Origin of the sequence: Plantactinospora alkalitolerans (assembly GCF_015690345.1) — a bacterium.
GTDB lineage: Bacteria > Actinomycetota > Actinomycetes > Mycobacteriales > Micromonosporaceae > Plantactinospora > Plantactinospora alkalitolerans.
Window position 1 is genome coordinate 1 of record NZ_JADPUN010000045.1, and the last position, 56,472, is coordinate 56,472.

At 71.0% G+C, this 56,472-nt stretch carries 52 protein-coding genes and 1 pseudogene; 36 read left to right on the plus strand and 17 right to left on the minus strand.

Going from position 1 to position 56,472, the window contains the following annotated elements:
• Positions 1-96 precede the first annotated feature (96 nt).
• Positions 97-408, plus strand: a complete 312-nt coding sequence (locus tag I0C86_RS02335) for a hypothetical protein (RefSeq protein ID WP_196199512.1) — start codon at positions 97-99, stop codon at positions 406-408.
• 25 nt (positions 409-433) lie between these two features.
• Here I0C86_RS02335 and I0C86_RS02340 read toward each other — a convergent pair whose 3' ends face one another.
• Positions 434-1,282, minus strand: coding sequence for an aldo/keto reductase (locus tag I0C86_RS02340; RefSeq protein WP_196199513.1), 849 nt, complete (start codon positions 1,280-1,282; stop codon positions 434-436).
• Positions 1,283-1,437: 155 nt separating this feature from the next.
• Between I0C86_RS02340 and I0C86_RS02345 the strand changes: the two genes are divergently transcribed.
• From I0C86_RS02345 to I0C86_RS02355, 3 genes are all read left to right on the plus strand, one after another.
• Complete coding sequence (locus I0C86_RS02345) at positions 1,438-1,788, plus strand: STAS domain-containing protein (RefSeq protein ID WP_196199514.1); 351 nt, start codon at positions 1,438-1,440, stop codon at positions 1,786-1,788.
• Positions 1,789-1,903: 115 nt separating this feature from the next.
• Complete coding sequence (locus I0C86_RS02350; protein ID WP_196199515.1) at positions 1,904-2,350, plus strand: response regulator; 447 nt, start codon at positions 1,904-1,906, stop codon at positions 2,348-2,350.
• A 129-nt stretch (positions 2,351-2,479) separates the two neighbouring features.
• The gene (locus I0C86_RS02355; RefSeq protein WP_196199516.1) at positions 2,480-2,980 is read left to right on the plus strand and encodes an ATPase; all 501 of its coding nucleotides are present in this window, start codon (positions 2,480-2,482) and stop codon (positions 2,978-2,980) included.
• A 145-nt stretch (positions 2,981-3,125) separates the two neighbouring features.
• On the opposite strand, the gene I0C86_RS02360 is transcribed toward I0C86_RS02355, so the two are convergent.
• A complete protein-coding gene (locus tag I0C86_RS02360) occupies positions 3,126-4,001 on the minus strand; it encodes a hypothetical protein (RefSeq protein ID WP_196199517.1) in 876 nt (291 codons plus the stop codon).
• A gap of 436 nt (positions 4,002-4,437) precedes the next feature.
• Between I0C86_RS02360 and I0C86_RS02365 the strand changes: the two genes are divergently transcribed.
• Positions 4,438-5,388, plus strand: a complete 951-nt coding sequence (locus tag I0C86_RS02365; protein WP_323373429.1) for an endonuclease/exonuclease/phosphatase family protein — start codon at positions 4,438-4,440, stop codon at positions 5,386-5,388.
• A gap of 70 nt (positions 5,389-5,458) precedes the next feature.
• On the opposite strand, the gene I0C86_RS02370 is transcribed toward I0C86_RS02365, so the two are convergent.
• The gene (locus I0C86_RS02370; protein ID WP_196199519.1) at positions 5,459-5,881 is read right to left on the minus strand and encodes an OsmC family protein; all 423 of its coding nucleotides are present in this window, start codon (positions 5,879-5,881) and stop codon (positions 5,459-5,461) included.
• 107 nt (positions 5,882-5,988) lie between these two features.
• Between I0C86_RS02370 and I0C86_RS02375 the strand changes: the two genes are divergently transcribed.
• From I0C86_RS02375 to I0C86_RS02415, 9 genes are all read left to right on the plus strand, one after another.
• Entirely contained in the window at positions 5,989-6,297 is a 309-nt protein-coding gene (locus I0C86_RS02375; RefSeq protein ID WP_196199520.1) for a hypothetical protein, read from the plus strand.
• Positions 6,294-6,383, plus strand: coding sequence for a K(+)-transporting ATPase subunit F (gene kdpF / locus I0C86_RS42805; protein WP_192769532.1), 90 nt, complete (start codon positions 6,294-6,296; stop codon positions 6,381-6,383). The genes I0C86_RS02375 and kdpF overlap by 4 nt, the downstream gene beginning before the upstream one ends.
• Positions 6,384-8,039: a potassium-transporting ATPase subunit KdpA gene (gene kdpA / locus I0C86_RS02385; protein WP_196199521.1), complete on the plus strand. Its 1,656-nt coding sequence runs from the start codon at positions 6,384-6,386 to the stop codon at positions 8,037-8,039.
• Positions 8,040-8,080: 41 nt separating this feature from the next.
• Positions 8,081-10,285 (plus strand): potassium-transporting ATPase subunit KdpB, encoded by a 2,205-nt coding sequence (kdpB, locus tag I0C86_RS02390; protein ID WP_196199522.1) that lies wholly within the window; start codon positions 8,081-8,083, stop codon positions 10,283-10,285.
• Complete coding sequence (locus I0C86_RS02395; RefSeq protein ID WP_196199523.1) at positions 10,285-11,190, plus strand: potassium-transporting ATPase subunit C; 906 nt, start codon at positions 10,285-10,287, stop codon at positions 11,188-11,190. Before kdpB ends, I0C86_RS02395 begins: the two co-directional genes overlap by 1 nt.
• A gap of 42 nt (positions 11,191-11,232) precedes the next feature.
• On the plus strand, positions 11,233-13,776 hold the full coding sequence (locus I0C86_RS02400; protein ID WP_196199524.1) for a DUF4118 domain-containing protein: 2,544 nt from the start codon (positions 11,233-11,235) through the stop codon (positions 13,774-13,776).
• On the plus strand, positions 13,773-14,453 hold the full coding sequence (locus I0C86_RS02405; RefSeq protein WP_192769537.1) for a response regulator: 681 nt from the start codon (positions 13,773-13,775) through the stop codon (positions 14,451-14,453). Before I0C86_RS02400 ends, I0C86_RS02405 begins: the two co-directional genes overlap by 4 nt.
• Positions 14,454-14,700: 247 nt before the next feature.
• Entirely contained in the window at positions 14,701-15,450 is a 750-nt protein-coding gene (locus I0C86_RS02410; protein WP_323373430.1) for an ATP-grasp domain-containing protein, read from the plus strand.
• Between the two features lie 154 nt (positions 15,451-15,604).
• Positions 15,605-16,204 carry a YdeI/OmpD-associated family protein gene (locus tag I0C86_RS02415; RefSeq protein WP_196199525.1) on the plus strand — a complete coding sequence of 200 codons (600 nt, stop codon included), beginning with the start codon at positions 15,605-15,607 and terminating at the stop codon, positions 16,202-16,204.
• Positions 16,205-16,332: 128 nt separating this feature from the next.
• Here the strand turns inward: I0C86_RS02415 and I0C86_RS02420 are convergent, their stop codons facing one another.
• From I0C86_RS02420 to I0C86_RS02430, 3 genes are all read right to left on the minus strand, one after another.
• Positions 16,333-16,575, minus strand: a complete 243-nt coding sequence (locus I0C86_RS02420; RefSeq protein ID WP_230393417.1) for a hypothetical protein — start codon at positions 16,573-16,575, stop codon at positions 16,333-16,335.
• A gap of 260 nt (positions 16,576-16,835) precedes the next feature.
• The gene (locus I0C86_RS02425; protein WP_196199527.1) at positions 16,836-17,186 is read right to left on the minus strand and encodes a DoxX family protein; all 351 of its coding nucleotides are present in this window, start codon (positions 17,184-17,186) and stop codon (positions 16,836-16,838) included.
• 180 nt (positions 17,187-17,366) lie between these two features.
• Positions 17,367-18,227 (minus strand): SDR family oxidoreductase, encoded by an 861-nt coding sequence (locus I0C86_RS02430; protein ID WP_196199528.1) that lies wholly within the window; start codon positions 18,225-18,227, stop codon positions 17,367-17,369.
• A gap of 124 nt (positions 18,228-18,351) precedes the next feature.
• Here I0C86_RS02430 and I0C86_RS02435 point away from each other — a divergent pair, with 124 nt between their 5' ends.
• The 3 genes from I0C86_RS02435 to I0C86_RS02445 all read left to right on the plus strand — a co-directional run bounded on the left by I0C86_RS02435 (position 18,352) and on the right by I0C86_RS02445 (position 21,859).
• Positions 18,352-18,963 carry a TetR/AcrR family transcriptional regulator gene (locus tag I0C86_RS02435; protein ID WP_196199529.1) on the plus strand — a complete coding sequence of 204 codons (612 nt, stop codon included), beginning with the start codon at positions 18,352-18,354 and terminating at the stop codon, positions 18,961-18,963.
• Between the two features lie 130 nt (positions 18,964-19,093).
• Positions 19,094-19,528: a hypothetical protein gene (locus I0C86_RS02440; protein ID WP_230393418.1), complete on the plus strand. Its 435-nt coding sequence runs from the start codon at positions 19,094-19,096 to the stop codon at positions 19,526-19,528.
• A 9-nt stretch (positions 19,529-19,537) separates the two neighbouring features.
• The gene (locus I0C86_RS02445; RefSeq protein ID WP_196199530.1) at positions 19,538-21,859 is read left to right on the plus strand and encodes an NB-ARC domain-containing protein; all 2,322 of its coding nucleotides are present in this window, start codon (positions 19,538-19,540) and stop codon (positions 21,857-21,859) included.
• A 75-nt stretch (positions 21,860-21,934) separates the two neighbouring features.
• Here the strand turns inward: I0C86_RS02445 and I0C86_RS02450 are convergent, their stop codons facing one another.
• Positions 21,935-22,336 carry a nuclear transport factor 2 family protein gene (locus tag I0C86_RS02450; RefSeq protein WP_196199531.1) on the minus strand — a complete coding sequence of 134 codons (402 nt, stop codon included), beginning with the start codon at positions 22,334-22,336 and terminating at the stop codon, positions 21,935-21,937.
• 62 nt (positions 22,337-22,398) lie between these two features.
• On the opposite strand from I0C86_RS02450, the gene I0C86_RS02455 reads away from it, so the two are divergent.
• Positions 22,399-22,992 (plus strand): TetR/AcrR family transcriptional regulator, encoded by a 594-nt coding sequence (locus I0C86_RS02455; protein WP_196199532.1) that lies wholly within the window; start codon positions 22,399-22,401, stop codon positions 22,990-22,992.
• Here the strand turns inward: I0C86_RS02455 and I0C86_RS02460 are convergent.
• The gene (locus I0C86_RS02460) at positions 22,987-23,925 is read right to left on the minus strand and encodes an EamA family transporter (protein ID WP_196199533.1); all 939 of its coding nucleotides are present in this window, start codon (positions 23,923-23,925) and stop codon (positions 22,987-22,989) included. The genes I0C86_RS02455 and I0C86_RS02460 overlap by 6 nt on opposite strands.
• Before the next feature lie 71 nt (positions 23,926-23,996).
• On the opposite strand from I0C86_RS02460, the gene I0C86_RS02465 reads away from it, so the two are divergent.
• Positions 23,997-24,947 carry a LysR family transcriptional regulator gene (locus I0C86_RS02465; RefSeq protein WP_196199534.1) on the plus strand — a complete coding sequence of 317 codons (951 nt, stop codon included), beginning with the start codon at positions 23,997-23,999 and terminating at the stop codon, positions 24,945-24,947.
• On the opposite strand, the gene I0C86_RS02470 is transcribed toward I0C86_RS02465, so the two are convergent.
• On the minus strand, positions 24,931-26,085 hold the full coding sequence (locus tag I0C86_RS02470) for a phospholipase D-like domain-containing protein (RefSeq protein ID WP_196199535.1): 1,155 nt from the start codon (positions 26,083-26,085) through the stop codon (positions 24,931-24,933). The genes I0C86_RS02465 and I0C86_RS02470 overlap by 17 nt on opposite strands.
• Before the next feature lie 102 nt (positions 26,086-26,187).
• Between I0C86_RS02470 and I0C86_RS02475 the strand changes: the two genes are divergently transcribed.
• Positions 26,188-26,886, plus strand: a complete 699-nt coding sequence (locus I0C86_RS02475; RefSeq protein WP_196199536.1) for a helix-turn-helix domain-containing protein — start codon at positions 26,188-26,190, stop codon at positions 26,884-26,886.
• 27 nt (positions 26,887-26,913) lie between these two features.
• Here the strand turns inward: I0C86_RS02475 and I0C86_RS02480 are convergent, their stop codons facing one another.
• The gene (locus tag I0C86_RS02480) at positions 26,914-27,345 is read right to left on the minus strand and encodes a VOC family protein (protein ID WP_196199537.1); all 432 of its coding nucleotides are present in this window, start codon (positions 27,343-27,345) and stop codon (positions 26,914-26,916) included.
• 259 nt (positions 27,346-27,604) lie between these two features.
• Between I0C86_RS02480 and I0C86_RS02485 the strand changes: the two genes are divergently transcribed.
• The 8 genes from I0C86_RS02485 (at position 27,605) to I0C86_RS42810 (ending at position 37,583) form a co-directional block, all read left to right on the plus strand.
• Complete coding sequence (locus I0C86_RS02485) at positions 27,605-27,757, plus strand: hypothetical protein (RefSeq protein ID WP_196199565.1); 153 nt, start codon at positions 27,605-27,607, stop codon at positions 27,755-27,757.
• 16 nt (positions 27,758-27,773) lie between these two features.
• Positions 27,774-29,249 (plus strand): SAM-dependent methyltransferase, encoded by a 1,476-nt coding sequence (locus I0C86_RS02490; protein ID WP_196199538.1) that lies wholly within the window; start codon positions 27,774-27,776, stop codon positions 29,247-29,249.
• A 13-nt stretch (positions 29,250-29,262) separates the two neighbouring features.
• The gene (locus tag I0C86_RS44840; protein WP_407676258.1) at positions 29,263-31,527 is read left to right on the plus strand and encodes a sulfatase-like hydrolase/transferase; all 2,265 of its coding nucleotides are present in this window, start codon (positions 29,263-29,265) and stop codon (positions 31,525-31,527) included.
• A gap of 265 nt (positions 31,528-31,792) precedes the next feature.
• On the plus strand, positions 31,793-33,076 hold the full coding sequence (locus tag I0C86_RS02500) for a citrate synthase (RefSeq protein WP_196199539.1): 1,284 nt from the start codon (positions 31,793-31,795) through the stop codon (positions 33,074-33,076).
• 235 nt (positions 33,077-33,311) lie between these two features.
• Positions 33,312-34,040: an acetate uptake transporter family protein gene (locus tag I0C86_RS02505; protein ID WP_196199540.1), complete on the plus strand. Its 729-nt coding sequence runs from the start codon at positions 33,312-33,314 to the stop codon at positions 34,038-34,040.
• A gap of 289 nt (positions 34,041-34,329) precedes the next feature.
• A complete protein-coding gene (locus I0C86_RS02510) occupies positions 34,330-35,277 on the plus strand; it encodes an SRPBCC family protein (RefSeq protein ID WP_230393419.1) in 948 nt (315 codons plus the stop codon).
• 28 nt (positions 35,278-35,305) lie between these two features.
• The gene (locus I0C86_RS02515; protein WP_196199541.1) at positions 35,306-36,478 is read left to right on the plus strand and encodes a zinc-dependent alcohol dehydrogenase; all 1,173 of its coding nucleotides are present in this window, start codon (positions 35,306-35,308) and stop codon (positions 36,476-36,478) included.
• 139 nt (positions 36,479-36,617) lie between these two features.
• A complete protein-coding gene (locus tag I0C86_RS42810) occupies positions 36,618-37,583 on the plus strand; it encodes a PrsW family intramembrane metalloprotease (RefSeq protein ID WP_230393420.1) in 966 nt (321 codons plus the stop codon).
• An 85-nt stretch (positions 37,584-37,668) separates the two neighbouring features.
• On the opposite strand, the pseudogene I0C86_RS02520 reads toward I0C86_RS42810, so the two are convergent.
• A pseudogene (locus I0C86_RS02520) lies at positions 37,669-38,490 on the minus strand (DMT family transporter); the annotation flags it as partial.
• A gap of 283 nt (positions 38,491-38,773) precedes the next feature.
• Between I0C86_RS02520 and I0C86_RS02525 the strand changes: the two are divergent.
• The gene (locus tag I0C86_RS02525) at positions 38,774-39,160 is read left to right on the plus strand and encodes a DUF3817 domain-containing protein (protein ID WP_196199543.1); all 387 of its coding nucleotides are present in this window, start codon (positions 38,774-38,776) and stop codon (positions 39,158-39,160) included.
• A gap of 47 nt (positions 39,161-39,207) precedes the next feature.
• On the opposite strand, the gene I0C86_RS02530 is transcribed toward I0C86_RS02525, so the two are convergent.
• On the minus strand, positions 39,208-39,753 hold the full coding sequence (locus I0C86_RS02530) for a hypothetical protein (RefSeq protein WP_196199544.1): 546 nt from the start codon (positions 39,751-39,753) through the stop codon (positions 39,208-39,210).
• Positions 39,754-39,927: 174 nt separating this feature from the next.
• Here I0C86_RS02530 and I0C86_RS02535 point away from each other — a divergent pair, with 174 nt between their 5' ends.
• The 4 genes from I0C86_RS02535 to I0C86_RS02550 all read left to right on the plus strand — a co-directional run bounded on the left by I0C86_RS02535 (position 39,928) and on the right by I0C86_RS02550 (position 46,175).
• Positions 39,928-41,052: a baeRF2 domain-containing protein gene (locus I0C86_RS02535; protein WP_196199545.1), complete on the plus strand. Its 1,125-nt coding sequence runs from the start codon at positions 39,928-39,930 to the stop codon at positions 41,050-41,052.
• 31 nt (positions 41,053-41,083) lie between these two features.
• A complete protein-coding gene (locus tag I0C86_RS02540) occupies positions 41,084-42,946 on the plus strand; it encodes a thiamine pyrophosphate-binding protein (RefSeq protein ID WP_196199546.1) in 1,863 nt (620 codons plus the stop codon).
• Between the two features lie 367 nt (positions 42,947-43,313).
• Positions 43,314-44,726 carry a hypothetical protein gene (locus I0C86_RS02545; protein ID WP_407676257.1) on the plus strand — a complete coding sequence of 471 codons (1,413 nt, stop codon included), beginning with the start codon at positions 43,314-43,316 and terminating at the stop codon, positions 44,724-44,726.
• A gap of 312 nt (positions 44,727-45,038) precedes the next feature.
• Positions 45,039-46,175, plus strand: coding sequence for a SigB/SigF/SigG family RNA polymerase sigma factor (locus tag I0C86_RS02550; RefSeq protein WP_196199547.1), 1,137 nt, complete (start codon positions 45,039-45,041; stop codon positions 46,173-46,175).
• 96 nt (positions 46,176-46,271) lie between these two features.
• Here I0C86_RS02550 and ctaD read toward each other — a convergent pair whose 3' ends face one another.
• From ctaD to I0C86_RS02570, 4 genes are all read right to left on the minus strand, one after another.
• Entirely contained in the window at positions 46,272-48,287 is a 2,016-nt protein-coding gene (ctaD, locus tag I0C86_RS02555) for an aa3-type cytochrome oxidase subunit I (RefSeq protein WP_196199548.1), read from the minus strand.
• 143 nt (positions 48,288-48,430) lie between these two features.
• Entirely contained in the window at positions 48,431-48,826 is a 396-nt protein-coding gene (locus I0C86_RS02560; protein WP_323373432.1) for a DUF4383 domain-containing protein, read from the minus strand.
• Positions 48,827-48,989: 163 nt separating this feature from the next.
• On the minus strand, positions 48,990-50,138 hold the full coding sequence (locus I0C86_RS02565; RefSeq protein ID WP_196199550.1) for a glycosyltransferase: 1,149 nt from the start codon (positions 50,136-50,138) through the stop codon (positions 48,990-48,992).
• A 52-nt stretch (positions 50,139-50,190) separates the two neighbouring features.
• Complete coding sequence (locus tag I0C86_RS02570) at positions 50,191-51,198, minus strand: glucosyl-3-phosphoglycerate synthase (protein ID WP_196199551.1); 1,008 nt, start codon at positions 51,196-51,198, stop codon at positions 50,191-50,193.
• A gap of 218 nt (positions 51,199-51,416) precedes the next feature.
• Between I0C86_RS02570 and secA2 the strand changes: the two genes are divergently transcribed.
• The 3 genes from secA2 to I0C86_RS02585 all read left to right on the plus strand — a co-directional run bounded on the left by secA2 (position 51,417) and on the right by I0C86_RS02585 (position 55,306).
• Positions 51,417-53,711 (plus strand): accessory Sec system translocase SecA2, encoded by a 2,295-nt coding sequence (secA2, locus tag I0C86_RS02575; protein WP_196199552.1) that lies wholly within the window; start codon positions 51,417-51,419, stop codon positions 53,709-53,711.
• Between the two features lie 237 nt (positions 53,712-53,948).
• Positions 53,949-54,686: a GAF and ANTAR domain-containing protein gene (locus tag I0C86_RS02580; protein ID WP_196199563.1), complete on the plus strand. Its 738-nt coding sequence runs from the start codon at positions 53,949-53,951 to the stop codon at positions 54,684-54,686.
• 110 nt (positions 54,687-54,796) lie between these two features.
• Complete coding sequence (locus tag I0C86_RS02585; RefSeq protein ID WP_196199553.1) at positions 54,797-55,306, plus strand: DUF2231 domain-containing protein; 510 nt, start codon at positions 54,797-54,799, stop codon at positions 55,304-55,306.
• Between the two features lie 58 nt (positions 55,307-55,364).
• On the opposite strand, the gene I0C86_RS02590 is transcribed toward I0C86_RS02585, so the two are convergent.
• Positions 55,365-56,318: a DUF3500 domain-containing protein gene (locus tag I0C86_RS02590; RefSeq protein WP_196199554.1), complete on the minus strand. Its 954-nt coding sequence runs from the start codon at positions 56,316-56,318 to the stop codon at positions 55,365-55,367.
• Positions 56,319-56,472: the final 154 nt, after the last annotated feature.

A 56,472-nucleotide genomic window follows, 5' to 3' on the forward strand; every position in this document is an offset into this window, starting at 1 on the left:
ATCCTGGACGCCCGTGGGGTGAGGGGCGCTCACCCCACGGGCGTCCAGGATCAGGTCGACCGGTGAGACTTCCGTGCTACCGGAAGGAACGTCGCCATGAAGAGGATTGTCGAGATCGTCCCCGCCCGACCCGGCTGGTACGCCCGCTGGCGTCTCGACCCGGACACCACCCGCTCGTACCCGGTTTCGGTGTGGGCGCTGCTGGAGGAGACGGACGAAGGCGGCCGAGAGGTCATCGGGGTCGATTCCGTCGGGCAGTGGCCCGGGTCGGAGGAGAACGAGGCGGGCGGGGACTTCGTCCGGTATCTCTTCCAGCCGCCGGAGAACGGGGCTCCGGAGGACGCGGCCCGGCCGGAGGAACTGGGTGCCGAGCCCACGAAACGACCGGCCCGACTCGAACCGGCCTGACCCGGCGCCGCCGGGGCGCGACGGATCAGAGCAGTTCCAGCGGTCGGGGACCGCTCGGCGGCGGGAACGCCCGGTCGAGTTCGGCGAGGTCGTCGTCGGTCAGGGTCAGTTCGACCGCGGCCCGGTTCTCCAGCACCCGCGACGGGGAACTTGCCTTGGTCACCGTGCAGACCCCCGGCTGAGCCAGCAGCCAGGCGAGCCCCACCTGTCCGGGTGTGCCGCCGTGCCGTTCTGCCACGGCGGCCAGGGCCGGGTGGTCGAGCATCCGGCCGCGTTCGAGCGGCGAGTACGCCATCACGGGCAGGCCCGCCGCGCGGCACCGGGGGAGCAGGTCCCACTCGATCCCCCGCCGGGTCAGGTTGTACGGGATCTGGTCGGTCTCGAATGACGTACCGCCGGGGATACCGGTCAGCTCGACCACCTCGGGGACGTCGAAGTTGCTCACCCCCCAGTGCCGGATCAGCCCCTGGGTCATCAGGTTGGTGAACGCCTCCACCGTCTCGGGCAGGGGTGCGGAACCCCGCTGGTGTAGGAGGTACAGGTCGATCCGGTCGGTACCCAGCCGCTCCAGGCTCCGCTCGCAGGCGACGCCGGTGCCGTTCCCGGTCGCGTGCTCCGACGAAATCTTGCTGATCAGGAAGATCTCCTCGCGTCGGTCGCCGAGCGCCTCGCGGACCAGTTCCTCGGCTCCGCCGTCGGCGTACACCTCGGCGGTGTCGATGACGGTCAGGCCGGCGTCCACTCCGGCTTGGAGCGCCGCGATCTCGTCGTTCCGCCGCCGAGGATCCTCCGCCATTCCCCAGGTGCCCTGGCCGAGTGCCGGGATCGCCTCACCGGACGGAAGTGTGACCATCGGGACCTGCTGCTTTGCCATGGTTAACCTCTTCCTGAGCGGTCCGTGCTGGGCACCTTCCCCCGCCCCCGGCCGACAAACCGCACCCCGGGTACGGGCCTCTCGATGTCGATCTAGAGGTTGCGTATACTTGCCTGACTGCAAGTATCGGCCGGTCAGGGGTGTGGAGGGGCGGCGTGGCGTTCTCCGTCAGTTGCACGCAGCATGCTGACTTCCTACGGGTGCATCTGGATGGCGAGTTGGACATCGTCACGGTGCCCGAACTTCACGCAGCCCTCGACCGGTTGCTTGACGAGGGGCAGCGGCGTTTTCTGATAGACCTGACAGAGCTGAGTTTCTGCGATTCCAGTGGTCTGGCGGCGTTCGTCCGGGGGGACGACCAGGCCGCCTCGCGGGGCGGCTGGCTGCGGCTGACCGGAGCCACGGGTCGGGTCGACCGGGTGCTGCGGATCAGCGGACTGGCCGAGTTGTTGCGGTACGACCAGGAGCATGACCATCACGCCCCGGCATCCCTACCTGACCGCTGATCGGCTACAGTTCCCTCGCCCATCGAGTGGTGGACCGAGTCCGGACAAGAGCTTGTCCCGCCTGCTGAGGCCGGTGGCGCCCATCCCATCCCAACCGAGCCGAGGCAGGTCTCCGATGGACGCAGCCGAGTCGAAGCCCGTGCGGATCCTCGTCGTGGACGACGATCCGGGCGACGTGCTGATGATCGAGGAAGCGTTGGCCCATTCCGGTGTGCCAAAGGAAATCGACGTGGTCGGCGACGGCCAGGAGGCGATGGAGTTCCTCTACCAGGAGGGGCGGCACGAAACCGCGCCCCGGCCGGACATGATCCTGCTGGACCTCAACATGCCCCGGATGGACGGTCGGCAGGTGTTGACCAAGGTCAAGAGTGACGACAACCTGCGCACGATCCCGATCGTCGTGCTGACCACGTCGAACGCGGACACCGACATCATCGGCAGCTACAACCTGCGCGCCAACGCGTACGTCACCAAGCCGATCGGCCTCGACGACTTCAACGACGTCATCCGGCGGATCGACGAGTTCTTCGGTCAGATCGTCGTGCTGCCCCGGCAGACCTGAGCGGCCCTGGTCGCTCGACCGGGCAAGGCGCCCGCATGCTGAACAATTTTCCCGATTCGCCCCTTGGTACGTCTGTCGACTGACGAGGATTTCAGGTGGCAAGAGACAACGGCTGCCTGGGGGCGAAGCATGGAATTCTCCGTCGTGGAAAACGGCTATGACCAGACCGAGGTCGACCGCTGCCTGGAGGAGTTGGGCGAGCGACTTGGTCGGTTGGCGGCGCGGACGGACGCCGTCGCGAAGAACAATCCCGAACTGGTCCAGCTCCGGGCGGAGATCGACCGACTGAGCGGACTGCTGGTCGTGCCGCCACCGCCCGGTGACGCGTCGGACCGGGCCCGGCGGTTGCTGCTGACCGCCGAGCGTGAGGCGGCCGAGATACTGGCCAGGGCCCGAGCCGACCTGGCGGCGGCGCGGGAGGAGGCCCGACAGGTACGCGATCAGGTCTACGCCGAGGCGGTACAGGCCCGCCGGGAATTCGAGGCGGTGCTGCAGGCACGCCGGATCCGGGCCGAACGGGTCGACGAGATCCTCCGAGACGCGGTGATCAGCCGGGTGCCGCGCCCGGACACGCACCGGCAGGACCAAGCCGACCCGGTGGACGAGGTCGTTCCGGCCGCAGCCTCCTGAGGGTACCCACGGGGATTGGTCATCCAGCGTCACCGGATGACCAACCGGCGCAGGGTGGAACTGCTGTCGTCCACCCTGCGCCATTCCCGGGTGCTGGAGTGCGCCCGCGCGCGGTGGTGCCGGTGTCGGGCCCGGGGGCGGAGGCTCAGACGAGTGCGCCGACGACGGTGGTCGCCCGTCCCTCGTGCTGGGCGTACGCGTCCGGGAAGGCGGAGATCTGTACCGCCTGTGCCGCGCCGGTCACGCTCATGTCCTGCCAGCCGGGAATGGCCAGCAGCGCCTCGTAGAAGCGTTCGGCCGCGTACGCCGGTCGCATCAGGTCGGCGACGGTGCCCCAGCCGGAGCTGGGTCGCTGCTGGAACAGCCCGACCGAGTCGTGGTCGTACCCGACGCCCTGGTTCGGCAGGTCGAGCGATTCTGGCAGGACACCGCTGGCCAGGTTGTAGAGGTTGCTCTCCTGCATGGAGGTGGCGATCGCGACCACCAGTCCCCGGCGTGGGACGGCCATCTTCAGGCCGACCTGGACGATCGTGTGCGCGTTGTCCATCTGGGCCTGGGTGAGGCCGGCGACCGGGCTCGGCCGGACCGACCGCTTGGCCCGGGTCATCTGGGTGCGGGCGACGGTGGGACGGGCGGTCGGCTGGCCGGGGGTCGGGGTGGCGGTGGCCGACGGCGCCTGCGCGGGCGCCCGTTCGGTCGCCCGGGACGCCGGGTCGCGTTCGATATCGGCGGCGCGCTCGGCCAGCAGGCTCGCCGAAGGTGCGGGCTGGGCCGGTGTCGTGGCCGCCCGCGTCTCGACGAGTACCGCGGCGCCGAGGCAGCAGGCGAGCACGGCGACCGACCCGAACCGGACCGGACCGGAGGCGAGCGCCGACCGGAGGCCGGATCGGACCCGTCCCGATTCGGGTACGGCCCGAGCCCGGTGACGGCCGATTGGCTGGTTGACCGATCCGGGATCCTCCGAACGGTCAGCCTGCGTTGCGGTGTCCAGTTCGCGATCCGCTTGTTCCTTGTGAGGCACCCGCCGAGGTTAGGTAAAACCGAGTCGAATGGGGCGGGTCGAACGGGTGGCCTGTACCACAGTTTTGCCTGGTCAACCGGGCACTCGTCGACACTCGCGGTCGGCCTTGGCGGGACCCGGCAATACCGGCATGTCCGTCCTGCCCGGCGGTCGGTGCCGATCGGTGACGCCGCCCCCGGGTCGTCCGGATCCGAGCTGGAGATCATCCGGGTGGGTCGTTCGGCTCAGCCCGACTGGCCCGGACGGCCGTCCCCGAACCTGGCCCGAATGGTCCGTCAGCCGATCCGGCCCGGCTCCGAATGGTCCGCCACCCGATCCGGCCCGGCTCCGAATGGTCCGTCGGCCGGCCCGGCCCGCCTCCGACAATCGGACACCGCGCCCGTGGGCTCGCCGGTCCGGGGATCCGCGCGCCATCTGCTTCGATACGATGCCCTCGGTGGCCGAAAGCAAGATCGAGCCGGCGGGCGGCGGGTCGGCGGGTCGGCGGCGGCGTCGCCGCGACACGCTGATCGTGGTCGCGGCTGCCCTGTTGACCGCGCTGATGGCCGGCCACCGGCTGATTCCCAACATCAGAGGTCTGGGTAGCCTGCTGGACAGCGGGGTCCCGTTCCTCGGCCTCGGCGTGCCGCTGCTCGCGGCGGTCGCCCTGCTGGCCCGGTCCCGGATCGCGCTTGCCGCCGTGCTGGTGCCGGCACTCGTCTGGGCGGTGCTGTTCGGCGCGGCGTGGATTCCGGGCGGGGACGGTGGCCCGGTGCAGTTGCGGGTGGCCAGCCAGAACCTGCGGGAGGGCAATCCCGACCCGACCGCCACGGTCGGCACCCTGGCCGGTACCGGGGCCGACCTGATCGCCCTGCAGGAGTTGTCCGAGGACGCGGACGAGTCGGTGACCGGGAGGTTGCGGGAGCGGTATCCGCATCGGGCCGCCGTCACCACGGTCGGGCTCTGGAGCAGGTTTCCGATCCGGGACTTCGTCGGCGTCGACACCGGGCTCGCCTGGACCCGGGCCCTGCGGGCCGTGGTGGCCGCGCCCGGCGGCGACGTCGTCGTCTACGTCGTGCACCTCGGCTCGGTCAGGGCCGGCGACACCGGTACCCGGGACCGGACGGTGACCGCCCTCGCCGACCGGATCCGTCAGGACCGGGCCGAGCGCCTGATCGTGCTCGGCGATCTCAACACCGCGACCACCGACCGGAAGATCGAACCGTTGACCGCGCTGCTCAACGACGCCCAGGCCGACGCGGGCCGGGGACCGGGCTTCACCTGGCCGGCCGCGTTGCCGCTGACCCGCCCCGACCACGTGCTGTACCGGGGGCTGACGGCGGCGTACGCCAAGGTCGTCCGGACGCCGGCCAGCGACCACCGTGCGGTGACCGCCGGCTTCCGGTAGGTGGCTGTGACCGTCCGCTTCCGGCGGGAGACTGTGCCGACGGCAGCCCGGGACGGCGGCCGGCGCCGGGTCAGCGTCGGCGCGGTTCCGCCGGACCGACGGTGAGGGTGGATCGGCCGCTGCCGTTGGCGAACGGCCAGAGCTGGTCGGCGTAGCGGGCCAGATCGTTCAGCTGGTCCCGGTTCAGGCCGACCGACGCGATGCTGGCGCGTACGTCGGCCCGGTAGAGACCATCGGAGTCCCGGGCGAGCCGGGCCTGGGCGCGTACCTGCACGGTGTGGGCCTCGTCCGTGATGCCCGTGGCCGCCTCGACCGCCGCGTGGTGCAGGCAGGAGGCGAACGCGGCGGCGAGAAGCTGTTCCGGGGCGAGCCCGGTGCAGTGCGGCGCCAGCGGCGAGGCAAGGGGGGTCGACAGTTCCCCGTCGTCCGTATGCAGGTGACCTCCTTCGGCGGTGGCGGTGGCCTCGTGCACCCAGGAATCCGAATCCGGCATTGCGTACCCCCCGTGTGGCTCTGCGGCGGGCTACCCGGCGGGCCCGCCGTGAAACCCGAGACGACCGCTCGGAGCCGATCGCATCGCCGGAAAACGGTGCCGGACCGGTGCCGGACCGGGTAGGTTGCGCCGGATCGACCGTCAAACGCGGCAATCCGCCCAAACTGCCGTCCGTTCCGTCCGTCGCCTCGGGCCGTCAAGCCGACGTCAAGAACAGGGCGCGGGACGTAGTCGAAACGTCAGAACCCGCCGAATTCGCCCACCACACGGGCTTTCATGGTTCTGACGGCCGAGAACGGTCGTCTGGACGCGCGTGCTGGAGAGGACGTTCGGTGATCGACGTCGTGTTCGTGCTGCTGACGCTGGGGCTCTTCGCGGCCCTCGCCCTCGTCGCCCGGGCGGTGGAACGGCTGTGAACCCAGTCAACCTGATCGGCCTGGTCGTCGCGGCCGGGCTGGCCGTCTTTCTGCTGTTCGCACTCCTGTTCCCGGAGCGTTTCTAGATGAGTACGACGACCGCCGGCATCATCCTCATCGCCACCCTCGTGGCGGCCCTGGTGGCGGTGTACCGACCCTTCGGCAACTACATGTACCGGGTGGTGTCCGGCGACCGGCACTCCCGGGTGGAGCGCGTCGTCTACCGACTGATCGGTGTCGACGCCAAGGCGGAGCAGTCCTGGGGCACCTACGCGCGCAGCGTGCTGGCGTTCTCGCTGCTCTCACTGCTCTTCCTGTACGGGTTCCTGCGACTACAGGACAAGCTGTGGCTCTCCCTCGGGTTCGACCCGGTGACCGACCACATCGCCTGGAACACCGCGGTCAGCTTCGTGACCAACACCAACTGGCAGGCGTACTCGGGTGAGTCGACGATGGGCCACCTGGTGCAGATGGCCGGGCTGGCCGTCCAGAACTTCGTCTCCGCCTCGGTCGGCATCGCGGTCGCGGTGGCCCTGATCCGGGGCTTCGCCCGCAGCCGGTCCGAGCGACTGGGCAACTTCTGGGTCGACCTGGTCCGGATCACGCTGCGGATCCTGCTGCCTCTCGCGGTGCTCGGCGCGATCGTGCTGATGATCGGCGGGGTGGTGCAGAACCTCTCCGGCGGTACCGACGTCGGCACCGTGGCCGGCGGAGCCCAGACGATCACCGGCGGCCCGGTCGCCTCCCAGGAGGTGATCAAGGAACTCGGCACCAACGGCGGCGGCTTCTACAACGTCAACAGCGCGCATCCGTTCGAGAACCCGACCACCTGGACCAACTGGATCGAGATGTTCCTGATCCTGCTGATCCCGTTCAGCCTGCCCCGGGTCTTCGGCCGGATGGTCGGACAGAACCGCCAGGGGTACGCGATCGTCGCGGTGATGGCGATCCTCGCGATCGCCAGCGTGTCGTTGACAAACGTCTTCGAGTTGACCGGCGGTGGCACGGTGCCGCAGGCGATCGGCGCGGCGATGGAGGGCAAGGAGCTCCGGTTCGGGGTCTCCGACTCGTCGACCTTCGCCGCGGTCACCACGCTCACCTCGACCGGTGCGGTGAACTCGTTCCACGACTCGTTCACCCCGCTGGGCGGGATGATGCCGCTGGTCAACATGATGTTGGGCGAGGTGGCGCCGGGCGGTGTCGGCGCCGGCCTGTACGGCCTGCTGATCCTCGCCGTGATCACGGTCTTCGTGGCCGGACTGATGGTCGGGCGGACCCCGGAGTACCTGGGCAAGAAGATCGGCGCCCGGGAGATCAAGTTCGCTTCGCTGTACTTCCTGATCACCCCGATGCTGGCGCTGATCGGCACGGCCGCGGCGTTCGCCACCGGCAACAACGGCACGGCGTTGAACGTCGGACCACACGGCCTCTCCGAGGTGCTGTACGCCTTCACCTCGGCCAGCAACAACAACGGATCGGCGTTCGCCGGAATCACGGTGAACACGCCGTGGTGGGACACGGCGCTCGGGCTGTGCATGCTGCTCGGCCGGTTCCTGCCGATCATCTTCGTGCTCGGCCTGGCGGGCTCGCTCGCCCGGCAGAAACCCGTACCGGCCTCCGACGGCACGCTGCCGACGCACCGGCCGCTGTTCGTCGGGATGCTCGTCGGCGTGACGGTGGTCCTGGTGGCGCTGACCTTCCTGCCCGCGCTGGCACTCGGCCCGCTGGCCGAGGGGTTGTGAGCGCGGTGAGAGTCCTGAACGACATGGTGAGGAAAGGGAAAATGACTGTCAGCCCGGTGGTGCCCGCCCCCTCTGGTGGGCTGCCGTCCTCCGGATCCGCCGGTGGCGGCCGGGTCGGTGGTGGGCTGTTGGATCCCCGGCAACTGTTCCGTTCGCTGCCGGACGCGGCCCGCAAGTTGAACCCGGGAACGCTGTGGCGCAACCCGGTGATGCTGATCGTCGAGATCGGCGCGGTCTTCACCACGGTGCTGGCCATCGCCGACCCGTCCGGCTTCGCCTGGGCGATCACCATCTGGCTGTGGCTCACCGTGATCTTCGCGAACCTGGCGGAGGCGGTCGCCGAGGGCCGGGGCAAGGCGCAGGCGGCGACGCTGCGGCAGGCGAAACGGGACACCGTCGCGACCCGGCTGACCGGCTGGTCGCCCGGCGCCGCACCGAACGCCTACCGGGACGAGGCGGTCGCCGCGACCGAACTGCGGCACGGCGACGTCGTGCTGGTCGAGGCCGGGCAGATCATCCCGGGCGACGGCGACGTCGTCGAGGGGATCGCCAGCGTGGACGAGTCGGCCATCACCGGCGAGTCCGCCCCGGTGATCCGGGAGTCCGGCGGGGACCGCAGCGCGGTGACCGGCGGCACCAAGGTGCTCTCCGACCGGATCGTCGTGCGGATCACCCAGCAGCCGGGGCAGAGCTTCATCGACCGGATGATCGCCCTCGTGGAGGGCGCCAACCGGCAGAAGACCCCGAACGAGATCGCCCTGAACATCCTGCTCGCGGCGCTGACCGTCATCTTCCTGATGGCGGTCGTCACGCTCCAGCCGCTGGCGATCTTCTCCAAGGCGTTCCAGGCGGCGGCGCCCGACACCGCCGCGATCAACTCCGACGGCGTCACCGGGATCGTGCTCGTCTCGTTGCTGGTCTGCCTGATCCCGACCACGATCGGGGCGCTGCTCTCGGCGATCGGCATCGCCGGAATGGACCGGCTGGTGCAGCGCAACGTGCTGGCGATGAGCGGCCGGGCGGTCGAGGCCGCCGGGGACGTCAACACCCTGCTGCTGGACAAGACCGGCACGATCACCCTCGGCAACCGGCAGGCGGCGGAGTTCGTCCCGGTGGACGGCGTCACCGCCGAACAGCTCGCCGACGCGGCCCAGCTCTCCAGCCTGGCCGACGAGACCCCGGAGGGGCGCTCGGTGGTGGTGCTGGCGAAGAACGCGTACGGGCTGCGGGAGCGTGAGCCCGGCCTGATGCCGCACGCCACCTTCGTGCCGTTCACCGCGCAGACCCGGATGAGCGGGATCGACCTGACTCCCGACGCCACGGTCGACGGGGGAGCGGGCGGCCCGACCCGGCGGGTCCGCAAGGGTGCCGCCTCGGCGGTGATGAAATGGGTCCGGGACAACGGTGGACATCCGACCGAGCAGGTCGGGGACATCGTCGACGGGATCAGCGGCGGTGGCGGCACCCCGCTGGTGGTGGCCGAACACGTCGACGGCTCGCCGGCCCGGACGCTCGGGGTGATCCACCTCAAGGACGTGGTCAAGTCCGGCATGCGGGAGCGGTTCGACGAGATGCGCCGGATGGGCATCCGGACCGTGATGATCACCGGTGACAACCCGCGTACCGCCAGGGCGATCGCCGACGAGGCCGGGGTGGACGACTTCCTGGCCGAGGCCACCCCGGAGGACAAGCTCGCGCTGATCAAGCGGGAGCAGGAGGGCGGCCGGCTGGTCGCGATGACCGGTGACGGCACGAACGACGCGCCCGCACTGGCCCAGGCCGACGTCGGGGTGGCGATGAACACCGGCACCACCGCGGCCAAAGAGGCCGGCAACATGGTCGACCTCGACTCCGACCCGACCAAGCTGATCGAGATCGTCGAGATCGGCAAGCAGTTGCTGATCACCCGTGGCGCGTTGACGACCTTCTCGATCGCCAACGACATCGCCAAGTACTTCGCGATCATCCCGGCCATGTTCGCCGGGATCTACCCCAGCCTGGACACCCTCAACATCATGCGGCTGTCCAGTCCGGAGTCCGCGATCCTCTCGGCGGTGGTGTTCAACGCGATCATCATCGTGGTGCTGATCCCGCTCGCCCTGCGCGGCGTCCGGTACCGGCCGAGCAGCGCCAGCAAACTGCTGACCCGCAACCTGTGGGTCTACGGCCTCGGCGGCATCGTCGCCCCGTTCATCGGCATCAAAATCATCGATCTCATCATCTCGCTCATCCCAGGGATCTCGTGATGCGCCTACCTACCTGGCTCGCCCAACACCTGGCCGCGCTGCGGGCCGTACTGGTCTTCACCGCACTGCTCGGGCTGGCCTACCCACTGGTTCTGGTCGGGGTCGGCCAGCTACCCGGCCTCGCCGACCGGACCGAGGGTTCGCTGGTCCGCGACGCCGGCGGGACCCTCGTCGGCAGCCGGCTGATCGGCCAGCTCTTCACCGACGCGGACGGCAACCCCATCCCGCGCTACTTCCAGTCCCGCCCGTCGGCGGCCGGCGACGGCTACGACCCGACCTCCACCTCGGCCAGCAACCTCGGCCCGGAAAGCGTCGAGGACACCCTGCCGGTACCGGGCGCGCTCGACGCCGATGGCAATCCCGACGAGGGTACGCAGAGCCTGCTGACCCAGGTCTGCACCCGCAGCAGGGACGCCGGCGCCCTCGACGGCGTCGACGGGCGGCGCCCGTTCTGCACCCCGGAGGGGGTCGGCGCGGTGCTGCGGGTCTTCCACCGCGACGGCCTCACCGGGCCGGTGACCCGGGCGGTCAGCGTCAACCAGGCCTGCCCGGCCACCCCGTTCGTCGCCGACTTCGGTGGCGTGCCGGTGGAGTGCGCCAAGCCGGGCGAGGACTACTCGGGCGGCCTGGTCACCCCGGTCCGGGGCGACGCGCCGGACGAGCCCGCCGTGCCGGCCGACGCGGTCACCGCCAGCGGCAGCGGGCTCGACCCGAACATCAGCCCGTCGTACGCGAAGATCCAGGTGGCCCGGGTCGCCCGGGAGCGGGGTGCGTCCCCGGCCGATGTGAAGCGGCTGGTCGAGGAGCACACCAGCGGGCGTGGCCTCGGCTTCCTCGGCGAACCCCGGGTCAACGTGCTGGAACTCAACCTCGCCCTGGACCGCGCGCTGCCGGCGAGCGGCTGAGGACGCCACGGGCGGCCCCGGAAGATGAGGCAGGATCAACAGGTGGCACGCGGGCAACTGCGCATCTATCTCGGGGCCGCCCCTGGCGTCGGCAAGACGTACGCGATGCTGGAGGAGGCACACCGGCGGGCGGCGCGGGGTACGGACGTGGTCGTGGGTCTCGTCGAGACCCACGGCCGCCGGCACACCGCGGCCATGCTCGGCGACCTGCCCGTGCTGCCGCGCCGGACGATGCACTACCGGGACACCGACTTCACCGAGATGGACACCGACGCGGTGCTCGCCCGCCGGCCCGAGGTGGCGGTGGTGGACGAACTGGCCCACACCAACGTGCCCGGATCGCGAAACGCCAAGCGCTGGCAGGACATCCAGGAGTTGCTGGACGCCGGGATCGACGTGCTGTCGACGGTGAACGTGCAGCACCTGGAGTCGCTCAACGACGTCGTCGAGCAGATCACCGGTGTCACCCAGCGGGAGACCGTGCCGGACGGGGTGGTACGCGCCGCCGAGCAGGTCGAACTCGTCGACATGACGCCGGAGGCGCTGCGCCGGAGAATGGCGCACGGGAACATCTACCACCCGGACAAGGTCGACGCGGCTCTCGCCAACTACTTCCGGATCGGCAACCTCACCGCCCTGCGCGAACTCGCCCTGCTCTGGCTCGCCGACAAGGTCGAGGACCAGCTCGACCGCTACCGGGCCGACCAGGGCATCGCCACCGTGTGGGAGACCCGGGAACGGGTGGTGGTCGCGCTCACCGGCGGACCGGAGGGCGACACCCTGATCCGCCGGGCCGCCCGGGTCGCCGCCCGGAGCAAGGGCGCCGAACTGATGGCCGTGCACGTCGCCCGCAGCGACGGGCTCGTCGGTGCCGACCCGGCGGCACTGACCCGGCAGCGGGTGCTGGTGGAGCGGCTGGGCGGCACCTACCACCAGGCGGTCGGCGCCGACATCCCGGCGGCACTGCTCGACTTCGCCCGGGGCGTCAACGCCACCCAGATCGTGCTCGGAGCCAGCCGTCGGGGCCGGTTCGCCCGGATCATGTCCCGGGGGGTCGGAGCCACCACCGCCGCGCTCTCCGGCCCGATCGACGTACACCTGGTGACGCACGAGCAGGCCGGGATCGGCCGCCGGTTCGGGACCGCTCCGGCGGCACTGTCGGCACGGCGCCGGCTGATCGGCCTCGGCCTGACGGTGGCCGGCATACCGCTGCTGACGTACCTGCTCCGGCTGCTCGCCGACGAGCTGTCGCTCACCAGCGACCTGCTGCTCTTCCTCGGCGCGGTGGTCGGGGTGGCGCTGGTCGGTGGGTGGTGGCCGGCCCTGCTCGCCGCCGTACTCAGCTCGGTTCTGATCAACTTCTTCTTCACCCCGCCGCTGCGGCAGTTCACCATCGCCGAGACCGAGAACCTGCTGGCGCTGGTGGTGTTCCTACTGGTCGCGGCGGCGGTCAGCGGGGTGGTGGACCTGGCCGCCCGGCGTACCCGCCAGGCGGCCCGGGCGAGCGCCGAGGCGCAACTGCTCGCCGCGGTCGCCGGCAGTGTGCTGCGCGGGGCCCGGCCGTTGACGGCGCTGCTGGAACGTCTGCTGAAGACGTTCGGGCTGACGACGGTCAGCCTGCTGGAGCGGCTGCCGGGTACGCCGGACCGCCCCGACCAGCAGCACGACCCGCGCGCCTGGCGGGTCGCCGCCAACGTCGGTGCGGAACCGTGCGCCACCCCGGCCGCCGGGGACGCCGAGGTACGCCTCGACGACGAGCTGACCCTGGTGCTGCGTGGACGGGTGCTGCCGGCGGCCGACCGGCGGATCGTGGAGGCGTTCGCCGCCCAGGCGGCCGTCGCGCTACGGCAGGAGCGGCTGGCCGAGGAGGCCGCCGCCGCCAAGCCGATCGCCGAGGCGGACCGGCTGCGTACCGCACTGCTCGCCGCGGTCAGCCACGACCTGCGTACCCCGCTCGCCTCGGCCAAGGCGGCGGTGACCAGCCTGCGTAGCGCGGACGTCGAGTTCGACGAGGCGGACCAGGCGGAGCTGCTGGCCACCGCCGACGAGTCCCTGGACCGACTCGGCCGGCTGGTGGCGAATCTGCTGGACATGAGCCGCCTCCAGGCCGGCGCGCTGGGCCTGCGGCCGGCGTCGCTCGGTCTGGAGGACGTGGTGCCGTCGGCCCTCGACGAGTTGGGCGAAGCGGCCGAACGGGTCCGGGTCAGCCTGCCCGCGGACCTGCCGGCGGTCCGGACCGATCCGGGCCTGCTGGAGCGGGTACTGGTGAACCTCGTCGCCAACGCACTACGGTTCAGCCCGCCGGAACAGCCACCCGCGATCAGCGCCAGCGAGCACGGCGGGTTCGTCGAACTGAGGGTCACCGACCGGGGCCCCGGCCTGCCGCGCGACCAGTGGGAGCGGGCGTTTCTGCCGTTCCAGCGGCAGGGCGACCGGGACAATCATGCCGGGGTCGGTCTAGGCCTGGCGCTGTCCCGAGGGCTGGCCGAGGCGATGGGCGGCAGCCTGGAACCGGAGGAGACCCCGGGCGGCGGACTGACCATGGTGCTGCGGCTCCCCGTGGCGGACGAGAGGGGTGCCGGGTGACCCGGGTACTGGTGGTGGACGACGAACCGCAGATCCTCCGGGCGCTGCGGATCAACCTGCGGGCCCGGCGGTACGACGTGGAGGTCGCCGGGGACGGTGCCGCCGCGCTCCGGTTGGCGGCCAGCCACCGGCCCGACATCGTGGTGCTCGACCTCGGCCTGCCGGACATGGACGGGGTCCAGGTGATCCGGGGGCTGCGCGGCTGGACCAACGTGCCGATCATCGTGCTCTCCGGGCGGGCCGGCAGCCAGGACAAGGTCGCCGCGCTGGACGCGGGCGCCGACGACTACGTGACCAAGCCGTTCGGGGTGGACGAGTTGCTGGCCCGGGTCCGGGCGGTGACCCGCCGGGCGGCCGGGGCCGGTGAGGAGGTGCCGGCGGTCGGGATCGGCCGGCACACCGTGGACCTGGCCGCGCACGCGGTCCGGACCGGCGACGGCGACGAGGTCCGGCTCACCCCTACCGAATGGCACCTGCTGGAGATCCTGGTACGCAACCCGGGGCGACTGGTCAGCCAGCGCCAACTGTTGCAGGAGGTGTGGGGTCCGCAGTACCAGTCCGAGACGAACTACCTGCGCCAGTACCTGGCACAGCTGCGCCGGAAGCTGGAGGACGACCCGGCCCGGCCCCGTCACCTGCTGACCGAGCCGGGGATGGGCTACCGCTTCCAACCGTGACCGGAGCGGCTGCGCGTGGAGGGACGCGGTTGGGGGAGTCGTGGCCCATCATCGGTACGCGTGTGCGGCGAGGACAGGCGAGGACACCCGCGATGACGGTCGACCGGGGTCGGCTCCAACACGTCGCGTAGGGCAGGATGTACCGGTGATTTTGTTGGTTCCCGCGAACCCTCTACGGCCGCGTCACCCAGACGAGCACTTCGCGGCGGAGGCACAGGCCGCACGTGCTGCCGGGCTCGATGTGGCGGTGGTCGACCACGACGCGTTGGCAGGGGGCGGAGATGCGCGCCGGGCGGTCGCAACCGTTTCCGGCAGCGGTATGGCCGTGTACCGCGGCTGGATGCTGCGTAGCGAGCAGTACGCCACGTTCGCCGAGATGCTCGCCGAGCGCGGTGTGGTGTTGAGGACTGATGGTGAGCAGTACCGGCGGGCACATGAGTTGCCTGGGTGGTATTCCGCTCTGGCTGCGGTCACCCCGCCGTCGGTCTGGACCACGGGCGCGGAGCGGGCCGACTTCGACCGCGCGCGTGTCGAGCTGGGCGCGGGACCGGCGGTGCTGCGTGACTACAGCAAGTCGATGAAGCACTACTGGGACGAGGCCGCGTTCATCCCCGACCTCGAGGACGGCGCGGCTGCGTGGAGCGTGGCGCGCCGGTTCCTGGAGCTGCGCGACGACGACTTCGTGGGCGGATTCGTGCTGCGGCGCTTCGAGCGGTTCGCCTCCGCCGAGGTACGCACATGGTGGGTCGACGGCGCATGTGTCCTGATCGGACCCCATCCTGACAGCCCGAACGATTCTGCGCAGGTCGAAATCGATCTGGCCCCGATCGCACCGTTGATCGCCGGGCTCGGCCTGCCCTTCGTCACCGTGGACCTCGCTCTCCGCACGGACGGCGTATGGCGGGTCGTCGAACTCGGCGACGGGCAGGTCAGCGACCGACCAACCACCATCGAACCGCAAGCGATGATCGAGGCACTGCTCGTGCGGGCCCGCTGATCGGCAACACCGTCTGCTGGGCTCGCTCGTGGCGAGAAAGATCGCCCCGGCAAGCCCGGGTGGTGAAGGCGGTGGACCGCGACCAGCTCTGCGCCCTGGCGATCGTCACGGGCCCCTGGTGCTGCAGCCACCGCACAGCGGTTAGCCTGCCGTCATGGCGAGCGCCGAACTGGATGAGCTTATCGTCGTGGACTCCGACGCGCTGCGGGCCTGGTTGTCGGCCAACCACGCGACGTCGCCCGGCGTCTGGCTCGCCCTGACCAAGAAGGGCGGCACGGTCACGACGCTGACCTGGCAGCAGGCGGTAGACGAGGGCCTGTGCTTCGGCTGGATCGACGGGCAGGCCCGTAAGCGGGATCAGGAGACCTCCTGGATCCGGTTCACTCCTCGCCGGCCCCGCAGTTCCTGGTCACAACGCAACGTCACCCACGTGGGCCGGCTGGAGGCGCAGGGGCGAATGCAGCCCTCGGGCCGCGCAGTGGTGGAAGCCGCGAAGGCGGACGGGCGGTGGGCGGCCGCCTACGCCCCGCCGTCGGAAGCCGAGGTGCCGGCCGACCTCCTGGCCGCCATTGCCGCCGACCCCGCCGCTCAGGCCATGTTCGACGTGCTGACCAGAACCAACCGGTTCGCTCTCATCCACCGCGTCAATGCCGTCAAACGGGCGCAGACCCGTGAGCGGAAAATCGGCGAGTTCGTCGCCATGCTGGCCCGCCACGAAACCACCTACCCGCAGAAGGCCAGGCCTCCAACCTGAGTAGCCGAGCCGAGTGCGGTCACTGCCTACCCGACGCAACGCAACCTGCGCGCACGGCATCAGGCATCCTGAGCGTTGTGAGCGATGGGTACATTCGGGCCTTCGCCTGCTCGGGGATGGTGGAGTCGTTACGGCGTCCGCACCTTGTCCGCACTTCGAGGCCGGGGTTCGCCATCGACAGCGGTGCAGATCCCATAGACGCGGGCGTAGTTCGTCCAGCCGTTGACGCGTCCCCGGTTGTTGCTGATCTGTACGCGGCCGGCTCTGCTGTTGACTGCGGAAACGAGATGTAGGTAGGTGGTTCCCGCGACCCGTACCAGGACGATGTCTCCGACCTCCAGTTTGGTCGGGTCGACCGGAGCAACGGTCACCAGTTGACGGCTACGGATCAGCGGGACCATGGAGGACCCGCTCGGGCGGAACTGGACCACGCGCCCTTGAGCAACTCCTGCGGCGTGCGTGTCAAGAGCTCCCATCGAGCTGAGCATCCGGCAGACGTCGACGCCAGCGCTACTGAATTTCTCCGGGTTGCTCAGCCTGCGCCCGACTGGAGTGCCTGCTTCTCGGCTACGACAGCGTCCCCGGCGTGGCTCGGCGAGCCACACCGGGGTCCGGCGACCGTCGGTACGGACTACAGGTGGTAGCCCAGGTTCAAGGCCAACGTGGCCACCGCCGTGGAGAAGAACACGGCCCATCCCACGAGCTGGCGGGAACCCACCCGCAGGTGGGCGATGAGCGCGCCCACGAAGTAGAGCACGAGGCCAGCGGCGGCGAGGGTGCCCAGCAGCGGCACGGCGAACCCGACCAGGAGCCCCAACGAGCCCGCCGCCAGCAAGACACCCAGCACCGGTACCCAGGACCGTGGTATGCGCTTCATGTCCGCCTGAGCCTTCGGGTACTCGTGACCGATCAGATAGGTGACCGCGGCGAAGCCGTTGAAGACCGAGGCGATGATGGTGACCGTGACATAAGCGGCGAACACAAGCCCTCCCGGACAGCGTTTGTAGCGTTTGGATGAGGGACGAGATGGGGCGGTGGATTGTGACAGGGGGGAGGTGCGGTCAGCTCGTCACCCGAGCGGGACCAGACCGATGGTCCAGTCGCGCGTGCGGTGACAGGTTTGTGCAGCGGGTGCGTGCCGGGCTCGGGTGGCAACGGGCCGTCAGCGCGCGTGCTCGGTCGCCGCGACGGCGTGCTCGGCGGCTCGGCTGACCTTTTCCCAGCCCGCCCAGGTGTCCATCCGTCGGCGGGAGATGTCGAATGCCAGGTCGTACACCATGTTGCCGAGCAGGAGCCGCAGCGGCGGGTCGTCGCTGTCGACCAGTTGCAGCAGCGCCTCGGCGGCCAGCCGGGGCTCGCTGTCGATCGAACCTTCCGCCCACTGTCGCTCCAGTTCGGCACGCAGCGGCGCGTACGCCTCCAACGGGGTGGTGGCGGTCATGCTGGTGTACAGGTCGGTCCAGTATCCGCCGGGCTGCACGATGCTGACCTTGATGTCGAAGGCCGCAGCCTCCATCGCCAGGGCCTCGCTCATGCCTTCCAGGGCGAACTTGCTCGCGCTGTACATGCCGGTGCTCGGAAAGCCGCCGAGCGCGGCGATGCTGGAGATCTGCACGATGTGACCGGACCGTTGGGCCCGCAGGTGCGGCAGCACGGCCTGGCTTACCCACAGCGCGCCGAAGAGGTTGACCTCGAACTGGGCTCGCGCCTCGGCCTCGGTGAATTCTTCGATCATGCCCATCGACATGGTGCCGGCGTTGTTGACGGCGATGTCGAGCCGGCCGAAGTGCTCGACCGCGGTGGTCACGGCGGCGATGACCGCCGGCCGGTCGGTCACGTCGAGGGTCAGGGGCAGCAGTCGGTCACCGTGCCGCACGTCGAAGTCGTCCTGGGTGATGGTCCGGGCCGCGGCGGCCACCCGGTCACCGCGTTCGAGCGCGGCCTCGGCGAATGCACGGCCCAGTCCGCGACTGGCGCCGGTGATGAACCAGGTACGCGGGGCGGCGTTGGGAGAGGTGGGCATGTGGAGCTCCGTTTCACTGATGTGAGACGAGACGGTCCGTCTCGCTGCGGAAAGGAGATTAGATCACCGCAGCGGCGGCGTCAAGACGAGACGGTCCGTCTCGTTGGTGGTACGATGATCGCCCATGACGCCCAACACGGCTCGCCGGAAAGAGACCTCGCGACGCGCCATCCTCACGGCGGCGTTCGACCTGTCGCAGGAGGTCGAATACGCAAAACTCAGCATCGAGGGCATCGCCGCGCGCGCCGGCGTCGGCAAACAGACCATCTACCGCTGGTGGCCGTCCAAGGGTGCGGTCCTCTTCGACGCCTTCCTCATGCTCAGCGAGGGCGCCGAGGGGGAGCAGCCGGCGCTGCCGGACACCGGCGACCTGGAGGCGGACCTGACCGCAGTGCTTCGGGCCACCGTCGCGGAGCTGAACGATCCCCGGTACGAGCAACCGATGCGCGCGCTGGCCACCGAGATCGCGCACGACCCCGAGCTGGCGGCGGCCTACGCCGAACGGTTGGACGGGCCGTTGAAGGAGGCCAAGCGGCAGCGCTTGCGCAGCGCCCAGCGGGCGGGACAACTCGCCGAGGGCCTCGACCTCGACGTTGCGGTGGACCTGATCTGGGGACCCGTCCTCAACCGATGGCTCCAACGCGGTGCGCCACTCACCACCGAGTACACCGACCTCGTCGTCACCACCGCCCTCAACGGCTTGCGCTCCCGTGCAACCACCGAGACAGCGGGGTGAGCAGCAGGCTCCGTTGGTCTTCACCGGCCCGGGCCAGGTGGCCGAACCTCCGATAGCTCAGTGCCGCCGGTTGGCTTCGGGACGTTAGCATCGCGGCGGACAGGCATCCGACCGAGAGGGCGCGGTGGCCGTGGAACTGCTTGAGACGATCATGCCGCCGATCCTGGCCGCGATCGGCGCGTACGGGCGCAAGGTGCTCACCGCCACCGAGGACGGGGCCGCCAACGCAACCGTCCACCTCGGGCAGCGGCTGCTGCACCGGCTGCGCCGTGGCCGTGCCGTCGTGGAACCGGCGGACGCCGACGCTGGTTCGGGCGCCGGTGCCGCCTTGGACGAGGCGGTCGTGGATGTCGCCGAGCACGCGGGAGATGCTGACTTCCGGGGTGCGCTGCGGGCCCGGGTCCGCAAGTTCCTGGAAGACGACGCGGACCTGGCGTCGGATCTTGCCGCGCTGCTCGACGCTGCCGGGGTGCGGGCCTCCGGCGCCGGGGCGGTCGCCGTGCAGCAGAACTCGGGGATCATCTCTACCGGAGATGGTGCGACCAATACGATCAACCGGGGTTGAGCCGCCCTCATGGCCGAGCGTGAGGTGCGGGTCGAGTACAACGAGGGGATCGTCTCCACCGGCCCGTACGCGATCAACACCATCAACCAGATCGTCAAGCCACCGCCGCAGATCAGACCCGCCGCCGAGGTCGAGGCGCCCGCCGGGCTGGTCAGGCTCCGGCAGGCGGGCAGCACGCAGACGCTGTTCGTCGGCAGGTCCGCCGAGCTCGCCGCGCTGACCGATGCGCTCGAGCACGGCCACGGCGGCATCACGCAAGCCATCACCGGGCTCGGTGGCATCGGCAAGTCGACGCTGGCCGAGCGGTACGTGCTGACTCGACGCGACCGGTACAACCCGATCTGGTGGCTGGCCGCGGACAGCCCGGGCCGGCTGGAGGCCGGGCTCGCCGCCCTGGCCCGGCGGCTGCATCCCGAGCTCGGCGGCCACCCGGAGCTCACCGCGGTTCAATGGTGCCTGACCTGGCTCGACACCCACGACGGCTGGCTGCTCGTACTCGACAACGTCAGCCGCCCGGCGGAGGTGGCCGAGCTCGTCGGCAGCCACACTCGGGGCCGGTTTCTTGTCACCAGCCGGCAGACCGGTGGCTGGGCCGGCCTTGCCGTGCCCACCCGCCTCGATGTCCTTCCCCCCGCGCAGGCACGCGAGCTGCTCGGCAGGCTGGTGGCCGACGAGCGCCTGCTCGACGGCGCCGACGAACTGTGCGCCGCGCTGGACGGGCTGCCGCTGGCGGTCGAGTTGGCCGGCGGGTACCTCGCACAGAACGGTGTCACGGCCGGCGCCTACCTCGACCGCCTGACCCGTTCCGCCGACGCCTGGTCCTGGGTGCCGACCGGCGGCGACCCGCAGCGCACCGTCGGCCGGGTCTGGCAGGTCACCTTCGACCGCATCGCTGTCGAGCACGGGCCAGAACCCGGGATGCTTCTGCGAGCCCTGGCCTGGTACGCGGCCGACGGCGTCCCGTTGACCCTGCTCGGCCATGCGCTGCCGTCCGAGGGGCCCGCACCGGTCTGGGAGTCCGAGGTGGACGAGCAGGTGCGGGCAGCGGTCGACGAGGCGGTCGGTCGGCTCGCCGCCTATGGACTGGTCACCCGGGACAGGGACACCGTCGCGGTGCACCGCCTCGTCCAGGCGGTGAACCGCACCGCCGGCCCCGACGGTTTCCGCGCCGCCGGCGCGGCTCTGGAAGCGGCGTGGGCCCTGTGCGAGAGTTCGGCCGAGCAGGAGCGGCTCGCCCCGCATCTGGAGGTCGCGATCGGACATGTGGTGCTCCTGTCGAGCCAGCCGGACGCTCTCGCGTTGGCCAGCCGCCTCGCCGACCTGCTCGTCGACCTCGAGGGCAGTCGGGTGCGGGCGGTCGGGCAACTCGCCGCGATCCTTGGCAGGCAGCACCGGCTGCTCGGTCCCGGCCATGCGGACGTGTTCTACACCCGGACCGCGCATGCGCGCGGCGACCGCCGCCCCGACGCTCTGGGGCCGGACGTCGAGAAGCTCGAGGCTGTCGCCGCCGACGCGAAGAAGGCGACCGGCCGCCGGAGCGCGGCGACCGTGCACGCCCAAACGCATGCTGCCCTCGCCTACGCCGCTCGCGGGGCGGACACGAGGGCGCGGCGTCTGATCCGGCGCAGCCTTTCGGACGCATCGAAGGAGTTCGGGCCGGACCACCGGCTCACGATCACGCTCCGGTTCCACCTCAAAGGACTGTACGAGGCCGACGTCCGCTGGGCATATGGCAAACGCCTGTTCCGGTTGCGGACGTTCCGCAGTTTCCTGGCCGCCGCGCTGCACCACGAGGCGCTTCTCGCGAGCGTCGAGCGGGTCTACGGCCGTGGCCACCCGGTTGTGCTCGACCTCCGCTACGAGTTCGGCCGCTTCCACGACCAGTACGGGAACGAGGAGCGGGCCGCGGCGCTGTACACCGAGGTGCTGGCCTGGCTGGACGTGCAGGGGCGATCGGACCTGCCCTACACGCGGACGGTACGGGCGACGCTGGCCCGTCTGTACCTGTACAGCCGACACCCGGAACGGGCGGTGCCGCTTTACGAGCAGCTCGCCGCCGCCCCCGACCTGCCGCACCGGGACCTGCTGGAAGTACTTGAGCACCTGGGCCGATTGCAGGTCGCCGGAGGCGACGTCAACGCCGCGGCGGCAACCTTCGAGCGCATCATCGCCGCGCGGGAGGACCATGACGGGCCGGACGCCGCTACCACGCTGTTCTTCCTTCAGTGCGTTGCCGAAGAGTTCAGGGACGCCGGCCGCCCGGCGCTGGCCGAGCCGTGGTACGAGCGCCTCGCCGCGGCTCGCCAGCGTACCGGCTCGGCTCCGCGCTAGGTGTCGGCCGCCGCAATCACCGTCGCCTACCCACGTGCCCTCGGGTGCACGTGTCCGTTCAGGGTTGCAGGGAGCTCAGGGTTGCAGGGGTGTGGAGCGAGGGCGAACGGTCCGATGCGTGATCCGCCAGCCTTCCTGTCCCCGCTCGATGGTGTCCTCGTAGGTGACGCTGCCGATCGATCCATCGGTCAGAACGCCGAACCCCTTGGACAACGCGCGGACCACGCCGTCCGCTGTCTCGCCGAGCACGACGTTGGTGACGTGGTGGGCGACGGGATTCGCCTCGCCCAGGGCGAGCGCGGCTTCGTGGGCGCCGGCCAGCCCTTCGAGGACACCACCGCCGAGGGCGGTCACGTCGTACGTGACGTCCTCTGTGAAGACGGCGAACAGCCTCTCGAAGTCGCCACTGTCGATCAGGTGGCCATGCAGATTGATGAGGTCCGTGATCGCGAACCGGTCCGCTGCGGTAAGGGGCATGTGTGATCCTTCCCGATCTAAATGGGGGGTTCCCCGTTTTCTCTGCGGTAGAGTAAGTGGGGATGTCCCCGAATAGCAAGCGCGGTCCTCGCTCCGACGCCCTGCGCAATGCCACGGTCCTGCTCGACGCCGCCCGTCAGCTGGTGGAAGAGGTGGGTAACGAGATCACGCTCGACGAGGTTGCCCGGCGTGCCGGCGTCGGTAACGCGACGCTGTACCGACATTTCCCCACCCGTGAGGACCTCCTCGCCGCCGTCTACGCCGACGAGGTGGCGAATCTGTGCCGCCACGGTGCGCAGCTCCTCGGCGCGCCGTCACCGCTGGATGCACTCTTCAGCTGGCTCGACGAGTTCGTGGTCCACGTGGCGACGAAGCGCCCGCTGGCCCTGGCGGCGACCGAAGGACCGGGCGGGCGCCGCGGCCATCGGTTCGAAACGTGGCACTCATCGATCACCGCGACCGCCACGGACCTGGTACACCGCGCCCAACCGGCCCTGCGTCCCGGGCTCACCGCCGCCGACGTGTTGGCGCTGGCCAGCGGCGCGGCGCTGACCACCGACACTGCGCAGGCACGTCGTCTGGTCGGGTTCCTGCGCACCGGTCTGGCGGCTCCGACGGGCAGTGCGGAGCGGGATGACCAGGGGTTCGGCTCATGAACGGCGGACTGCACCCGATGCCCCCGATGCCGTGACATCGCCGCCGATCTGATCGGGCGCCGCCGTGCCGGCTCCCCGCCTGCCGCGCGTCCGCACCACCAGGGCCAGCCCGACCAGTACGACCGCGCCGGCCACGATCTCGGTGAGGGTGATCGGCTCGTTCAGCAGCAGCCCGGCCGCGGCGAGCCCGAAGATCGGCACCAGCAGGCTGAACGGGGCCACCCGGGCCACGGAGTAGATGCCGATGAGCCGGTTCCAGATGCCCCAGCCGACCAAGGTCGAAAGATAGCCGACATAGCCGACGGCCAGCACGGCGGTCCAGGACATCCCGGCGATCGTGTCGAACACCGCCCGGGGCCCGTCGACCACACCGGCGAGGCCGAGCAGCGGGATCGGCGGTACCAGGCTCGACCAGACCAGCAGCGACAGTGGTCGGGTCTCGCCGCTGGCCCGGACCACCACGTTCGCCACCGCCCAACTGCCAGCGGCGGCGAGGGTGAGCGCGAAGCCGATGGCGGTGGCGTGGCCACCGGCGCCGACCGCGAGCAGCGCGATCCCGGCCGAGCCGGTGAGCACCCCGGCGAGCTGCGTGCCGCTCGGGCGTTCGCCGAGGAGGGCGGTGGCGAGCACCACCGAGACCAGCGCCTGGGTCTGCAGCACCAGCGAGGCGAGCCCGGGTGGCATTCCGGCGTCGATGGCGACGAACAGGGCGCCGAACTTGAACACGCCGAGGACCAGGCCGTAGCCGAGCACGTACCGGAGCCGGGCCGTCGGACGCGGGACCAGGAAGACCAGCGGCAGTGCGGCGGCCACGAACCGCAGCGCGGTCAGCACCAGCGGCGGCAGGTCCCGGAGGCCGATCTCGATGACGACGAAGTTGACCCCCCAGAGGGCGGCGACGAGGACAGCCTGCATCCGGTGCGGAAATCTCATGCCGTAACCGTGCCAACCTGTTGGTTTAAGGTCTAGTTCAAGGTTCTTAAGTGCTCGTGTAGATTCACTACATGGATTTGGATGTCCGCCGGTTACGGGTGCTCCACGAGGTGGCCCTGCGCGGCGGGGTGACCGCCGCCGCGGCGGCCCTGCACGTGACCCCTTCGGCGGTCTCCCAGCAACTCGGCCAACTCGCCCGGGAGGCCGGTCATCCGCTGGTCGAGCGTTCCGGCCGGGGCGTCGTGCTCACCACCGCCGGGCAGATCCTGGCCCTGCACGCGGAGCGGATCCTCGGCGCCGTCGAGCAGGCGGTGACCGGACTGGCCGTGGCACACCGGCAGGTCGCCGGGACCGTCCGGGTCGGTGCCTTCCCGTCCGCGGCCGGCGCACTGGTGGTTCCGGCTGCGGCCCGGGCGATGGCCGCCCACCCGGGGCTCGACGTGCGGGTGGTCGAGGCCGAGGACGATCAGAGCCGGCTGGACCTGCGGTCCGCCACGCTCGACATCGTGGTGCTCCAGGAGTACGACCACGTGCCCGGCACCACCACCGCCGAGCTGGACCGGTACCCGATCGCCACCGACCCGATGCACCTGATCACCCCGGTCGGCTGGGGGCGCGACTCGGGGCGGCTCGCCGACCTCGCCGACGTGCCATGGGTGGCCAGCGCCGCGCACACCCCGTGTGGACGGTCGACCCTGCGTGCCTGCCATCTGGCCGGCTTCGAGCCCGACATCCGGCATCGGGCGATCGACTTCGCCCTCACCCTGGACATGGTGGCGGCCGGGCTCGGTGCCGCACTGGTGCCCGGGATGGCACTACGCCACGTACCGCCCCGGGTGCTCGTACGGCCACTGGCGAAACCGGTGACCGGTCGACGGATCTTCGCGGTCACCCGTCCCCGGGGTGCCGGACCGACCCATCCGGCGATCGCCGCCGTGCTGACCGAGTTGGCCGGACCGGACCTCGACCCCGCCCAGACGTCCCGGCCAGAGAGCCTGGAACTGCTCAGCGCCGACCGCTGAACCGCTGGCCGGCGATCTCGATCCGTTCGATCTCGGCCCGGAAGAAGCCGGTGATCTCGGCGCACCGGCCGAGGTTGGTCGGTCCGCCCTCCCGGCGGGGCAGGTCGGGGTACGGGCTGCCGATCACGAAGATGTTCTCGTCGTTGTACTGGTTGGCCGGCGCCGTGTAGTTGAACGAGCCCGCGATCACCACCGCCTCGTCGACCACCATCAGCTTGTGGTGCAGCTTGCCGAAGGCGGGGGAGCGGATCGGGGCGTACAGGGAGATGTTGAAGCGGTTGAGTTCGTGCGTCGCCGCCCACTTCTGGACGCCCTGCCCCGGGTCCACCGCCCCGGTCACGGTACGTCCGGCGGCGGCCAGCGCGATCATCGCGTCGTCGATCCCGGACGATCCGGAGAAGGTGAAGATGGCGAAGTCCACCCGGGCGGTGGCCTTCAGCATCTGCTTCATGATCTCCAGCTCCGGGGTGTGGTCCGGCGCGAACAGCACCTTCACCGGTACACCCCCGACGCTGTACGCGTTCGGCACCCGGCCGTGTTCGCCCCGCCCGAACCGACCCTGCCGGATCCGGCCGAACTCGTCGGCGTACTCCTTGCAGATCCGGGCGTCGTGGAACACCACGACGTGGTTCAGGTTGCGGTGACAGTCGGTGCCGGTGAAGTTCGCCGACCCGGACAGCACCGCCGCCCGGGCCCCGGCCCGCTGCCGGTAGTCGCGGACCGCGAACTTCTGATGGAAGATCGCCGGGTTGTAGTCGGCCTTGACGTCGACGTTGCAGCGCAGGAGGGCGGCCACGATCCGCCGGTTGGGCTCCAGGCTGCGGGTGCCCGGCTCGGGCTCCCACTGGATCCGGTGCCGCGCATCGGCCTCCGGTTCGCCCGCGCGGGTGGTCACCCGGGGCAGCTTCGCGGTCCGCAGGTAGTCCTGCTCCAGCACCATCCGCACGTCCACGCCCCGGAACCGGGCATCCAGAATGGCCTGGGCGATCGGCTCGGAGTCGAGTTCCTGCACGGCGATGTCCAGGCTCTCCCGGGCGCCACCGATGAAGTCGACCACGACCTGCTCGAGGTCGTCGGCCGCACCAAGCTCCCGGGGCCCGACGAACGCCTCGATCTTGTTGCCGGCGAAGCTCGCCATGCTGGACAGGGTCGCACCTCGGGCCCCGGCAGAATGTCGAGTTGGCTACATCCCGAACAGCTCCCGCGCAGTCGTGTCCGTTCGGCTGGCAGACTGGTGGCCGTGTATCGGGAGCGGATGTCCGGGCTGGCCGGTGCCACGGTCTGGACGGTCACCCGGGCGGCCGGTACGGGGCCGGGACGAATCCTGCCGGACGGCTGCACGGACCTGATCTGGTCCAGCCGGCGCGGCCTTCTGGTGGCTGGGCCGGACACGGTGGCGAAGTTCGCGGACGGCCGGGAGGGGGCGCGGTACGTGGGGCTGCGGTTCCCGCCGGGCACCGGGCCGGCGGTCTTCGGCGTGCCCGCGCACGAACTGCGGGACCAGCGGGTTGCGCTGGCGGACCTCTGGTCCGGGGCGGTGGTGGCGGAGCTGACCGAGCGGATGGCGTTGTCCGACCGGCCGGGCCGGCTGCTGGAGTCGGTGGCGTCCGAGCGGCTGGCGGCCACCGGCGGCCCGGATCCGCTCGCCGCGAACGTGGTCGCCGGGTTGTTCGCCGGCCGGGACGTCGCCGACGCCGCCGCCGCGCTCGGTCTCGGCACCCGGCAACTGCACCGGCGCAGCCTGGCGCTGTTCGGCTACGGCCCGAAGACGTTGGCCCGGATCCTGCGGATGCGTCGGGCGCTGGCGCTCGCCCGGGCCGGTACGCCGGCCGCCGAGGTCGCCGTCCGGACCGGGTACGCCGACCAGGCGCACCTGTCCCGTGAGGTCAAGAGCCTGGCCGGCGTCCCGTTGCGCGGTCTGGTCGGCCGACCGGGATAGCTGGCCCCCCCACCCGGGTCGGCCGGGTTATCCGGGTTGACCGGACTGCTCGGATCGACCGGGCTGCTCGGCCAGCGGAGCGAAGAGGTCCACGCCGTTGCCGTCCGGATCGTGCAGGGCCGCGTACCGCTGGCCCCAGAACGCGTCCCACGGCTTGAGATGCCCGTCGTACCCGGCCTCGGTCAGCGCCGCGTACGTGGCGTCGACCTCGGCCGGGTCGGCGCAGCGGAACGCGAGGCTGGTTCGGCCGGGCCCGGTGGAATGGGTGTAGCCCGGGTCGAACGACTGGATCGTCGCGATCGTGTCGAAGGCCAGCCGGAGGCCGCCGGGCAGCGTGCACTCCACATGCGGCTCCGCGTCCGCCCCGGCCGGGATCTCCAGTCCGAGCCGCCGGTAGAAGGCGAGCGAGCGGGCCATGTCGGCGACGACCAGTCCGAAGACGTCAAATCTCGGTGTCATTCGGCCAGCGTAGGTAGCGGTCGCGGCGGCCGTCTTGAAGGAATCGGACCTGACCGGTCAGCGTCGCAGGTGCCCATGCGATTGGCCGATCATCGGCGTACGGTGTACTTAACGGCACCTGAACCCCCGCTTTCGCCGATTGACTGGCGGAGTACGGGGTTCTGACGTGTCGTGTGGCGTACGGTCCGGCGGTCGGTGTGTGCGGCTGGACACGGCGCTCTTTTTTCGGGCGCGGGGGCAGAGAGAAGGGAGGAGGCCGGTGATGAAGGACCTGGCCTACCTGGATGCGGGATCTGGCAGCCTCATCGTGCAGGCGGTGGTCGGTGGTGTGGCAGGTGTCGCGGTGGCGGCGAAACTCTACTGGCGCAGACTGACCAGCCGCTTCCGTAAGCAGCCCTCCGAGCAGGACTGAGGGCGGTCCACAACCGATGGTTCCACCGTCTTCCGCTCCGGCAACGTCCACCACCCCCGAAACCGATCTTCGGCCCGATCCCGGCTCCTTCCGCGATCCGGCCAACCGCGTCCTCCACGCCGACGGGCAGATCCTGCGCGGGCTCGGCCCACGGGCCGCCGAGGACTGGCAGGCACTTGTCGGGACCGAGTTCTTCCCCCGGCTGATCGCCGAGGGCAAGATCTGCGGCACCGAGGCCCTGGAGCCACAGGCCGTCCCGGCGAGCCAGGCCGGACAGTGGAGCACCGTGCTCCGGCACGAGCGCATCCCGTTCGTGTCGTACCCGTACGAGTGGTCGTTCGCGATGTTGCGTGACGCCGCGCTCCTGCACCTGGAGATCCTCCGTACGGCCGTACCGGCCGGCTTCACCACCAAGGACGGCTCGGCGTACAACCTCCAGTGGCGGGGCGTCGAGCCGGTCTTCATCGACATCGGTTCGTTCGAGCCGGCGCGGGACGGGGAGCCCTGGGCCGGCTACCGGCAGTTCTGCCAGACGATGCTCTATCCGTTGCTGCTTCAGGCCCATCTCGGGCTGGACTTCCAGCCCTGGCTGCGGTCCCGGATCGACGGCCTGGAGGCGGGGCAGCTGCGCAAGCTGTTCGACGGGACCAGACGCTTCCGGGCCGGGGTACTCAAGCACGTCCACCTGCACGACGCGATGCAGAACAGGTTCGCCGGCGCCAGCACCGGCGCGGTACGCGAGCAGCTCAAGGACGCCGGCTTCTCCCGCGAACTGGTGCTGGCCACCCTCCGGGCGATCGACAAACTGGTCCGCCGGCTGGACTGGCAGCCTCCGCAGAGCCACTGGTCGGACTACCGGGAAACCTGCACCTACTCGGACGCCGACCGGGAGCAGAAGGAGGAGTTCGTCGCCACGGCGCTCACCGAGGCGGGGCGGCCGGGACTGGTGCTGGACCTCGGGGCCAACGACGGCACGTACTCGCGGCTCGCCGCCCGGCACGCCGACTACGTGGTGGCGGTGGAGAGCGACCCGGCCGTGGTCGACCAGCTCTACCGCCGGCTGTCGGCTGAGGGCGAGCGTCGGATCCTGCCGTTGGTGATGGATCTGGCGGATCCGTCGCCGGGCGGCGGTTGGCGCGGCGTGGAACGCGCCTCCTTCGCCGCCCGGGCCGACGCCGACGCGGTGCTCGCACTGGCGGTCGTCCACCACCTCGCCATCGGGCGCAACGTTCCGCTGCCGGAGATCCTCGACTGGCTGGTCGGGCTGATGCCGACGGCTGGCGGCGACGGTCGGCTCGTGGTCGAGTTCGTGCATCCCGACGATCCGATGGCGGTACGCCTGCTGGCGAACAAGCCGGCAGGAATCTTCCCCGACTACCACCGTGACGAGTTCGAGCGGCTTCTGGCGCAGCGGTGCACGATCGTGCGGCGGACCGAGCTGGCGTCGGGCACCCGCACCCTGTACGTCGGGACGCCGCGTGACCGAGGTTGAACCCGGCAACGCCGTGACCAGCGGCGCCGGGCCCGCCGACGGCGCGACGACGAAGCTCGCCGGGACGGCGACGGAGCCAGCCGCCGGGACGGCCACGGAGCCAGCCGACGGGACGGCCACGGGGTCTGACGCCGGGACGGCCACGGCGTCTGACGCCGGGACGGCGTCGGAGCCGGCCGCCGCGACGGCGACGGACGGCGGGGCGTCGCAAGCCGGTCGGGCGCCGTCCTACCGCCGGACGGAGTTGCGGGCGTTGGTGGAGGTCGTGGCGCTGTGCGGCCTGGTCATCACCCAACCGCTGCTCGACATCACCGGCAAGAGTCCCGACTTCTTCCTCTTCCACGGTGCCGGCAGGGCCGACATCCTGTCGCTGGTCGCGGTCTACACCCTGGTACCGCCGCTGGTGCTCTGGGGCGTCGGGGCGTTGCTCGGGCTGCTGGTCCGCCGGGTCGCGGGCGCGGTGCCGGGTCGGGCGGTGCGGACGGCGCTGCACACGGCGACCCTGGGTCTGCTGCTCGCCGCCCTGGCGATCCAGGTCGGCAAGCAGATGTCGGGCGTACGTGGGCTGCCACTGGTGTTGATCGCGGTGGTGGTCGGCGCCGGCGGGGCGTACCTGTACCGGCGCTGGCAGGTGACCGGGCAGGTGCTCCGGGTCGCCGCGGTCGGACCGTTGGTCTTCGTCCTGCTCTTCGTCTTCGCCTCGCCGGCCTCCGCGGTCGTGCTGCCGGGCGAGCGGTCCGGGGCCGGGAAGGGTGGTGCCGGCGCCGCGAACGTCCATCCGCCGGTGGTGATGTTGATCCTGGACGAGTTTCCACTGGTATCCCTGCTCGACGCGAACGGCGCGATCGACGCCCATCGGTACCCGAACTTCGCCAGGTTGGCCGGGGAGTCGACCTGGTACCGGAACGCGACCGGGGTGAGCGGCTACACCCCGTACGCGCTGCCGGCGATGTTGACCGGTCGGTACCCGGCGGAGAAACAGGCACCCCACCACTCGCGGTACCCGGACAACCTGTTCACCGCCTTCGGCGGCCCGTACGAGATCCAGGCGCAGGAGAGCATCACCCAGCTCTGCCCGCCGAGCGAGTGCCCGGACCGGAACAGCTCGGCCCGGGGCGGACTGCCGACGCTGTTGCGGGAGAGCGCCACCCTGCTCGAACAGATCGTCTCGCCGACCGAGGTCGGGCAACGTGACCCGGAGGATTCGTACCGGGAGGTCACCCAGCGGGAGGTCGGCGCGGACGGGAAGCCGGTTGCCCCGACCGATCCGCAGTTCCGGTGGGGCGCCCTGGACGAGAACCAGCCGGCGCGGTTCGTCGACTTCCTCGACACGCTCCGCCCCGCCGACCGGCCGACGCTGCACTTCCTGCACCTGCTGCTGCCGCACTCGCCGTGGAACTACCTGCCGTCCGGCATCCGGTACGAGTCCCCGGACGGAATGCCCAACGACGGCCGGGGTTGGGTCGAGTTGGCCCACCGGCGACACCTGCTGCAACTGGAGTACACCGACCGGCTGCTCGGCGAGACGCTGCGCCGGCTGGACAGCACCGGCCTGTACGACGACGCACTCCTGGTGCTCACCGCCGACCACGGGGTCAGTTTCACCCCGGGGGCACAGGGCCGTGGCCTCGGCGCGGTGACCCGGGCGCCCGGCGAGGTGCTGTGGGTTCCGATGTTCATCAAGCAGCCGGGGCAGCGGGCCGGTGCGGTCGACGACCGGAACTGGGAGCACGTCGACCTGCTGCCGACCGTGGCCGATCTCGCGGGCGTCGAGGTGCCGTGGCACACCGACGGGGTCTCGGCGCTGCGGACCACCCGGGCACCGGGCGACAAGCACTACCACGACCAGCCGGGCGATCCCCTTATGGTGCCCGGCGGCACCTTCGCCGACCTGCTCAGCGGCCGGGCGCGACCGGTACTGCCGCCACAGCCCCGGCCGGAACTGATCGGACGATCCGTCGCCGACCTGCCGACCGGTCCGCCGGCCGGATCTGTGACGGTACGGAACCGGACCGATTTCGATCAGATCGAGCAGGCGGGTGGGCGGCTGCCGGCGTTGGTCTACGGCACCGTGCCGAACTCGGTACGCAACGGCACGCTGCTGGCGGTCGCGGTCAACGGCCGGATCGGCGCGGTCGCCCCGGTGGTCTCTCCGGACCCGGGCGGCCAGCGGTTCGCGGCCCTGCTGCCGGACGAGTCGCTGTTCAGGCCGGGCCGGAACGAGGTGCAGGTGTACCAGGTCGCCGAGGGGTCCGTGCTGCGTCCGCTGCGCGACTGACGTCGACCGGCCGAGTTGCCGGGATCGTCCGCCGGATCTTCGGCGGTCTCGTCGTTCTGCCCGCCCGCGTCCGTTGCTTGCGTCCATTCGTGGGAAGACCTGGATTCCGGCGCCGGGACTAGCAGGTTGCGGCGAAGTCGCCTACCTGTGACCGGCGTGATGCATCACTCACCGAGCGACCACCGCGAGTGCTCCGCTACCCTGCACGATTACCGTAAAAGTGAAGGCAATTCAGCGTAGATTTCGCCGGCGAAGCGAGGATCACATGACGGATGTCAAACTCGACCACCCGAGCGGGCAGCTGTCGATACCGGTCAAGCCCGCGGTCGATGGCCCGTCCGGTATCGCAACGGGCAACCTGTTGAAGGAGACGGGTTTCGTCACCTACGACCCCGGTTTCGTCAACACGGCCGCCTGCTCCTCCGAGATCACCTACATCGACGGTGACGCGGGCATCCTGCGCTACCGTGGCTACCCCATCGAGCAGTTGGCGGCGAACTCCTCCTTCCTGGAAGTCTCCTACCTGCTGATCTACGGCGAGCTGCCGACCGCACAGCAACTCGCCGAGTTCGACGAGTGGATCCGCCGGCACTCCCTGCTGCACGAGGAGATGCGACGGTTCTTCGACGGCTTCCCGCGCGACGCGCACCCGATGGCGGTGCTGTCCTCCGCGGTGAGCGCGATCTCGACGTTCTACCAGGACAGCCTCGACCCGTTCGACCGAGAGCACGTGGAGATCTCCACGGTCCGGTTGATGGCCAAGGTGCCGACGATCGCCTCGTACGCCTACAAGAAGTCGATCGGGCAGGCGATGCTCTACCCGGACAACTCGCTCGGTTACGTGCAGAACTTCCTCCGGATGACCTTCGGGGTTCCTGCCGAGCCGTACGAGGTCGACCCGGTCGTGGCCCGCATCCTCGACATGCTCTTCGTCCTGCACGCCGACCACGAGCAGAACTGCTCCACGTCCACCGTCCGGCTGGTCGGTTCGAGCCAGGCCAACCTGTTCGCCTCGGTCTCGGCCGGAGTGAACGCGCTGTTCGGCCCGCTGCACGGCGGTGCCAACCAGGCGGTGCTGGAGATGCTGGACGAGATCCGGGCCGGCGGCGGTGACGTGCCGGGCTTCGTCCGGCGGGTGAAGAACAAGGAGCCGGGCGTCAAGCTGATGGGCTTCGGACACCGGGTCTACAAGAACTACGACCCCCGGGCCGCCATCGTGAAGCAGGCTGCCCAGGACGTCCTCGCCCGGATGAACAAGCCGGACCCGTTGCTGGACCTCGCGATGCAACTGGAGGAGATCGCCCTCGCCGACGACTACTTCGTGTCCCGTCGGCTCTACCCGAACGTCGACTTCTACACCGGGCTGATCTACAAGGCCATGGGGTTCCCGACGAAGATGTTCACCGTGCTGTTCGCGCTGGGCCGGTTGCCCGGCTGGATCGCCCAGTGGCGCGAGATGATCTCCGACCCGGAGACGAAGATCGGTCGCCCTCGGCAGGTCTACACCGGCGCGGCCGAGCGGGACTACGTACCGGTCGAGAAGCGCTGATCAGGTCCCGTTCGAGCCTGTTCGTCCGCCGGCCGTCGATGCGCACCGCGTGTCGGCGGCCGGCCGTTCTGTTCTTCGGGTGACCGGTGCCGAGTTCTGGGGTCGGGTGGACCGGCATCGCCCCGGAACTGCGTTCCGTGTAATGGCTCTCGCTCTGGGTAGTCGGCGGCTACGTGTCCGACCGCGTCGACGCGGTGCGAAGGCGGTGTGAACCGCCGCGTAGAGGGAGCCTGTGATGACCCACATGTCACGATCGGCACAACCTAGTCATGACGGCGAGTTCGAATTCTGGCGCAACCACGCACAGATTTCGCTCCAGCCGGTGGCCGCGCCATCAATTCTGGGACTCTTCGGTTACGCGGGCGCCACCTTCGTCGTCGCCACGAACCTCGCAGGCTGGTACGGCGACATCGGCACGCAGACGTTCCTGTTCCCGTTCGCCGCGCTCCTGGGCGGACTCGCGCAGTTCCTCGCCGGAATGTGGGCGTACCGGGCCCGGGACGGGTTGGCCACGGCCATGCATGGCATCTGGGGAGCGTTCTGGCTCGCCTACGGGCTGCTCTACCTGCTGATCGCTACCGGGGTACTGGTCCAACCGGCGCCGTTCGTGGCGCTCGGCTTCTGGTTCGCCGCACTCGCGGCGATCACCTGGTCCGGGGCGTTCGCCGCGTTGGCGGAGAACATCGGTCTGACCCTCGTGCTGGCGAGCCTGGCCGCCGGATCCACCTGCCAGGCGGTCGGCCAGATCGCCGACGTCTCGGGCTGGCGGACGGCCGGCGCCTACATCTTCATCGGCTCCTCGGTGATCGCCTGGTACACGGCGACGGCGATGATGCTGGAGGGCACCTTCCGCCGGGTCATCCTGCCGATCGGCAAGATGCGCGGCCCGAACGTGCCGGGACGGGAACCGCGCCAGGTCATCCAGTTCACCGCCGGGGAGCCGGGCATCAAGGTCGGCCAGTAAGTAGGCCGACCCGTGCCGCGATGCCGGCCCGGTCCGGTCGGCCCGGCCCAGAGCCGGCCGAACCGGGGCCGACCAACGGCATCAGGATCCCGCTGGTCTGGTGCTGGAGCACCGAGTGCGTGACGGTCGCGGTGTTGGTCCCGGCGACCACCGCCTCCGGCAGGACGACCCCGGCGCTGCTCCGAGGAACCGGTTTTGGTGCTTTCGAATGCACCTCGTGTTCACCTCGATACGGTGAGTCTGGGAAAGACGTCCACGACGAGATCAGGCGAGGGCGACGGTGGAAACAATGCGCGGAACGCCGATGGAGGTCCCCGACGGAACCGGTCGCCGCCTCCTGCCACGGTCACTCGGCCTGCTGAGCCTCGGCCTCGGTGCCGCCGCGATCGGTGCACCGTCCCAGGTCGGCCGGCTGATCGGGGTCGACGACTCGATGATCGCCCGGACCACCGTGCTGCCGGGGATCGGCGCCCGCGAACTGCTGTCCGCCGTCGGACTCCTGGTCGGCCGCCACCCGTCCGGCTGGGTCTGGACCCGGGTCGCCGGGGACGCCATGGACCTGGCCGCGCTCGCCAATGCCATGCGGGACCGGCAGGGTCGGCGGCGGCAGCGACTCGGGGCGACCCTGGCGGTCGTCGCCGGCATCACGGCGGTCGACGTACTTGCCGGGGTGTTGAGCACCCGGGCGGCCGGGGCGCGACGCCGGGCCGTACGGGCCAGCGCGACGGTGACGATCAACCGCTCGGCGGACGAGGTCTACCGGTTCTGGCGGGACTTCGAGAACCTGCCCCGGTTCATGTACCACCTGGAGTCGGTCCGCTCCGACGGGGACGGGCGGTCGCACTGGACCGTCAAGGGGCCGGCCGGCCGACGTGTCGAATGGGACGCGGAGGTGGTGGAGGACCATCTCAGCGAGATGATCAGCTGGCGTTCGGTCCGGGGCGCCCGGGTCCCCAACGCGGGACGGGTGCGGTTCGCCCGCGCGGCGGGCGGCCGGGGTACCGAGGTCCGGGTCGAACTGGCGTACGCCCCGCCGGGCGGCGCGGTGGGTCGAGCCGTGGCGAAGCTCTTCGGCGAGGAGCCCGAGCAGCAGATCCGGGACGATCTGCGCCGGTTCAAGCAGGTCATGGAGACGGGTGAGGTGGTCCGGTCGGACGGGAGCCCGGCGGGGACGTCCACCCGGCAGCAGGTGCTGCAGACGCCGGCGCGCCCCCGGGCCGCACGACTGCCTCGTTGACCCCGCGCCGACACTCCGGGAGGACACGATGAAGGCGAACTGCTGGCAGGGCCGGGAGAGTCTCGCTGTGGAGGAGGTTCCCGACCCGAAGATCATGAATTCCCGGGATGCCGTCGTACGGGTCACCAGCTCCGCCATCTGCGGCTCCGACCTGCACCTGTTCCACGGGTACATCCCCAGCATGAAGAAGGGCGACGTGCTCGGGCACGAGTTCATGGGCGAGGTCGTCGAGATCGGGCCGGATGTGCACAACCTGCGGATCGGCGACCGGGTGGTGGTGCCGTTCCCGATCGCCTGTGGCAACTGTGCGGCCTGCCAGTCCGGTCTCTACTCGGTCTGCGAGAACTCCAACCCCAACGCCGGGGTCGCCGAGCGGTTGTTCGGGCACGCGCCGGGCGGGATCTACGGCTACTCGCACATGCTCGGCGGGTACGCCGGCGGCCAGGCGGAGTACGCCAGGGTGCCGTTCGCCGACATCGGCCCGATCAAGGTCGAGGACGACCTGCCGGACGAGAAGGTGCTCCTCCTCTCCGACGTCTTTCCGACCGGGTACATGGGCGCCGAGATGTGCGGGATCAAGGGCGGAGAGGTCATCGCGGTCTGGGGCGCGGGGGCGGTGGGTCTGTTGGCCATGCGCAGCGCCTACCTGCTCGGTGCCGAACGGGTGATCGCGATCGACCGGTTTCCGTACCGGCTGCGGATGGCCCGGGAGCAGGCCGGGGCGGAGCCGTTGAACTACGAGGAGGTCGACGTCATCGAGACGCTCCGGGAGATGACCGGCGGTCGGGGCCCGGACGCCTGCATCGACGCGGTCGGGATGGAGGGACACCACTCGTCGGCGGTGCTGCACGGCTACGACCGGGCCAAACAGTCCGTTCGGCTGGAGACGGACCGGCCGCACGCGCTCCGCGAGGCGATCATGAGCTGTCGCAACGGCGGTACGGTTTCGATCATCGGGGCGTACGGCGGGTTCGTGGACAAGTTCCCGATCGGGTCGCTGATGAACCGCTCTCTGACGGTGCGTACCGGCCAGTGTCACGTGCAGCGCTACACCCGCATGCTGTTGGACCGGATCCGCCGGGGCGAGATCGATCCGAGCTTCGTCATCACGCACCGGCTCCGGCTCGAGGACGCACCGATCGGATACGAGATGTTCCGGCAGAAGCAGGACGACTGCACCAAGGTGGTGCTGAAACTCTGAGCCCGGCGCGTCCGGACCTCACCGGGGCGGCAGGCGACGGCTGTCCGGTCCACGGGCCGGCGGGGCCGGAGGCACGTTCGACCGCACCGCCAGCGGGTACGCCCGGAGCCCGGACCCCGATCGATGCGGCGGAGGCGTGATGGACGGCGTCGGCAGGCAGTGGACGGCGGCGGTCCCGGTCACCCCGCGCCGGCAGTGGTTGCGGATCTTTCTCGGTGGTCTCGGGCTCTGGCTCGCCACGGTCGGAGCCATCTTCCTGACCGGGAACCCGACGCTGCTGCCCACGTTGGTGCTGCTGGGCAGCTTCCTGGTGCCGGTCACCTTCGTGGCGTGGGCCTTCCAGCGACGGGACACCGGCGAGGTCACCGTCTCGCTGGTCTTCGGCACCTTCCTCGCCGGTGGGGTGCTCGGGGTACTCGCCTCCGCGGTGCTGGAGTCGTACCTGCTGCGCCCGTCGGTGCTGCTGTTCCTGGGTGTGGGTCTGATCGAGGAGGCCGCCAAGCTAGCCGCCCTGGCGCTGCTGACCCGGCATCTGGCGGCCAAGACCGTCCGGGACGGGATGATCCTCGGTGCCGCCGTCGGCTTCGGCTTCTCGGCGCTGGAGTCGGCCGGTTACGCCTTCATCGCGCTCTTCACCGTGCAGGGGCTCTCGGTGGTACAGGTGGTGCAGACGGAGATCCTCCGTGGCCTGGTGGCGCCGGTCGGGCACGGGCTGTGGACCGCGATCCTCGGCGGCGTGCTCTTCTCCGCGAGCAGCCGGGACCATTTCGTGGTCGGGATCCGGCTCCTGTTCGCCTACCTGGGGGTGGCGCTGCTCCACGCGCTCTGGGACGCGATGCACGTCATCGCCCTGTTCCTGACCCTGTTCCTCACCGGGACCCGCGACAACCGGGTCAGCCTGGATGGCTCACTGGGGGAGCCGACCCCGACCCAGGGGGCGCTGATGCCGGCGCTGGAAGGGCTTGGGATGGCGATCGTCGCCGTGATCGGTGTCGTCTGGCTGGTGGCGCTGTGGCTGTCCGCCCAGCACGGGTCGGGGAGACCGAGCAGCGGATTGCGGGTGCCGACCGGTTCGCCGTCCAGGGAAACCGTACTGCGCCCCTGAACCGTGCCGGTACCCGGCCGTTCCGGCGCCTGGCCCGGGTCCTTCCACCGGTCGGCGCGGCGCGGTCGGCGGCGGCGAGCAGCAGCACGCCCCAGGCCGCGATACCGGCGCCGGCCAGTGCGGCGAGCGCGCCCAGACCCCCACCCGCGGTCCGCTCGCCGAGCAGCAGCATCGCGATCGCCGCCGACGCGACGGGATTGGCCAGGGTGACCGTTGCCAGCGGTGCGCCCAGGCCCACGCCCCGGTAGGCGACCTGGGACAGCAGCAGCCCGGCGGTGGCCATTCCGGCCAGCGCCACCATCAGGCCGGCGGTCGACCAGACCGATCCGGCCGAGCCGACGAGTCGGGACACGACCTGGGTGACCGCGGAGGCGACCGCGAAGGCGATCCCGGCCGCGGTCGCGGTGAGCAGGCTGCGCGGCAGGGCGGAACGGCGTGTCCGGCCCGCCAGCACCAGGCCGGCGACCAGCGCGGTCGCCACGCCGGCCAGGAGCCAACCCTGCCCGGTGGTGAGCTCGTGGTCGCCGGCTCCGGGCAGCGTCAACGCCAGCAACAGGGCCAGGCCGGCCACGGTCGCACCGGCGCCGAGCCACTGCCGGCCGGAGGCCCGGCGGCCCATCGCCGCCGCCCCGATCGGCAGCGCGAGGACCAGCGTCAGTACGCCCAGCGGCTGCACGACGGAGAGCGGACCGTAGGTCAGCGCGGCCACGTGCAGGGCGGCGCCGGTGCCGTTCAGGGCCACCGAACCCCACCAGCCGGCGCGACCGAGGACGGTGGCGAGGTAGCCCCGCCCGGTGGCCGTCGCCGCACCGGCCTGGGCGGCGAGTCGTTCCTGTAGTACCGCGGCGGCCGCGTAGGCCGCCGCCGAGGCCACCGACAGAGCAATCGCCAGTACGAGCGCGATCACGGTCGGCCCCCGAGACCATGAACCGTCATAACCTCCATGATCCGCCGAAAAGGCCGTTCTGGCGTCACCCGGTGGTCGGCATCACCTGTACTCCTCCAGACGTAGGCGGTTTCTCCCTGGTTCATCCGGAAGAGTGAGTCCCGCCGGCAGTCGACTCCGGTCCGCTTCCCCCGGCGGCCCGGTCGGTCCGGCCGGCGGACCGTGGTCACCTAAGCTGTCAGCCGGACCGCCGGCCGTTCGCGTCGGCCCGTCCCGACACGGCCGGACCTGCGGAAGGACGCGGATGCACCGTACGGCGGCGAGACTCTTCGTCCTGGCGGCGATCGCCGAGGCGATCTCCTGGTTGGCGCTGCTGATCGGAATGGCGGTCAAGTACGGCCCGCCGGGAAACGAGATCGGGGTGCAGATCTTCGGACCGCTGCACGGCGGTCTCTTCGTCGCCTACGTCGGCCTGGTCCTGCTCGTCGCCCGGCTGTACCGCTGGGGCTGGCTCACCATCGTGGCCGCGTTGGTCTGCGCGGTTCCGCCGTTCGCCACGCTGGGCTTCGAGCGGTGGGCCCATCGCCGTGGCCTGCTGGGCCGTCCGTTCGGCGCCCCGGCCCCGGCTGATGCCGACGCTGTGGTCCGCGCCGACGCCGGTCCGGCCCTACCCGGTTCCGTCCGGCGCTGACATCCACCGTCCTGCGGGTCCGTTCCGCGCGAACCGGCGGCGCCGCACTACCGAGCGATCAGCAGCCAGGCGAGAATCCCGCCGAGCAGCACCGCTCCGAGCCCGGCCTGTAGCAGCAGCGCGGGCCCGAGATGCGACCAGAGGGTCGGGGTACGCGGCGTGAGCAGCTGCCCGGTGGTGAGATTGACGATCCGCTCGACCCGGGGTGCGAGGCCCTCGGCCTTCTGTGGCCGTACGGTCACCTGGACGTGGTCGGCCGGTTCGAGGGCGCTCTGCGGCAGGTGGCCGTGAATCTCCATCTCGCACAGCACACCGCCACCGTCGCGCAGGCGCAGCGGGGTCACCAGGAACTCGGGGCCCTTGCGCAGTTCCTTCCAACGTCGTCGGGCGCCTCCGGCAGCGCCGGCCCGCAGTACCGACGCCAGGAGCAGTAGGACCACCTTGACCAGCGCGGCCGTGCTGAGCACGGCGACGAGGACCGGCTGCCCGATCCGCACCTCGCGGGAGTAACCCTCCATAAGTCGTACGACGTGACCGGTAATGATCGGGCCGCTCCGCCAGGCGACCCGCTCCGGAAACAGTTCACCATCCATGCGCTCACCACCGAGAGTCCGCCCCCCGTGACGAAGTGTATCGATCATGGCTGATGAAAGCGGAGTGAGTGAATCGGTTCACCGTGGCGTGCCGGCCGGTCCGCCGCCGGTTGCCGAGGTGACAAGCCGATCGGCGTGGGTATGCCTCGAACGACCTTGGAGAGGGGACGACCCATGCAGCTGTCCTTCCTGCGTCCGTTATGTGCCCATTCCGGCCCGTGGACGTCGGTCTACCTGGACGCTTCCCGGGACACCCATGACGCCCACCAGGCGCTGGAGTTGCGCTGGCGTGGCCTACAGGAGCGGCTGGCGGAGCAGCGGGCCGATCCGCGTTCCGTCGCGGCCCTCGACGACGTGGTGCGGGGGCACGAACCGATGCCCGGTGACTACGGACTCGCGGCGTTCGCCACCGGCGGCGAGGTCGTACTGACCGAGTACCTCTCGGCGCCACCGATGAGGGACCTCGCCGCGCACGGGCCCCTGCCGCACACCATGCCGCTGGTCGCGCAGCGCCGCGAACAGGTGCCCTGGGTACGGGTGCTGGCCAGTCGTACCGGCGCAGACGTGGACGGGGTGAGCGCGGGCGGCGTACCCCGGCACGCGCACGTCAAGGGCGGCAACCAGTGGCCGATCCGGAAGGTGCACCCCGGTGCGTGGTCGCAGCTCCACTACCAGCACGCGGTCGAGCAGGCCTGGCGGCGTAACGCCGAGGACGCCGCGGCGGCCACCGCGGATCTGGCCGAACGGATCGGCGCGGAGGTGATCGTGGTGGCCGGCGAGACCCGGGCCCGACAACTGCTCGCCGCCCGGCTGCCGGAATTCTGGCAGGACCGGATGGTCCAGACCGATGCCGGCTTTCCGGCGGCCGGGGCCAAGCAGTTCGCCTTCGACGACGTCACCGTGCAGGCCATCGCCGAGGTCGCGGCCGCGCACACCGACGACGCGCTGGACCGGTTCGGCATGCAGGAGCAGGTCGGTGAGGGTCTGGACGCCGTGGTGACGGCGCTGCAACGCGGCCAGGTGGAGACGATGCTCATCGTGGACGACCCGTCCTCGACCGAACGACTCTGGATCGGCCCGGAACCGACCGAGATCGCCATCGGACCGGAGGAACTCGTCGCGATGAGAGTTCCGCAGCCACAACAGGTACGCGCCGACGCCGCGCTGCTCCGGGCGCTGGTCGGCACCGACGCGGCGCTGACCGTACTCGATCCCGACCAGGCGCCGGATCTTTCCGACGGGGTCGGAGCGGTCCTGCGGTACACGGACGCGAGTACCCCGGGGCGCGACGATGGCTGAGTCGGCGTGGGGCGCGACGGGAGCGGGCGGGATGACGCGGACCGAGTCGGACCGGACGGTCGCCGACATCGTGGTCGAACGGCTGCGGGCCTGGGGGATTCCCCGGGTCTTCGGTCATCCCGGTGAGGGGGTGGCGCTGATCGTCGAGGCGCTGCACCGGGCCGGCGGCGATCCCGCCTTCGTACCGTCCCGGCAGGAGGAGGCGGCGGGCTTCATGGCCTCCGGACACGCCCGCTACACCGGCGGGGTCGGAGTCGCTCTGGCGACCCAGGGACCGGCGGCCCTGCACCTGCTGGGCGGCCTGTACGACGCCAAGCTCGACGGCAAGCCGGTGGTCGCGATCATCGGGCAGCAGACGTTCAGCGCACTGGGCAGCGCGTACCAGGAGATCGAGCTGCCCCGGCTGTTCGCCGACGTGTGCTCCCAGTTCCTGCGCGTCGCGGCGGTGCCGGAGCAGGTGCCGTACCTGCTCGACCAGGCGATCCGTACCGCCGTGGCGACCCGGAGCCCAACCTGCGTGGTGGTGCCGCACGACCTGCTCGACCAGGTCGTACCCGACGGCCTGCCGCATCCCGACGGCGGCGGGGTGATCGCCGCCGCGCCCGGGCTCCCGCCGACCCGGGTCGTGCCGCACGAGCAGGACCTCGGCGCGGCGGCGCAGCTGCTCAGCGCCGGGCAGCGGGTCGCGATCCTGGTCGGCCAGGGCGGGTACGGCGCCGCAGACGAGATCATGCAACTGGCCGACCGGCTCGACGCGGGTGTGGCGACGTCGCTGCTCGGCAAGCCGGTGCTGGACGAGCGACTGCCCTACCACACCGGGGTGCTGGGTCAGGTCGGCACGGCGGCGAGCGCGCAGTTGATGGCGGGTTGCGACACCCTGCTGATGATCGGCACCAACGACCCGTGGACCAGCTACTACCCGATGCCCGGTCAGGCCACCGCGGTGCAGATCGACATCGACGGCAGCCGGCTGGCCAGCCGATACCCGATCGACGTACCGCTGATCGGCGACGCCCGGGAAACCCTGCGCGCTCTGCTGGCCCAGGTTCCGCAGCGCCGGAACCGGGACTGGCGGGACATGGTGGAGGCGGCCGTCGACCGGGCCCGGATCGAGTGCGACGCCCGGGCCGAGGCGCCCACCGAGCGGCTCAACCCCCGGCTGGTGCTCCGGGAACTCTCGCCCCGGCTGCCGGGGGACTCCTCGGTCGCGGTGGACGTCGGCTCGGTGACCTACTGGTACGCCCGGCATCTTCAGCTGCCGCCGGGCGTACGGGCCCACATCTGCGGAACCCTGGCCTCGGCCGGCTCCGCCCTGCCCTACGCCATCGCGGCCAAGCTCGCCCGTCCGGACGAGCCGGTGTTCGCCCTGCTCGGCGACGGCGCCATCCAGGCCGGCGGGCTGGCCGAGCTGATCACCGTGGCGCAGCGCTGGCCGGAGTGGCCGGATCCGCGCTTCGTGGTGCTGGTGCTCAACAACGCCGACCGGGGCGGCCGGGGTGGGGAGCCGGAACGCGGGCCCGCCACGGAGCCGGTCCTGGCGGTGGGTGCCGAGCCGGACCGCCCGGCGGGTCCCGGGCTGCCGTCACCGGAACAGGTCCGGGCCGGCGACATCCCGTACGCCGGCTGGGCCCGGCTGCTCGGCATGCACGGCATCCGGGTCGACCGGCCGGAGCAGGTCGGTGCGGCCTGGGAGGAGGCGATCGCGGCCGATCGGCCGACGCTGATCGAGGCGATGGTCGACTCGGCGATTCCGCTGGAGCCACCGGAGCAGCCCTTCGCCGACCTGCGCGGGCTGTCCGCCGGCGGGGTCGCGGAGGGCGCCGGCCCGGCGGCGGTGCGCGGCCGGGCCCAGACCCTGCGGGAACACGCCGCCCAGGGCGCCGACCTCGTGTAGCCGCCGTCGGCGCCCGGTCCAGGCCCGCGGGGCCACCAGCAGACCGGGGGCGCGGCTCCACTATGGACGCCGCCGCTGCCGTCCAGCCGCCGTGGCAGTCTGGTTGCCGTTGCCGTTGCCGTCCGGTTGGCTGTCTGTCCGGTCGCCGGCCTGCCCCGGTCGCTGTCTCGCTGTCTCGCCTGTCTCGCTGTCTCGCCTGTCTCGCCTGTCTCGCTGTCCGGCTTTCCCGCTGTCCGGTGGTCCGGGTGGCCAGTAGGGGGAGATTGGTGGCCCGTACCCCGGATTAGGCCCCAGACGTTGCTGTCCGCCCGTTTGAACCCGAATCGGACGGGAACGCCGGGCCAGCGATCGAGGGAAGGTGGGCCCCGTGCGGGAGATGCAGGAGTGGCTGGCCGCAGGCGGGCCGGGACCTCCCGGACCGGACCGGATCGTGTCACCGGAGAGCACCGGTCGGGTACTGCTGGCGGTGGCCTCCCGAGCGGTCCGGGGTCAGGACTGTGCCGACCTCGGCTACCACCCCCTGCTGTCGAGGTTCCGGGGCGCACCGGAGAGCGTCCGCCGTACCGCACTGGCCCGGGCCGCCACGCGTGCCGCGGTCAGCGCCGAACAGGCCGGCACGTTCGACGCGGACCGGGTCGCCGGGTGGATGGTGGGGCACTATCCACCGCGACGGTATCCGGGCATCGTGCTCGGCTCGCCGCACGGCGCCGCGGTGCACCTGGCCACCGCGATGGGCGTGCCGTGGCTACCCACCGCCTTCGACGTGGCGGTGCAGTGGCCGGGCGGCGGCGTCGCCGACCCGGCCGGTGCGTTGGCGTACGGCGCCCGGGTGGCGGGACGGCTGCTCGGCGGCAATCCGGCCGTACGGGTCCGCCAGGTGCACGATCCGGCTGCGCGGGGCGTACTGGCCGGTTCGACCGTCTCGCTGGTGGTGCGGTGGCACCGCCTGCCCGAGGCGTACCGGGAGTTCCTCGGCGGCCGGCTCGCGCCCGGTGCGCCGGTACTGCTGCTTCGCGACGTCCGTAGCTGGCCGGTCCTGGAATCCGGCGACGGGCACAGTTTCCAGCTCGGCGGGCCGACCAGCGGACTGGAGCCGGCCGACTTCCGGCCGGACAGCGACGTGCTCGGGCAGGTGCTGCGCGGTGCCGGCGGGGACGGGGCGAGCTGGGACGCCCCGAATCCCGGCCCTCCCGGGTACGCCGAACACGCTGTCGAGCCGGGCTTCGAGGCGAGCCTGCTGGACTGGGCGGAGGCCGCCGGCAGCCGGGTGCACCGGGTGCTGTTCCCCGGACCCGACGCACTCAGCGCCGCCGCCGCCGACGTGTACCGGGGTTGGTTGCGAGCGGCCGGAAAGACCGGGAACCGGTGCGTGGTGGAGTGCGGCCGGCTGATCGACCCGTGGCAGGTGGTCCGCGCCGGCCTGGTCCCGTACTGGTGCGAGAGCGCGACCCAGCGCAGCGTGACCGGCGCCGAGTGGTGGCTTGCCGGAAGTACGCCGTTCACGTCGCTCGACGTCCTGCCCGAGCCCCCCGGGCTGCGGTCACCGGCGCTCGCGGGGCTGCCGCAGTGGCTCGCGGTCGCCTCGTTCGGTCGTCGGCGCCGGGCCGTGGACCGGGTGGCGGCCCGCGGCTATCCGGTGACCTCGGTGGCCACCCGGCACGCCACGGAGGTGCTCCGCGGGCAGCCGTACGACCTGCCGGCGCCCGCGCCACTGGGGATGGTGGAGGCGCTGGCCGGACTGCGCGCCAGTGGTACGTCCCAGGGCCTGCTCGTCTGTTGAGCCATGCCCGGGAACTGAGCCATCGCTCCGGATCCGGGGATTGCGGCGCGGTGCCGGAATCGGGCCGGGGCAATCGGCTCCGGCCGTCCCGGGCGCCGCCAAAACTCCCCGAAGAAGTCACGTCCCGTGGTTGAGTACCTACAGGGCGGGAAGAAACGCTGACTGCAACTGGCCAACAACGCTGCATTACCTGCGGGTGGGCGTTTGCTCGCCAATATTCGGCTGCGTGTTCGCTTCCGGCTGGGTTGCCGTCGACGGCACCGATGACCGGATAAGCATTCCGGGCGGGGGACCTTCCTGAGGGAGGCGCGGATGTTCGGACAAGTCACCACCACAGCACCGGCGGAGCGGGGACTGGAAGACCTGGACGCCGCCGCACTGGCGTACGCGGCCAGGATCGTCGGCCTGCCGCCGGAACGCCGGCAGGAGGCGCGCGACGACCTCGTACGGTTCGCGCTGCCGTTCGCCGGTCGTCTGGCGCGCCGCTACCGGGGGCGCGGTGAACCGCTCGAGGACCTCGAACAGGTCGCCCGACTCGGCCTGGTCAACGCGGTCGACCGGTACGACCCGGAACGGGGTTCGTTCACCGCGTACGCCGCGATCACCATCGTCGGGGAGATCAAGCGCCACTTCCGGGACCGCACCTGGGGGGTGCACGTGCCGCGCCGGCTCCGGGACCTGATCCTGGAGGTCGGGCAGGCCACGGCGGCGCTGACCAGTGAGCTGTCCCGCTCGCCCAGCGTGGCGGAGCTGGCGGCCCGGTTGGAGACGCCGGAGGAGGAGATCCTCGCGGCGCTCGAGTCGGCGGCCGGCTACAGCCCGGCATCGCTCAACGCGCCGGTCGGCGGGGAGAGTTCGGCGGAGTTCGGTGATCTCGTCGGGGAGTCCGACACGGATCTGGAGTCGGTCGACGACCGCGTGACGGTCAGCGGGCTGCTGGGCAGGCTGCCGTGGCGGGAACGGCGGATTCTGGCGATGCGGTTCTACGGCAACCAGACCCAGGCCGAGATCGCCGCCCGGTTCGGTATCTCGCAGATGCACGTGTCCCGACTGCTCTCCCGGGCGCTCACCTGGCTGCGGCAGGCGATGCTCGCCGACACGCCCGCGCCGTGGCAGACCGGTGGCGGCGACCCGGCCGGTCATCCGGCCCGGCTCTCGGTCCGCGAGGTGGGGGACCGGGTGGTCGTCGAGGTGACCGGGGACATCGACCGGGACACCGCCGAGCAGTTGCGCCTGGCGGTCGTCGAGGCGGTCTCCTCCGGGCATCCGGCGGAGGTGGCGATCGACCTGACCGACGTCGCGAAGCTCGACGGCCCCGCCCTCGCCGCGCTGGTCGCCGGTCGGGACGCGGCGCACCGTACCGGCGTACGGTGGCGCCTGGCCCGGGCCCAACCGGAGGTCCAGCATTCGCTCAGTGCCGTCGGTCTGGTCGCGCTGCCCGCCGACTGAGGTCGTCTGGTCGCGCTGCCCGCCGACTGATCCGGGTGGTCGCCGTCCGGCCGGGCGAGCGCCCGGGCCGGGGCGACCGCTCCGGTCGTTTCGCTGTCACCGCTGCTCCTCCTCGTCGTCCCCGGCCGACCGACCGGTCCGCCACCGACGGTTCCGCTCCGGTCCACCCCGGTCCGCGTTGTCGTTGTTCTCGTCCGGCTCGCTCGGCGGGAAGTGCGGCCGGCGTACGTCGTCGGGCTCCGGCACCTCGATCGGGCGGGCGCCGGACTCCGCCGGTGGATGGTGCGCGACCGCCGCGTCGGCGCCGTGCGCCCCCTCCGGGCTCGGGGTTTCGCCTTCGGGATGGCGGACCGCCCGGTGCAACTCGTCGCGGATCCCCTGCGGCGGCAGGGTGGAGCGCTGCGGCAGGTCGCGGCCGAGGTCGGCGACGAGCGGTCCGTACTTGTCGTCGAAGGCGGGGCGCTCGGAGCGGATCCGGGGCATCCGGTCGAAGTTGCGCAGCGGTGGCGGGCAGCTCGTGGACCATTCCAGGGAGTTCCCGAAACCCCACGGGTCGTAGACGTCCACCATCCGTCCGAACCGCCAGGACTTCCACACGTTGTAGATGAAGAACAGGGTCGACGCGCCGAGCACGAACGAGCCGATCGTGGAGACGGTGTTCAGCACGGTGAAGCCGTCCGTGGGCAGGTAGTCGGCGTATCGGCGGGGGAATCCCTCGTTGCCCAACCAGTGCTGGACCAGGAAGGTGGTGTGGAAGCCGAGGAACATGGTCCAGAAGTGGACCTTGCCCAGTCGTTCGTCCAGCAGCCGGCCGGTCATCTTCGGGAACCAGAAGTACACACCGCCGAACGCGGCGAAGACGATGGTGCCGAACAGTACGTAGTGGAAGTGCGCGACCACGAAGTAGGTGTCCGTGGTGTGGAAGTCGACGGGCGGGCTGGCCAGCAGGACGCCGCTGAGGCCGCCGAAGAGGAAGGTGACGAGGAAGCCGATGGAGAACAGCATCGGGGTCTCGAAGGTGATCTGCCCCTTCCACATCGTGCCGATCCAATTGAAGAACTTCACACCGGTCGGTACCGCGATCAGATAACTGAGCCAACTGAAGAACGGCAGCAGCACCTGTCCGGTACCGAACATGTGGTGGGCCCACACCGTCATCGAGAGAACGGTGATCGCGATCGTCGCGGCGACCAGACCCTTGTAGCCGAAGATCGGCTTTCGGGAGAAGACCGGGATGATCTCCGTGATGATGCCGAAGAACGGCAGCGCGACGATGTAGACCTCGGGATGGCCGAAGAACCAGAAGAGATGCTGCCAGAGCAGCGGACCGCCGTTCATCGGATCGTAGACGTGGGCGTTGAGTCTTCGGTCGGCGTAGAGCGCCAGCAGGGCGGCGGCCAGCAACGGGAAGACCAGGATCACCAGCAGCGCGGTGAAGAGCATGTTCCAGGTGAAGATCGGCATCCGGAACATGGTCATGCCGGGTGCCCGCAGCGTGAGGATCGTGGTGATCAGGTTGACGGCCCCGAGGATCGTGCCGAGCCCGGACAGGACCAGCCCGATCACCCACATGTCGGAGCCGATGCCGGGGGAGTGCTCGGCCCGGCTCAGCGGCGGATAGGCGGTCCAGCCGAAGTCGGCGGAGCCGTTGGGTGTGAGGAATCCGCCCAGCACCAGCGAACCGCCGAGGAGGTACAGCCAGTACGCCAGCGCGTTGAGCCGGGGGAAGGAGACGTCGGGTGCGCCGATCTGCAACGGCACCACGAAGTTGCCGAACGCCAGCGCCAGCGGCGTGGCGAAGAGCAGCAACATGATCGTGCCGTGTGCCGTGAAGAGCTGGTTGTACTGCTCGTTCGAGAGGAACTGCAGTCCCGGCCGGCCCAGTTCGGCACGCATCAGCATCGCCATCGCGCCGCCGACGAGAAAGAAGCCGAAGGCGGTGCTCAGATACATCAGGCCGATCTGCTTGGCGTCGGTGGTGCCGAGCATCTTGATCAGCCGGTTGCCCCGGATCGCCTCCCGAACCGGCCCCGGATATCCGCCGGAGCGGGCGGGGGCGAGGATCAGCGGCCCCCGCTCCTGTCCCGGTTCGGTAACCACCCGTTTCGGCATTCCACTCACCCCGTATGCGACCCAGCTAGGACGAGCGGGTGGCTACCCGGGATCTCAGTGCCGAAACCCGGCAGCTCCGGAAAATCCGCATTCTTTGCCCTGAACGGGTGAAATCAGGCGGTAATCGCCGGGCGGTCGTCGCCCTACCTGCGGCGACCGGTGAGCACACCCAGCACGATCATGCCGATCCCCAACCCGAGATGCAGCCAGTTGTCGGCGTCGTTGACCGGCAGGAAGTTGGCGGCGCTGTCCTGCTCGATCGCCAGGCCGTACACCCAGAGCACCAGGTAGACCGCGCCGCCGCCGATCAGGAAGGTCCGCGCCCCGCTGGCCGTACGGGCCAGCGCCAGGCCCCCAACCCCCGACACCAGGGGTACGAGGTTGTGCAGCACCGAGACCTCGAACACGCCGAACAGCCGGGCGCCCGAATGCTGCCCGGCGAGGCGCAGATCGTCGAACCGGGAGGTGATGTCCGGAATGAAGCCCAACACGCCGAGCGCCAGGAAGAGGACGGCGACCGCGACCGCGGCGGTACTCACCCGCGACCGCCCGGTGGACGGCCGGCTGACCGTGGAACTGGCTCTGTGCACAGCGGGCACCACCTCAACGAGGATGAGACGAGGGTGAACGGCCCTGACCGGCTACCCGGCGACCATCGCGGCAAACCCGGCGCTTGGCGGCTGGGCGCGACAAAACCCCTGGTCAGGCGGCGTTGGTGATGGCCGTTCGACGTACCTGCTCGTACAGGTCCAGGTACCGCTGCGCCATGGTCGCCGGGGTGAACCGCCGGCTCGCCTCCTGGCGGCACTCCCGCTCGTCCAGCCCGGAGACCGCCGGCACCAGGTCGGCCAGCCCGTCCTCGTCGTCGGCCAGCAGCCCGGTACGGCCGTGCTCGATCAATTCCGGCAGGCAGCCCCGACCGATGGCGATCACCGGAGTGCCGACGGCCAGCGACTCGATCACCGCCGTCCCGCCCGGTTCCTCCCAGCAGAGCGGAAAGAGCGTCGCCCGGGCGCTCGCCACCAGGTCGTCGCGGGCGGCTCCGGCCACCATCCCGACCCAGCGCACCCGTACGCCGTCCACCAGCGGCGCCACCTGCTCCCGCCAGTACCGTACGTCCGGATTCTGCCCCGCGTCCGGCCCCGCCGAGGCGAGCTCCTCGGGGCGGCGGTACGGCCCGACCGGCCCGGCCAGCACCAGGTCGAAGCCGGCCTCGTGGGCGAGCCGGGCCCCGATGTGCTGGCCCTTGCCTGGCGTGATCCGGCCGAGGATGACCAGATGGCCGGACTTCTCGAGCGGCGGCCGCAGGTCGGCGTCGACGGCCAGTGGGGTGGCGAGGTGGACGTGCCCGACCGCGTGGTCCTGGAGCGCCTGCGGCGCCCGGGCGAGCTGTGCGGCCGAGACGCCGTTGACCCGGACCCGGTCCCCACCGTCCACGTACCCGTAGAGATCGGGGTGTTTGCCGAGGTCCCAGTGCAGCGTGTGCAGCGCCGGACCGGCCCCCGGCCCCATCGCGGTGAGAACCGCCAGCCCGACCGCCTCCACGTGGTCGTGCACGAGGTCGATGTCGTCCCGCTCGCGCAGCGCCCGGACCACCCCGTTCAGGTGGGCGTGGGAGATCCCGCACACCTGGTTGTACGGCCGTTGCAGGGCACCGAACTGCCCGTCGGGAAAGACCGACAGCAGTTCGTCGACCGGCAGCGTGCTGTCGGCCGTCGAGGCGAGCACCACCCGTACGCCGAGTCGCCGCAGCTCGGGCACCAGCGTGGCGACGACGTTCTCGATGCCGCCGTAGCCGGGCGGGGGCACCGGCAGCCAGGGACCGGCGTTCATCAGTACGGTCAGGCTCATCGGTACCCCCGGCTCTGCTCGGTGACCCGTCCGGGCCGGCGCCCGGCAGTGGTCATACCGGCGCCCCGCGCATCGACTCCCGGAGTTCGACCAGCGGAGGCCGCTCCCGGACCGACACGTCGCTGACCACGATCTCCCGGTCGAGGTTCGGCAGGGCGGCGGTGCCGTCCCGGCGGAACTGGACAAGCAGGTTCGCCGGCGGTTCGGACTCGTCGACCAGGCCCCGCCGGCACAGCCGCTGCCACACCGTGTGCATGATCTGCCCCGACATCCGGCCGAGCGCCTCGGTGTCCTGATGCCGGTGCAGGCGCTCACCCAGGTCGACCTGGGCCAGGGCGTCCAGGCCGCACATCTCGAGCAGGTCGATAAGCATCGCCGTCTCGACGCCGTACCCGGAGACGAAGGGCACCCGCTCCAGCACGTCCCGCCGACCGGCGTACTCGCCGGCCAGAGGCTGGACGAAGCCGGCCAGTTCCGGCCAGAACAGGTTGAAAAGGGGGCGGGCCACCAGTTCGGTGACCCGGCCGCCGCCCTCCACCTCGACGCCGGTGGAGCCGACCAACGGCCGGTGGTAGAAGCCCTTGACGAAGGCGATGGACGGGTCGGTGAGCAGGGGGCCGAGCAGACCGGTGACGAAGTGCGGCTGGAACTCCCGCAGGTCGGCGTCGATGAAGGCGACGATGTCCCCGTCGGAGCCGGCGAGCCCCGCCCACAGCGCGTCTCCCTTGCCGTCCAGCCGGGGCAGCCCACGGGTCATCTCGTCCTGACCGATCACCCGGGCGCCGGCCGCCGCCGCGACCCTGGCGGTCCCGTCCGAGGACCGCGAGTCGACGACCACCAGCTCGTCGACCAGTGCGACCTGCTCGACCAGGCAGGCACGGATCGCCGCCACGATCGCGCCGACGGTCGCCTCCTCGTTCCGGGCCGGGATGACGACGCTGATCCTGCGGTCCCCCTTGGCGTGCGCCAGTTGCCGGGCGGTCCACTGGTCGGCCACCCCGCTGCGGTGGGTGGACCATGCCTCCAGCGCGGGTGACACGGCCGATCGCGAGCGCCGCATGGAACCAACCTCCCCGGATGCCTCCGCCCAGAGCCCTCGACGGCCTCCGGTGCAGTCCCGCGGCTTTCCCCGCCCGTCGGGGTCTAACCACTCGGACAGATGGGAAGGAAGGGCCCCTTCTTATCGCTTTCTGTATAAGAAGGGGCCCTTCCTAACCTGATGTCCCACCGGCCGGGCGGGCAGCACTTTGCGGGCGAGTTCGCGTACCGTTGCGCGTCATGGGTGTGTCGCAACGGTTGAAGACAAGGGTCCGGCGTTTCCTCCAACGGCCGGGCACCACAGTTGATCTGGCGCCGCTGGAGAAGCTGCTGCCCACGATCGAGGCGCGCGAGGAGGAACTCACCGACCTCGACGACGCCGAGCTGACCGAGGCGGCCGGCAGGGCCGAGGACTTCGTGGAGATCTGCGCGGTGGGCCGCGAGGCCGCCCGGCGCGGACTCGACCAGCGGCCGTACGACGTCCAGCTGCTCGGCGTCATGTCGCTGCTCGCGGGCAAGGTCGCCGAGATGGCCACCGGTGAGGGTAAGACGCTGACGGCGGCGATCGCCGCGTACGGGCACGTCCGGCGGGGTAACGGGCCGGTGCACGTACTGACCGTCAACGACTACCTGGCCCGCCGGGACGCCGAGTGGATGAAGCCGGTCTACCAGCTACTGGGCCTGAGCGTCGGCTGGGTGACCGAGGCGTCCACCCGGGACGAGCGGCAGGAGGCGTACGCCTGCGACGTCACGTACGTGTCGGTCAGCGAGGGCGGCTTCGACTTCCTCCGGGACCAACTGGTGACCGACATCGACGACCGGGTGCAGCCGCCACTGACCACGGCGATCGTGGACGAGGCCGACTCCATCCTGATCGACGAGGCGCGGGTGCCGATGGTGCTGGCCGGTGCGGTCGACGGCGAGCAGGACCCGGTGCACGCCGCCGCGGCGGTGGTCCGTGGGCTGCGCGCCGGGCGGCACTACCTGGTGGCCGACGACGGCCGCAGCGTCGCCTTCACCGACGCCGGGCTGGCCGAGGTCGAGACCCGGCTAGGCGGGGTCGACCTGTACGACGACGAGCACGTCGAGCAGCTCTCGGCGGTGAACGTCGCCCTGCACGCGCACGCCCTGCTGCACCGGGACGTCGACTACATCGTCCGGAACGACGGCGTCGAGCTGATCGACGAGATGCGCGGCCGGGTCGCGCAGCGCCGCCGCTGGCCGGACGGGTTGCAGGCGGCGGTGGAGGCGAAGGAGGGCCTGGACGCCACCGCCGAGGGCGAGGTGCTGGGCACGATCACCGTCCAGGCGTACGTCGCGCTCTACCGCACGGTCTGCGGGATGACCGCCACGGCGGTGCTGGTCGGTGACCAGCTACGCGAGTTCTTCTCCCTCGAGGTCGCGGTGATCCCGCCGAACACCCCGTGTGTACGGGTGGACGACCCCGACCGGATCTACGCCACCCGGGCGGAGAAGGAGGAGGCGCTGATCCAGGAGATCCAGGAGCAGCACGAGACCGGCCGTCCGGTGTTGATCGGCACGCTCGACGTGAAGGAGTCGGAGCGCCTCGCGGAGGCCCTCGAAGGTGCCGGGGTGCCGTGCACGGTGCTGAACGCGAAGAACGACGCCGAGGAGGCGGCGATCATCGCCGAGGCCGGCGCGTACGGCGCGGTCACCGTCTCCACCCAGATGGCCGGTCGAGGTGTCGACATCCGGCTGGGCGGCAGCGAGCAGACCGACCGGGACCGGGTGGCCGACCTCGGTGGCCTGTTCGTGATCGGCAGCGGCCGGCACGACAGCCGACGGGTCGACGACCAGTTGCGTGGCCGTGCCGGGCGGCAGGGTGACCCGGGACGGTCCGTCTTCTTCGTCAGCCTCGAGGACAACCTGGTCGTCCGGCACGCTCCGGACGCGGTTCCGGCGTCGCCGAGGATGAACGCCGACGGGCTGGTCACCGACGAGCAGGTGGACTTCGCCGTCGAGCACGCGCAGCGGATCGCGGAGGGCGTCAACCACGAGATCCACCGCAACACCTGGCGGTACAGCGTGGTGATCGAGCAGCAGCGCAAGGCGCTCGCCGAGCGTCGGGAGCGCCTGCTCACCACCGAGATCGCCGCGCAGATGCTGACCGAGCGGTTCCCGGACCGGGCCAAGGAGATGGACGAGGACCTCCTCTCCCGGGTGGGCCGGTCGATCGCCCTCTACCACCTCGACCGGCTCTGGGCGCACCATCTGGCCGAGCTCTCCGAGGTACGCGAGGGCGTACACCTGCGGGCGCTGGGCCGGCTCGATCCGCTGGACGAGTTCCACCGGTCCGCGGTGCCGGCGTTCAACGCGCTGGTTCCGGAGATCGAGACCCGGACGGTGGAGACCTTCGACGAGGCCGAGTTCACCGACGACTGGGAGCCGGACTCGGCCGAGCTGGCGCGGCCGAGCGCCACCTGGACCTATCTGGTACACGACAACCCGTTCGGCTCCGAACTCGACCGGTTGATCGCGGCGGTCGGACGGAGGCTCAGCTCGGCTCCGCGCTGAGCCTCGGCGAGGCTGTACCACGGGGTTGCCGTCTGGTTGTTGACGGCAACCCCGTGGCGTTCGGATCGTTCTCTCCCTGGAAGCGGGTGGTTTGTCCACCCGGCGCTCGGGTAGTAGCGCAGGTCCGTACCGGCACCGGTTCGGTAACGGCGGGGGAGAGGCGACCATGACACAGGCGACGGCACGAACCGGACGTACCGCGGCAGCCGCGGTGGTGGCGGGGGTCCCGGCGCGGTGGTGAGACTGGGAACGACGGAGGTACGGGCCGAGGCCCCCGGTGTGCTGGAGACCGCCGCCCTGCTCCGCGAGGTGACCGCAGGGCTTCTCGCGAGCAGTGATTTCGACACCGCGGTGGACCGCCTCGTGGGCACGGTCCGGGACGCCATACCGGGGGTGACCTGGTGCGGGGTGACCGTGCTGCGGGCCGGGGCGCGGGCGTCGGTCGCCGCTTCCGAGCCCAGGCTCGGCGATCTCGACGACGTCCGGTACGGCGCCGACGGTCCGGCGATGATCGCGATCCGCACCCGGGAACTGGTCTGGTCGGCGGATCTGCGCACCGAGATCCGGTGGCCCGACTGGACCAGCCGGGCGATGGGGTTCGGCGTGCGCGGGGTGCTGGCGGTGCCGGTGGACATCGACGCGCACGTGGTCGGCGCGATCAGCCTGTACGCCCGCGAGCCCGGCGTGCTCACCGCGAGCCAGCAACTCACGGCGATGCTCCTCGCCGAGCACGCCGGGCTGCTGCTCGGCGCGGTGCGGGACCGGTCCGGGGCCGATCCGGCCGGCGAAACCGACGAGACACTCTCCGCGGGTCAGGTCATCGACCAGGCAGTCGGGGTTATCATGACCCAACGTGGCTGTCCGGCCACGGAGGCGCTACAGGTGTTGCGTTCCGCGTCGGCGGCCCTGGCCATCCCGCTTCGGGACGTGGCCGAGCGGCTGGTCACCTCGGTGGCCCGCCCCCGGGACACCTGACCGTCCGCCGTCGCTGTCCGGCGCCCGTACGTCGTCGCGTCGTTTCGGCGCGGCGGCCCGGGGGTAGCAGGCGAGTGGCTGGTCGAGGAACGAGCCGGGGAGGCGCCACCATGCAGAGCCGTCTGCGGGTGCACGGACATCCGATCCAGCCGATGCTCGTCACCTTCCCCTTCGGACTCTTCGTCTGTGCGACGGTCTTCGACCTGACCGACGTCCTCGGCGGACCGGCGATGCTGGGTCTGGTCGGCTACTGGACGGCGGTGGCAGCGCTGTTCGCGGCCGGGCTCGCCATGGCGGCCGGCATGGTCGACCTCTGGGACGTGCCGGGGGACCGGACCCGCCGGACGGCGGTGACCTTCAACCTGGTGAACGCCGCAGTCGCGGTCCTCTTCGTCTTCGGCTGCCTGATGAGGTCCGGTGTGCCGGAGCACGGGGCGACCGGTGCTCTGGTGCTGGTCGAGCTGCTGGGTCTGCTCGTCGGCGCCGTGGGGGTACGCCTGGGCGCCAGCCTGGTGCGTCAGTTCGACCCGCGGAACGCCGAGCCGACCAGTTTCGACGGGTTCGGCCCGCCGGCCACCTCGGTGGCCGGTGGCTTCGGTCGGCGACGACAATCCCGGTGAGCCCTTCCGACTGACCCCAGGGGTCGACACTCCGAGGCCGGGAGTGCGTGCACCGAGGTCAGCGGTGGGCGCTCGCCCGGTGTGCGGCGAGCACGTCGTCACCGAAGTCGCTGTGCGGGCGGCGGAGCACGGTGTGTGCGTGGTTGCCCTCGTCGCTGGTGTTGTCGTACTCGATCAACAGGTCCTCGCCCTGGATCCGGTAGTAGTGGCGGCGGCCCGGCACCGTCGGGCCCTCCCAGGCGAAGTGCAACTCGCCCGTGCCGACCCGGGCCGCTTCCTGCATGGCGAGTTCCGGTGGCAGCCGGTCGAGATACAGCGCGACGAGTTGGTCGAGCAGCGAGCGGGGGGTCGGTCCGAGCGTCGCGGCGGTCAGGCCGGCCGGCTCGATCCGGCTGGCGAACCGGGGGCGGGTGCCACTGCGGATGTCTGCGGGCGCCTGGTCGGAGACGATCGCCGCGGCACGGCCGTCGGGGCCGAGCGCGTCCAGCAGGGCTCGGGCCAGATCTTCCTCGGGCGCGAGTGGACGGCTCACCGCGCGGCCGGCGTAGCTCACCATGGCCGGGTTGGCGCCGAGAAAGACGGGGGCCGGGGAGACCCGGTCTCCGGACACCGTCATGGTCACCGAGAGATGGTGCCCCTCGAACCGCCAGGACCAGGCATCGTCCCGGGCAGGGTCACCGAAGACGACGATCCGGTAGTCGTCGCTGTGCCGGCCCCGCTGCCAGTTCTCGTGGCGGTCGAGTACCTCCTCCAGGGCCATGATCGTGGCGGCCTGGGCGTAGGCGTGCGGACTCAACGCGGTGGCCAGCAGCCGGTGCGTCGCCTTCCGGCCGGTTCGGTCGAGGTCGGCGAGGCAGGCACCGGGCCGGGGCAGCGGCCGGTACTCGATCCAGCGCCGGCCGGCCTCGTCCGCGAACGGACGGGCGGCCAGTTCCCGGACCGGGCCGGGCAGCGCGTCCAGCAGGGCGGTGGCCGCCGTCCGCATCTGCCCGGCCAGGGTGGTGTTTCGCATGCTCCCTGTATACCGGCTGGTGTTTCGGTCGCCGCGCCGAGGTTTCGGGTGTTCCAGCCAGCGCGACCAGGGTTCGGGACGGAGCGGGCGAGCAGGTCGGGCAGGTCGACGAATGTTGATCATCAGGGCGCCGTGCTCGATGATGCCGCGACCG

Excerpts from the sequence above, each read along its gene's own strand:
- I0C86_RS02335 (WP_196199512.1), top strand. The coding sequence starts at position 97 with ATGAAGAGGATTGTCGAGATCGTCCCCGCCCGACCCGGCTGGTACGCC.
- I0C86_RS02340 (WP_196199513.1), bottom strand. The coding sequence starts at position 1,282 with ATGGCAAAGCAGCAGGTCCCGATGGTCACACTTCCGTCCGGTGAGGCG.
- I0C86_RS02350 (WP_196199515.1), top strand. The coding sequence starts at position 1,904 with ATGGACGCAGCCGAGTCGAAGCCCGTGCGGATCCTCGTCGTGGACGAC.
- I0C86_RS02355 (WP_196199516.1), top strand. The coding sequence starts at position 2,480 with ATGGAATTCTCCGTCGTGGAAAACGGCTATGACCAGACCGAGGTCGAC.
- I0C86_RS02370 (WP_196199519.1), bottom strand. The coding sequence starts at position 5,881 with ATGCCGGATTCGGATTCCTGGGTGCACGAGGCCACCGCCACCGCCGAA.
- kdpA (WP_196199521.1), top strand. The coding sequence starts at position 6,384 with ATGAGTACGACGACCGCCGGCATCATCCTCATCGCCACCCTCGTGGCG.
- kdpB (WP_196199522.1), top strand. The coding sequence starts at position 8,081 with ATGACTGTCAGCCCGGTGGTGCCCGCCCCCTCTGGTGGGCTGCCGTCC.
- I0C86_RS02395 (WP_196199523.1), top strand. The coding sequence starts at position 10,285 with ATGCGCCTACCTACCTGGCTCGCCCAACACCTGGCCGCGCTGCGGGCC.
- I0C86_RS02415 (WP_196199525.1), top strand. The coding sequence starts at position 15,605 with ATGGCGAGCGCCGAACTGGATGAGCTTATCGTCGTGGACTCCGACGCG.
- I0C86_RS02430 (WP_196199528.1), bottom strand. The coding sequence starts at position 18,227 with ATGCCCACCTCTCCCAACGCCGCCCCGCGTACCTGGTTCATCACCGGC.
- I0C86_RS02435 (WP_196199529.1), top strand. The coding sequence starts at position 18,352 with ATGACGCCCAACACGGCTCGCCGGAAAGAGACCTCGCGACGCGCCATC.
- I0C86_RS02445 (WP_196199530.1), top strand. The coding sequence starts at position 19,538 with ATGGCCGAGCGTGAGGTGCGGGTCGAGTACAACGAGGGGATCGTCTCC.
- I0C86_RS02450 (WP_196199531.1), bottom strand. The coding sequence starts at position 22,336 with ATGCCCCTTACCGCAGCGGACCGGTTCGCGATCACGGACCTCATCAAT.
- I0C86_RS02455 (WP_196199532.1), top strand. The coding sequence starts at position 22,399 with ATGTCCCCGAATAGCAAGCGCGGTCCTCGCTCCGACGCCCTGCGCAAT.
- I0C86_RS02460 (WP_196199533.1), bottom strand. The coding sequence starts at position 23,925 with ATGAGATTTCCGCACCGGATGCAGGCTGTCCTCGTCGCCGCCCTCTGG.
- I0C86_RS02465 (WP_196199534.1), top strand. The coding sequence starts at position 23,997 with ATGGATTTGGATGTCCGCCGGTTACGGGTGCTCCACGAGGTGGCCCTG.
- I0C86_RS02470 (WP_196199535.1), bottom strand. The coding sequence starts at position 26,085 with ATGGCGAGCTTCGCCGGCAACAAGATCGAGGCGTTCGTCGGGCCCCGG.
- I0C86_RS02480 (WP_196199537.1), bottom strand. The coding sequence starts at position 27,345 with ATGACACCGAGATTTGACGTCTTCGGACTGGTCGTCGCCGACATGGCC.
- I0C86_RS02490 (WP_196199538.1), top strand. The coding sequence starts at position 27,774 with ATGGTTCCACCGTCTTCCGCTCCGGCAACGTCCACCACCCCCGAAACC.
- I0C86_RS02500 (WP_196199539.1), top strand. The coding sequence starts at position 31,793 with ATGACGGATGTCAAACTCGACCACCCGAGCGGGCAGCTGTCGATACCG.
- I0C86_RS02505 (WP_196199540.1), top strand. The coding sequence starts at position 33,312 with ATGACCCACATGTCACGATCGGCACAACCTAGTCATGACGGCGAGTTC.
- I0C86_RS02510 (WP_230393419.1), top strand. The coding sequence starts at position 34,330 with ATGCGCGGAACGCCGATGGAGGTCCCCGACGGAACCGGTCGCCGCCTC.
- I0C86_RS02515 (WP_196199541.1), top strand. The coding sequence starts at position 35,306 with ATGAAGGCGAACTGCTGGCAGGGCCGGGAGAGTCTCGCTGTGGAGGAG.
- I0C86_RS42810 (WP_230393420.1), top strand. The coding sequence starts at position 36,618 with ATGGACGGCGTCGGCAGGCAGTGGACGGCGGCGGTCCCGGTCACCCCG.
- I0C86_RS02525 (WP_196199543.1), top strand. The coding sequence starts at position 38,774 with ATGCACCGTACGGCGGCGAGACTCTTCGTCCTGGCGGCGATCGCCGAG.
- I0C86_RS02530 (WP_196199544.1), bottom strand. The coding sequence starts at position 39,753 with ATGGATGGTGAACTGTTTCCGGAGCGGGTCGCCTGGCGGAGCGGCCCG.
- I0C86_RS02535 (WP_196199545.1), top strand. The coding sequence starts at position 39,928 with ATGCAGCTGTCCTTCCTGCGTCCGTTATGTGCCCATTCCGGCCCGTGG.
- I0C86_RS02540 (WP_196199546.1), top strand. The coding sequence starts at position 41,084 with ATGACGCGGACCGAGTCGGACCGGACGGTCGCCGACATCGTGGTCGAA.
- I0C86_RS02550 (WP_196199547.1), top strand. The coding sequence starts at position 45,039 with ATGTTCGGACAAGTCACCACCACAGCACCGGCGGAGCGGGGACTGGAA.
- ctaD (WP_196199548.1), bottom strand. The coding sequence starts at position 48,287 with ATGCCGAAACGGGTGGTTACCGAACCGGGACAGGAGCGGGGGCCGCTG.
- I0C86_RS02565 (WP_196199550.1), bottom strand. The coding sequence starts at position 50,138 with ATGAGCCTGACCGTACTGATGAACGCCGGTCCCTGGCTGCCGGTGCCC.
- I0C86_RS02570 (WP_196199551.1), bottom strand. The coding sequence starts at position 51,198 with ATGCGGCGCTCGCGATCGGCCGTGTCACCCGCGCTGGAGGCATGGTCC.
- secA2 (WP_196199552.1), top strand. The coding sequence starts at position 51,417 with ATGGGTGTGTCGCAACGGTTGAAGACAAGGGTCCGGCGTTTCCTCCAA.
- I0C86_RS02585 (WP_196199553.1), top strand. The coding sequence starts at position 54,797 with ATGCAGAGCCGTCTGCGGGTGCACGGACATCCGATCCAGCCGATGCTC.
- I0C86_RS02590 (WP_196199554.1), bottom strand. The coding sequence starts at position 56,318 with ATGCGAAACACCACCCTGGCCGGGCAGATGCGGACGGCGGCCACCGCC.